Annotated in this window: 61 protein-coding genes, 2 tRNA genes and 2 pseudogenes; 51 read left to right on the forward strand and 14 right to left on the reverse strand. The window is 46.0% G+C overall.

Features of this window, described 5'->3' with window-relative positions; genetic code table 11:
* Positions 1-32: 32 nt before the first annotated feature.
* Positions 33-197: pseudogene (locus tag L693_RS32445) on the forward strand (RHS repeat-associated core domain-containing protein); the annotation flags it as partial.
* 818 nt (positions 198-1,015) lie between these two features.
* On the opposite strand, the gene L693_RS0114580 reads toward L693_RS32445, so the two are convergent.
* A protein-coding gene (locus L693_RS0114580) for an IS3 family transposase (RefSeq protein WP_155983834.1) occupies positions 1,016-2,133 on the reverse strand; the annotation gives its coding sequence in 2 pieces (ribosomal slippage) (positions 1,016-1,887 and positions 1,887-2,133; 1,119 coding nt in all).
* A gap of 60 nt (positions 2,134-2,193) precedes the next feature.
* The gene (locus L693_RS0114590) at positions 2,194-2,391 is read right to left on the reverse strand and encodes a hypothetical protein (protein ID WP_025717887.1); all 198 of its coding nucleotides are present in this window, start codon (positions 2,389-2,391) and stop codon (positions 2,194-2,196) included.
* 319 nt (positions 2,392-2,710) lie between these two features.
* On the opposite strand from L693_RS0114590, the gene L693_RS0114595 reads away from it, so the two are divergent.
* From L693_RS0114595 to L693_RS32455, 3 genes are all read left to right on the forward strand, one after another.
* Positions 2,711-3,748 carry a tyrosine-type recombinase/integrase gene (locus L693_RS0114595; RefSeq protein WP_025717888.1) on the forward strand — a complete coding sequence of 346 codons (1,038 nt, stop codon included), beginning with the start codon at positions 2,711-2,713 and terminating at the stop codon, positions 3,746-3,748.
* A gap of 149 nt (positions 3,749-3,897) precedes the next feature.
* Positions 3,898-3,969, forward strand: coding sequence for a putative holin-like toxin (locus L693_RS32450; RefSeq protein ID WP_442950180.1), 72 nt, complete (start codon positions 3,898-3,900; stop codon positions 3,967-3,969).
* A gap of 549 nt (positions 3,970-4,518) precedes the next feature.
* Positions 4,519-4,593, forward strand: a complete 75-nt coding sequence (locus tag L693_RS32455; RefSeq protein ID WP_367587159.1) for a putative holin-like toxin — start codon at positions 4,519-4,521, stop codon at positions 4,591-4,593.
* Positions 4,594-5,334: 741 nt separating this feature from the next.
* Here L693_RS32455 and L693_RS0114605 read toward each other — a convergent pair.
* The 3 genes from L693_RS0114605 to L693_RS0114615 all read right to left on the reverse strand — a co-directional run bounded on the left by L693_RS0114605 (position 5,335) and on the right by L693_RS0114615 (position 6,649).
* Positions 5,335-5,538: a YqaE/Pmp3 family membrane protein gene (locus L693_RS0114605; protein ID WP_025717890.1), complete on the reverse strand. Its 204-nt coding sequence runs from the start codon at positions 5,536-5,538 to the stop codon at positions 5,335-5,337.
* A gap of 235 nt (positions 5,539-5,773) precedes the next feature.
* Complete coding sequence (locus L693_RS0114610; protein ID WP_049825167.1) at positions 5,774-6,136, reverse strand: DUF3102 domain-containing protein; 363 nt, start codon at positions 6,134-6,136, stop codon at positions 5,774-5,776.
* A gap of 264 nt (positions 6,137-6,400) precedes the next feature.
* Positions 6,401-6,649, reverse strand: a complete 249-nt coding sequence (locus L693_RS0114615) for a helix-turn-helix domain-containing protein (protein ID WP_014282208.1) — start codon at positions 6,647-6,649, stop codon at positions 6,401-6,403.
* Between the two features lie 192 nt (positions 6,650-6,841).
* On the opposite strand from L693_RS0114615, the gene L693_RS0114620 reads away from it, so the two are divergent.
* The 21 genes from L693_RS0114620 (at position 6,842) to L693_RS0114715 (ending at position 18,207) form a co-directional block, all read left to right on the forward strand.
* On the forward strand, positions 6,842-7,330 hold the full coding sequence (locus tag L693_RS0114620; protein WP_025717891.1) for a hypothetical protein: 489 nt from the start codon (positions 6,842-6,844) through the stop codon (positions 7,328-7,330).
* Complete coding sequence (locus tag L693_RS31980; RefSeq protein ID WP_269320849.1) at positions 7,296-7,424, forward strand: hypothetical protein; 129 nt, start codon at positions 7,296-7,298, stop codon at positions 7,422-7,424. The genes L693_RS0114620 and L693_RS31980 overlap by 35 nt, the downstream gene beginning before the upstream one ends.
* Positions 7,424-7,627, forward strand: a complete 204-nt coding sequence (locus tag L693_RS0114625; protein WP_025717892.1) for a hypothetical protein — start codon at positions 7,424-7,426, stop codon at positions 7,625-7,627. Before L693_RS31980 ends, L693_RS0114625 begins: the two co-directional genes overlap by 1 nt.
* A 50-nt stretch (positions 7,628-7,677) precedes the next feature.
* On the forward strand, positions 7,678-7,845 hold the full coding sequence (locus L693_RS0114630; RefSeq protein WP_155983836.1) for a hypothetical protein: 168 nt from the start codon (positions 7,678-7,680) through the stop codon (positions 7,843-7,845).
* Positions 7,835-8,203: a hypothetical protein gene (locus L693_RS0114635; RefSeq protein WP_025717894.1), complete on the forward strand. Its 369-nt coding sequence runs from the start codon at positions 7,835-7,837 to the stop codon at positions 8,201-8,203. Before L693_RS0114630 ends, L693_RS0114635 begins: the two co-directional genes overlap by 11 nt.
* 811 nt (positions 8,204-9,014) lie before the next feature.
* The gene (locus L693_RS0114640) at positions 9,015-9,476 is read left to right on the forward strand and encodes a helix-turn-helix domain-containing protein (RefSeq protein ID WP_025717895.1); all 462 of its coding nucleotides are present in this window, start codon (positions 9,015-9,017) and stop codon (positions 9,474-9,476) included.
* 23 nt (positions 9,477-9,499) lie between these two features.
* The gene (locus tag L693_RS0114645; RefSeq protein ID WP_025717896.1) at positions 9,500-9,817 is read left to right on the forward strand and encodes a hypothetical protein; all 318 of its coding nucleotides are present in this window, start codon (positions 9,500-9,502) and stop codon (positions 9,815-9,817) included.
* Positions 9,814-10,173 (forward strand): hypothetical protein, encoded by a 360-nt coding sequence (locus tag L693_RS0114650; RefSeq protein ID WP_049825168.1) that lies wholly within the window; start codon positions 9,814-9,816, stop codon positions 10,171-10,173. Before L693_RS0114645 ends, L693_RS0114650 begins: the two co-directional genes overlap by 4 nt.
* Positions 10,170-10,604 (forward strand): hypothetical protein, encoded by a 435-nt coding sequence (locus L693_RS0114655; protein WP_025717898.1) that lies wholly within the window; start codon positions 10,170-10,172, stop codon positions 10,602-10,604. Before L693_RS0114650 ends, L693_RS0114655 begins: the two co-directional genes overlap by 4 nt.
* 283 nt (positions 10,605-10,887) lie before the next feature.
* Positions 10,888-11,280 carry a hypothetical protein gene (locus L693_RS0114660; protein WP_025717899.1) on the forward strand — a complete coding sequence of 131 codons (393 nt, stop codon included), beginning with the start codon at positions 10,888-10,890 and terminating at the stop codon, positions 11,278-11,280.
* Between the two features lie 153 nt (positions 11,281-11,433).
* Positions 11,434-11,658, forward strand: coding sequence for a helix-turn-helix domain-containing protein (locus L693_RS0114665; protein ID WP_025717900.1), 225 nt, complete (start codon positions 11,434-11,436; stop codon positions 11,656-11,658).
* A gap of 109 nt (positions 11,659-11,767) precedes the next feature.
* Positions 11,768-11,980, forward strand: a complete 213-nt coding sequence (locus L693_RS0114670; RefSeq protein ID WP_025717901.1) for a hypothetical protein — start codon at positions 11,768-11,770, stop codon at positions 11,978-11,980.
* A gap of 323 nt (positions 11,981-12,303) precedes the next feature.
* The gene (locus L693_RS30630; RefSeq protein WP_172828257.1) at positions 12,304-12,465 is read left to right on the forward strand and encodes a hypothetical protein; all 162 of its coding nucleotides are present in this window, start codon (positions 12,304-12,306) and stop codon (positions 12,463-12,465) included.
* Positions 12,462-12,740, forward strand: coding sequence for a hypothetical protein (locus L693_RS0114680; RefSeq protein ID WP_025717902.1), 279 nt, complete (start codon positions 12,462-12,464; stop codon positions 12,738-12,740). Before L693_RS30630 ends, L693_RS0114680 begins: the two co-directional genes overlap by 4 nt.
* Positions 12,737-12,871 carry a hypothetical protein gene (locus L693_RS31985; RefSeq protein WP_269320850.1) on the forward strand — a complete coding sequence of 45 codons (135 nt, stop codon included), beginning with the start codon at positions 12,737-12,739 and terminating at the stop codon, positions 12,869-12,871. The genes L693_RS0114680 and L693_RS31985 overlap by 4 nt, the downstream gene beginning before the upstream one ends.
* 15 nt (positions 12,872-12,886) lie before the next feature.
* Positions 12,887-13,984 carry an SU10 major capsid protein gene (locus tag L693_RS0114690; protein WP_049825169.1) on the forward strand — a complete coding sequence of 366 codons (1,098 nt, stop codon included), beginning with the start codon at positions 12,887-12,889 and terminating at the stop codon, positions 13,982-13,984.
* Positions 13,985-14,058: 74 nt separating this feature from the next.
* Entirely contained in the window at positions 14,059-14,436 is a 378-nt protein-coding gene (locus L693_RS0114695) for a phage tail assembly chaperone (protein ID WP_025717904.1), read from the forward strand.
* A 171-nt stretch (positions 14,437-14,607) separates the two neighbouring features.
* Complete coding sequence (locus tag L693_RS0114700) at positions 14,608-14,958, forward strand: hypothetical protein (protein WP_025717905.1); 351 nt, start codon at positions 14,608-14,610, stop codon at positions 14,956-14,958.
* Between the two features lie 31 nt (positions 14,959-14,989).
* Positions 14,990-16,918, forward strand: coding sequence for a phage tail tape measure protein (locus tag L693_RS0114705; protein ID WP_025717906.1), 1,929 nt, complete (start codon positions 14,990-14,992; stop codon positions 16,916-16,918).
* A gap of 56 nt (positions 16,919-16,974) precedes the next feature.
* Positions 16,975-17,277, forward strand: a complete 303-nt coding sequence (locus tag L693_RS0114710; RefSeq protein ID WP_025717907.1) for a phBC6A51 family helix-turn-helix protein — start codon at positions 16,975-16,977, stop codon at positions 17,275-17,277.
* A gap of 856 nt (positions 17,278-18,133) precedes the next feature.
* Positions 18,134-18,207 (forward strand) — tRNA-Pro (locus L693_RS0114715).
* A gap of 309 nt (positions 18,208-18,516) precedes the next feature.
* On the opposite strand, the gene L693_RS0114720 is transcribed toward L693_RS0114715, so the two are convergent.
* Entirely contained in the window at positions 18,517-19,788 is a 1,272-nt protein-coding gene (locus L693_RS0114720) for an MFS transporter (RefSeq protein ID WP_025717908.1), read from the reverse strand.
* Positions 19,789-19,925: 137 nt separating this feature from the next.
* Positions 19,926-20,492, reverse strand: coding sequence for a PRD domain-containing protein (locus L693_RS0114725; protein ID WP_025717909.1), 567 nt, complete (start codon positions 20,490-20,492; stop codon positions 19,926-19,928).
* A 433-nt stretch (positions 20,493-20,925) separates the two neighbouring features.
* On the opposite strand from L693_RS0114725, the gene L693_RS0114730 reads away from it, so the two are divergent.
* The 3 genes from L693_RS0114730 (at position 20,926) to L693_RS0114740 (ending at position 25,771) form a co-directional block, all read left to right on the forward strand.
* Complete coding sequence (locus L693_RS0114730) at positions 20,926-23,817, forward strand: 2-oxoglutarate dehydrogenase E1 component (protein ID WP_025717910.1); 2,892 nt, start codon at positions 20,926-20,928, stop codon at positions 23,815-23,817.
* 5 nt (positions 23,818-23,822) lie between these two features.
* The gene (gene odhB / locus L693_RS0114735) at positions 23,823-25,115 is read left to right on the forward strand and encodes a 2-oxoglutarate dehydrogenase complex dihydrolipoyllysine-residue succinyltransferase (RefSeq protein WP_025717911.1); all 1,293 of its coding nucleotides are present in this window, start codon (positions 23,823-23,825) and stop codon (positions 25,113-25,115) included.
* Between the two features lie 125 nt (positions 25,116-25,240).
* The gene (locus tag L693_RS0114740; RefSeq protein ID WP_025717912.1) at positions 25,241-25,771 is read left to right on the forward strand and encodes a YfiT family bacillithiol transferase; all 531 of its coding nucleotides are present in this window, start codon (positions 25,241-25,243) and stop codon (positions 25,769-25,771) included.
* A gap of 61 nt (positions 25,772-25,832) precedes the next feature.
* Here the strand turns inward: L693_RS0114740 and L693_RS0114745 are convergent, their stop codons facing one another.
* The 4 genes from L693_RS0114745 to L693_RS0114760 all read right to left on the reverse strand — a co-directional run bounded on the left by L693_RS0114745 (position 25,833) and on the right by L693_RS0114760 (position 29,440).
* Positions 25,833-26,774 (reverse strand): alpha/beta fold hydrolase, encoded by a 942-nt coding sequence (locus L693_RS0114745; RefSeq protein ID WP_025717913.1) that lies wholly within the window; start codon positions 26,772-26,774, stop codon positions 25,833-25,835.
* Between the two features lie 25 nt (positions 26,775-26,799).
* Positions 26,800-27,774 carry a type I phosphomannose isomerase catalytic subunit gene (locus L693_RS0114750; RefSeq protein ID WP_025717914.1) on the reverse strand — a complete coding sequence of 325 codons (975 nt, stop codon included), beginning with the start codon at positions 27,772-27,774 and terminating at the stop codon, positions 26,800-26,802.
* 130 nt (positions 27,775-27,904) lie between these two features.
* Complete coding sequence (locus L693_RS0114755) at positions 27,905-28,486, reverse strand: tRNA (mnm(5)s(2)U34)-methyltransferase (RefSeq protein ID WP_025717915.1); 582 nt, start codon at positions 28,484-28,486, stop codon at positions 27,905-27,907.
* The gene (locus L693_RS0114760; RefSeq protein ID WP_025717916.1) at positions 28,487-29,440 is read right to left on the reverse strand and encodes a TIGR01212 family radical SAM protein; all 954 of its coding nucleotides are present in this window, start codon (positions 29,438-29,440) and stop codon (positions 28,487-28,489) included. It abuts the gene before it with no gap.
* A 307-nt stretch (positions 29,441-29,747) separates the two neighbouring features.
* On the opposite strand from L693_RS0114760, the gene L693_RS0114765 reads away from it, so the two are divergent.
* Positions 29,748-29,945: a hypothetical protein gene (locus L693_RS0114765; protein ID WP_025717917.1), complete on the forward strand. Its 198-nt coding sequence runs from the start codon at positions 29,748-29,750 to the stop codon at positions 29,943-29,945.
* Positions 29,946-30,049: 104 nt separating this feature from the next.
* Entirely contained in the window at positions 30,050-30,763 is a 714-nt protein-coding gene (gene trmB / locus L693_RS0114770; RefSeq protein ID WP_025717918.1) for a tRNA (guanosine(46)-N7)-methyltransferase TrmB, read from the forward strand.
* A 46-nt stretch (positions 30,764-30,809) separates the two neighbouring features.
* On the opposite strand, the gene L693_RS0114775 is transcribed toward trmB, so the two are convergent.
* Together L693_RS0114775 and L693_RS0114780 are read right to left on the reverse strand one after the other, a co-directional pair.
* Positions 30,810-31,943, reverse strand: a complete 1,134-nt coding sequence (locus tag L693_RS0114775) for an MGDG synthase family glycosyltransferase (protein WP_025717919.1) — start codon at positions 31,941-31,943, stop codon at positions 30,810-30,812.
* A gap of 51 nt (positions 31,944-31,994) precedes the next feature.
* A complete protein-coding gene (locus tag L693_RS0114780) occupies positions 31,995-32,522 on the reverse strand; it encodes a phosphatase PAP2 family protein (protein ID WP_025717920.1) in 528 nt (175 codons plus the stop codon).
* 601 nt (positions 32,523-33,123) lie between these two features.
* On the opposite strand from L693_RS0114780, the gene L693_RS0114785 reads away from it, so the two are divergent.
* From L693_RS0114785 to L693_RS0114825, 9 genes are all read left to right on the forward strand, one after another.
* A complete protein-coding gene (locus L693_RS0114785) occupies positions 33,124-34,362 on the forward strand; it encodes a glycosyltransferase family 2 protein (protein ID WP_025717921.1) in 1,239 nt (412 codons plus the stop codon).
* Positions 34,363-34,678: 316 nt separating this feature from the next.
* A complete protein-coding gene (gene infC / locus L693_RS0114790; RefSeq protein ID WP_007429515.1) occupies positions 34,679-35,176 on the forward strand; it encodes a translation initiation factor IF-3 in 498 nt (165 codons plus the stop codon).
* Between the two features lie 20 nt (positions 35,177-35,196).
* Positions 35,197-35,397, forward strand: coding sequence for a 50S ribosomal protein L35 (gene rpmI, locus L693_RS0114795; RefSeq protein ID WP_007429516.1), 201 nt, complete (start codon positions 35,197-35,199; stop codon positions 35,395-35,397).
* A gap of 53 nt (positions 35,398-35,450) precedes the next feature.
* Entirely contained in the window at positions 35,451-35,810 is a 360-nt protein-coding gene (gene rplT, locus L693_RS0114800; RefSeq protein WP_007429517.1) for a 50S ribosomal protein L20, read from the forward strand.
* A 371-nt stretch (positions 35,811-36,181) separates the two neighbouring features.
* Positions 36,182-37,219: a BMP family lipoprotein gene (locus L693_RS0114805; protein WP_025717922.1), complete on the forward strand. Its 1,038-nt coding sequence runs from the start codon at positions 36,182-36,184 to the stop codon at positions 37,217-37,219.
* 137 nt (positions 37,220-37,356) lie between these two features.
* Positions 37,357-38,895: an ABC transporter ATP-binding protein gene (locus L693_RS0114810; RefSeq protein ID WP_025717923.1), complete on the forward strand. Its 1,539-nt coding sequence runs from the start codon at positions 37,357-37,359 to the stop codon at positions 38,893-38,895.
* Complete coding sequence (locus L693_RS0114815) at positions 38,888-39,967, forward strand: ABC transporter permease (RefSeq protein ID WP_025717924.1); 1,080 nt, start codon at positions 38,888-38,890, stop codon at positions 39,965-39,967. The genes L693_RS0114810 and L693_RS0114815 overlap by 8 nt, the downstream gene beginning before the upstream one ends.
* A 1-nt stretch (position 39,968) precedes the next feature.
* Positions 39,969-40,928 (forward strand): ABC transporter permease, encoded by a 960-nt coding sequence (locus tag L693_RS0114820; protein ID WP_025717925.1) that lies wholly within the window; start codon positions 39,969-39,971, stop codon positions 40,926-40,928.
* 272 nt (positions 40,929-41,200) lie between these two features.
* On the forward strand, positions 41,201-41,536 hold the full coding sequence (locus tag L693_RS0114825) for a hypothetical protein (RefSeq protein WP_025717926.1): 336 nt from the start codon (positions 41,201-41,203) through the stop codon (positions 41,534-41,536).
* A 33-nt stretch (positions 41,537-41,569) separates the two neighbouring features.
* Here L693_RS0114825 and L693_RS0114830 read toward each other — a convergent pair whose 3' ends face one another.
* Positions 41,570-42,010 (reverse strand): GNAT family N-acetyltransferase, encoded by a 441-nt coding sequence (locus L693_RS0114830; RefSeq protein WP_025717927.1) that lies wholly within the window; start codon positions 42,008-42,010, stop codon positions 41,570-41,572.
* Between the two features lie 610 nt (positions 42,011-42,620).
* Here L693_RS0114830 and ilvB point away from each other — a divergent pair.
* From ilvB to L693_RS28140, 12 genes and pseudogenes are all read left to right on the forward strand, one after another.
* Complete coding sequence (gene ilvB, locus L693_RS0114835; RefSeq protein ID WP_025717928.1) at positions 42,621-44,366, forward strand: biosynthetic-type acetolactate synthase large subunit; 1,746 nt, start codon at positions 42,621-42,623, stop codon at positions 44,364-44,366.
* 1 nt (position 44,367) lies between these two features.
* A complete protein-coding gene (gene ilvN / locus L693_RS0114840; RefSeq protein ID WP_025717929.1) occupies positions 44,368-44,853 on the forward strand; it encodes an acetolactate synthase small subunit in 486 nt (161 codons plus the stop codon).
* A 163-nt stretch (positions 44,854-45,016) separates the two neighbouring features.
* Complete coding sequence (ilvC, locus tag L693_RS0114845) at positions 45,017-46,009, forward strand: ketol-acid reductoisomerase (protein ID WP_007429526.1); 993 nt, start codon at positions 45,017-45,019, stop codon at positions 46,007-46,009.
* Positions 46,010-46,135: 126 nt separating this feature from the next.
* The gene (locus L693_RS0114850; RefSeq protein WP_025717930.1) at positions 46,136-47,677 is read left to right on the forward strand and encodes a 2-isopropylmalate synthase; all 1,542 of its coding nucleotides are present in this window, start codon (positions 46,136-46,138) and stop codon (positions 47,675-47,677) included.
* Positions 47,678-47,880: 203 nt separating this feature from the next.
* Positions 47,881-48,957, forward strand: a complete 1,077-nt coding sequence (gene leuB / locus L693_RS0114855; protein WP_007429528.1) for a 3-isopropylmalate dehydrogenase — start codon at positions 47,881-47,883, stop codon at positions 48,955-48,957.
* 339 nt (positions 48,958-49,296) lie between these two features.
* Entirely contained in the window at positions 49,297-49,836 is a 540-nt protein-coding gene (locus L693_RS0114860; protein ID WP_013370083.1) for a peroxiredoxin, read from the forward strand.
* A gap of 254 nt (positions 49,837-50,090) precedes the next feature.
* On the forward strand, positions 50,091-50,507 hold the full coding sequence (locus L693_RS0114865) for a hypothetical protein (RefSeq protein ID WP_007429530.1): 417 nt from the start codon (positions 50,091-50,093) through the stop codon (positions 50,505-50,507).
* Positions 50,508-50,845: 338 nt separating this feature from the next.
* Positions 50,846-51,949 carry an ATP-binding protein gene (locus L693_RS0114870; RefSeq protein WP_025717931.1) on the forward strand — a complete coding sequence of 368 codons (1,104 nt, stop codon included), beginning with the start codon at positions 50,846-50,848 and terminating at the stop codon, positions 51,947-51,949.
* Between the two features lie 340 nt (positions 51,950-52,289).
* On the forward strand, positions 52,290-54,431 hold the full coding sequence (locus L693_RS0114875) for a bifunctional diguanylate cyclase/phosphodiesterase (RefSeq protein WP_025717932.1): 2,142 nt from the start codon (positions 52,290-52,292) through the stop codon (positions 54,429-54,431).
* Positions 54,432-54,537: 106 nt separating this feature from the next.
* Positions 54,538-54,608, forward strand: a tRNA-Gly gene (locus L693_RS0114880).
* Between the two features lie 267 nt (positions 54,609-54,875).
* Positions 54,876-55,914 (forward strand): annotated as a pseudogene (locus tag L693_RS0114885) (polysaccharide lyase family 1 protein).
* 365 nt (positions 55,915-56,279) lie between these two features.
* Positions 56,280-56,805, forward strand: a 526-nt coding sequence (locus L693_RS28140; RefSeq protein ID WP_155983840.1) for an ATP-binding cassette domain-containing protein, incomplete at its 3' end; no start/stop codon positions are given.

Here is a 56,805-nt window from a genome sequence, read left to right on the forward strand (position 1 = left end):
AGAGTTAGTGTCCAAACTTAGGGGGTTAATCCGATACAACGGAATTACAATATCTGCGAGCCAGATGGTATGATCCTGATAGTGGAAGGTTTATTAATGAGGATACGTATGAAGGAGAGAATGAAAATCCATCGAGTTTGAACTTGTATACGTATGTTCAAAACAATCCGTTGATTTATATTGATCCAAGTGGTCATACACATATGGCTGGCGCAGGTGGTGGTGGACTCTATTATAGTGTGGCAACATATGATGACACGATGAGCATAATTAATGCTCGCGGAGCAAGCAATGGTGTAAAAAGTCAGCTTTTAGGACGACTTCTATCTAAACATATAAAAATATCAGGAAAAAACAGTTCCAGCAGGGATGGATTATGCTTTCTCATCCGAGCAATATTTTATGAATTTATTAGAGATTTTGGTCTCAGGTCGTGTTACTGTGAATTTTTCTTTAAATTGAAGTAGAAGGAAGGAATATTAGGCGGTGATTGGGAGCAATCGCCGCCTTTTATATGGATCAGTATATTTGAAATAGTAATTGGAACAAAATTAAGGGACCATCTTGAAAATAAGATGACCCGTCGAGTTTAATTTTATTCGATTTTAAAATCTTCGTATTTTGTGGCTAATCATAAGAATAGTGAATAAAAATGCTATCACATTTAATCCTGCAGTACCTTCACTAGGTAAATATGGTTTAAGTGATGAGAACTATACTGCAAGAGCAACGAATTATGTAGTTAAGGACGAAATTTGAATAAGACTTTGGGTGAAGTAGGCACTGGAACAACGGTTTACTTACCTACGCAGTATAAAATTAAGTGGTGGCACTCTGATGCATATAAGGCTTGGCAAATGATTAGAAATCATAAAATGGGTTCAGTAAGAAATGCCTTGAAGGAGGCGGGGTATAAATGAAAGTGAAAAAAACATTGTTATTACTAAGTATTCCGTTGTTGTTGGCATTTGCAATCATAGTGTTCATTGCTTTACCTTGGACTGTCAACAGTAAATCAGACAACTTTATTAAGGGCTGCAGCTTTGTACTGAACTGGCGTCATGTATCTTAATTTGCCATGAATACGATGCTTGTTGAACCAGTTCACATAATCATATAATTCTAGTTTTAGATGATGAAGACTCTGGAAATTCATTTGGTTTACGAATTCTGTTTTCATCACTTTGTAGGTGGCTTCGGCCACGGCATTGTCGTAGGGACAGCCTTTCATACTTAGGGAACGGCCAATGTCAAAGGTCTCTAACAGATCGTCCATGGTCTGGTTCTTAAATTCGCTTCCACGATCCGTATGAAACCACTGAATGTCGCTCAAATCGCCCTCTACCGTGGCAAAGGCACGGGAAATCAGAGCAGCGTCTTTGTTGGGACCTGCACTATGGCCAATGATTTCACGATTAAATAAGTCGATCAGTACGCAAATGTAGTGCCACTTGTGCTGAACTTTCACATAAGTTAGAACGCTGACCACGAAACGTTTAGCTTCGGTTTGATCAAATTCACGCTTCAACACATTCGCCGTTGTTGCTTCGTTACAACCGGTCTTGTGCGGCTTATACTGCGCTATCGTGTACGTGGACACGAGGCCCTGCTCTTTCATAATCCGTCCAATTCGACGTCTGGAAACGGTGTGTCCTTGCTCCTGAAGTTTGACTTTCAACTTGCGCGTTCCATACGCCTTTCGATGGGTATGAAAGATCTCTACGATAGTCGTAGTTACTTCGTCTTCGTTGTCTTTTTCTTTCGCTTCATAGTAGAACGTGCTTCTAGCGATTTGCAGGACTTCACACAATGCTGATACCGAGTATTTATCACTGTTTTGCTTAATGATTTTTACTTTCGTCCCATGATCAGCGCGGCTTGCTTTAAAATATCATTCTCCATCTTGAGTCGCTCATTTTCTTTACGGAGCGCAAGGAGCTCATTCTCTTCTGCAGTTCGGTTATCTTTTTCAGCGAATGAACCTGAGGTTTGAGCCTGCTTGATCCAGCGATCTAGAGCCGATGGGCTAAGCTCATACTCTCTCGCAATGGCTGCTCTCGGCTTTCCGTTTTCATATAACTGAACCATTTGCCTCTTAAAATTTGCTGTAAATGTACGTCTTTGTCTTGGCATAGTAGATCCGCTCCTAATTCTAATGTTTTCATTCTACTAGCCCTTATTTTTTCTGTCCAACTAAATGTAACCGATCCAGTTTTGCTGCTGCTCTGATGTAGGTGAATGAGGCTCTTCCAAGCCATATTGCTCCGCTATTCTCTCTTTCGTTTCTTGGTCTATGACAAGGTTATCCTGTGCAAAGGTGTAGCATATAGGAACGCTTAACTGTATTAAAAGAAGTAAGGCTGCGGGTGTGATTATTTTTTTGCTCTGCATGGTTAGCTCCTGTATCTCAAGTATTGGGCGCTTATTTTTTGTATCAATCGATCTAAATAATCCCTTTACAGGATTTTACGACCAGATTATAATGGTAAATAACAGCATCGATCTACATACACTGGTTATCGGGGTATAGCGCAGCTAGGTAGCGCGCACCCTTGGGGTCTAACTAACGCGTTAACGTAGTAAAGTATGCGTTATATCAACGTTTGTTGACCGCTGGACGAGACGGAAATGGGCGCAGGTGTGCGCGGCTAATTTTACGAGGGGTCTGCGTCTTCTATCGTATAAATTAACGGTAGGAGGCGTTTTTGTTTTGGATAATCGGACAGGCAAACGGTATAAAAACGATAGGAAGACGAAGGGGGCAGCGAAGTCCCTTGACGAGTTGTTTGACATTTTTTGTCACGCAAAAATAGCGGAAGGACGCTCGAAACGGACGTTGGAAATGTATCAAGAAAGTTACAATTATCTTTGCGATTATCTGGATGAGGTTAACGTTGAGCGGTCGATGACTGCAATAACGCCAGACTTATTACGGTCATATATTGCGTACTTACTCCATAGCAAGCGTAAGTTTGACAACCACCCGCACAAGCACGAGCGGGATAAGACGGTAGGACTTTCGCCTGTCACTGTTAATACTAAGCTCAAGTCGTTAAGGACAATGTTCCGGTTTCTGGAAGATGAAGGGCATATTGACCGCGACCCGACCGCAAAGATAAAGAAGGTCAAGGAACCAGAGAAAAATATAACTATCATGAGCTCAGAAGATTTAAAGAAGATACTTGCACAACCAGACCAACGGACATACGCGGGGTTCAGGGATTACGTTATCATTAATGTATTGATCGACTCCTTCATGCGGATAAACGAAGTTCTCACCTTAAAGAAAACGGAGGTAGATACAGAAGAGGGCGTACTATACCTAAGCGAGTTGATAACTAAGTCTCGACGTGGAAGAACCGTACCAATACAACAACGGACTGCGAGACTAATTCGTGAGCTGCTGAAGGAATGTGAAGAATTTGACTCGGAGTACGTATTTCTTACGAATTACGGAGGCCCGCTTCGGGACGACCGGTTTCGTGATCGGCTAAAAGGCTACGTAAAGGCAGCGGGACTCAAGATGCGTGTACATCCCCACTTATTCCGGCATACGTCTGCAACTATGTTTCTTGAAAATGGCGGGTCAGAACGATACCTAGCGGGTATTATGGGGCACTCGGACCTGCGTATGGTTGCGAAGTACACACATCTATCGGATAAATCGATTAAGGAGAAGCACGACCAGTTTACGCCTATGAATAACGTGACTGGTCCGTTACAGAAAGAACGTAAAAGAAAACGGTAAGCACATAGCGTTCATCTCTTCGGAGGTGAGCGTTATTTTTTTTGATAGATGAGAGTAGTATAAAAATAGTAGGCAGTGAGAGGGGAGGTGTTGTATAATTAGGCAAGCAAGGCACAGCAAAAAGCGGCCTACCATGGAGGTGACCGCTTATGACCGTATATGAAACACTGACACTTATACTATCATTCGCATCGCTTGTTGTTTTAATAATACGCAAATAATAGCCGGTATCTTTGGCAGGATCGTCGGCTATTATTCGTAGTGCTCTGTAGTTGAAACTGTAGGTCGCGCTGTGTCTTGCGGCTTAACTACCAAGTTTCATTTTATTTCACTCTTGATACTCTTATTGTACATAATTTAATTATTTTTGTATATAAGGATGTCTACTTTAAGTAGATTTTCTAGTTCACATACTTGTACCGCAGCAGTCGCCAGTCTTACGTAAGTACGGAGTAGCGCCCGATTTCGGAACGTGGCAAATCGGAGTAGATATCGTTTCGTACGCGTTGATTGGGACTGGCGTGTACTCTACGTTCAAGACGGAGCAGAAGGCGGAAGATACGAAGTAACGGACTTTAACGGACTCATTTGCGCGGGAGATTACGTGAGTGGGTCCGTTTTTCTTTTAGTGACAACGTGCTACTTCTTCGATGTAGCGGGTATCTAACTACGATTTTATAAAATATGGTAGCAGTCAGAGAGGATATATAGTACAATTAGACAGCAAGACATAGCAAAAAGCGGTCCTCTCTGAGGGGAGGTGACCGCCTATGACTGTATATGAAACGTTGTCACTTATGATAAATTTCGCAACACTCGTTTTTGTAATGACACATGGAAAATAGCAGTTATCTTTGACGGGATCCTCGGCTATTTTCCATAAGTAATACCTAAAAAGGGCCGCGCTATGTCTTGCGATATTAGCGGCTTTTTCTTTTTGTAATGCGTTACATTTTTTATTTTATTATACACTAAGCATTGACTATAAACAATAGTACAATTATTTTGTCTATATAATATGGAAAAATTTATGCAATAGGGAGTTTGTTGTTATTTTTTCGTGTAACTGTAGTGACAACGTACTAGTCCAATGGTATTATTTAGGTAAACGTAACGTGAGATACGGAGGGATTCGGTTTGATTAACGGTATCGTAAAGAGCGACAAGCCAACGGAAAGGCAAGAGCAACGAAAGGGAAGTGCGCTCGCGTTCCTCGGATGGACGTTTGCTGTACTCTCTTTGTTGTGGTTTCCCGTGGTTACGTCTCCGATCGCGGTCATTCTCGGATTCCTTACGAAGAAGGTCGAAGGTCGTGATATACAAAGGGCCTGTAATTATGATCGCTGCTATTGCTTGTGGCGTGCTCGGGGTGTTGGGCGGATTGTATGCGGGCGCACACAGAGGGTAATTAAGAAAGACAGTGGTACAAAATATATACATAGTTATTAAGCTTAATCATCGCATTTCACCGCAAATAAGCGCCGTAACTCCGTTCTGAATACCTACGTAAGGATAGCGCCATAAACGCCTAATATTACGTTAAAAGCCCGTGTCCTCAACGCAGAGGATTACGGGCTTTCCGTCGTTTATCGGTGCTGCCCGCGCTGTATTGCACGGATAAGTTCTTCGTTTCGCAAGTCAGCTTTATGGCTGGTCACAACGACCAGTGCGTGGATGACACCGGGCACGAAGAAAAATAGACACAGTATAAAATTCAAAATAGCCTGGCCGGGTTTACCACAAAGTAGAACCGCCAGCGGTGGAATCAGAATAGCAAGAAGGTATCGCATCAGATGTAACCCCTTTTACGTTTATTTACTTTGAACATAATTTTATCAGATAGAGGGGAATTATACTAAGAAAAAAATGGGAATTTTACCCTCGGTGGCTCTGCACGCACAGCTTCTAGCGTATCGCATATGACCCCGTAATCGTCCCCCGCTTTCTCAGCGCGAGCCTCCGCTTGTTCCCGTGCTTCACGCTCGGTCTTGAGTGCGGCTTTAACTTCGCGTAGTTCGCGTACGGTCATTTCGTCAACGGTTTTGGTGGCGCCGGTTGACGGGATGGTGTGCGTAGAGGAAACGAATGAGATCGGTCGATATCGGATGGAAGCGAGAGCATCTCGAAGATTTTTCCGACATCCAGACGTTCCGACGTCGGAACATTTGAAAACTGCTCATAGGCTCGTATCATGTTCCAAGCCGTAGTTTTTGGGATGTCTACTGATGAGAGCCAGTGTTCCCATTCCCCACGGGTTAGGTCGTTCTCCTTTACGTGCTTCAACCTACGTCCGATTTCGAAGATAGCTTCGCCTGCAACGCGCTTATATGCGTTGATTTCCGCAGTTATCGCAGGTAAGTCGGATGATAGAGTCGCGACTTCACTCACGTTGATTCCTCCTTTCGAGCCAGTGACGTGAATACTATTCACCTCATCCCTACTTCATTTCACTAAAGTTAATAAATAAACCTATTATAGGACAAAACGTACATGTTCGGACGACCCACCTTGGGTATTTCCCTGCGTTAAACGCAGAGTATGTCGCGTCGTTTCACCGTAAAATCACCGTGAAATAGCCCGTTTAAGTTTGCGTTTAGGGGTACGCAAGGGAACGAAGGATAGACGCTAATTTAACGCAAAAAGACCGCTAGATTAACGGTCTTCTTTTTTTGGCTCGGTACTTTCTTTGACATTCGTTATGTATTTAATCAAATCCCCCGGTTGACAGTTTAATACTGAGCAAACTCGATCAAGTGTCTCGATAGTAATAGACTTTACGTCAACGCCCTCGTTTGTTACCCATTGGCTTATGGTGTTTGGGCGGATACCTGAGCTTTTAGACAATGCATACATACTCATTTCTCTTTTCTTGAGCATCTCTTCAAGTGTAAAACGAATCATCCGCGACCCTCCTTGTAATTAATTTTATTTTATCATAAAAGGGGCTTGACTATATTAACTCATAGGGTTATTATCGAATCAGGTTATTAACGTATTGAGTTATTAAAAAGTTTCATCTTTATCCCGAGCAACATCGTACTGTTCCGAAGCATCACGCAACTCATCATATAATCCCGCTTGGAGGCGAATCATATGTCAATCACGTTAGGTTTCATCCGTAATCGTCGCGAAGGTAACGTCATCATCATGGTCGGAAGCGGCCGCAAACGTCAAGAACTCCGCGTTACATCGGAATTGTTCTTCACTATTATACCGCAAGCTAATCCGTTTCTCTACGGTGATACAGTTGAAACTACGCCGGCACAGCTCGCCGAACTCGGCTTTGAACTGGACGCAGAAATGAAACGGGAAGTCTTCCGTGTTGTTCGTCCGCTAGTTACTCCGGCGCACGTTCGTTACGTATTCGATCCGACTACGGGCAACTACATATTGCGCTACGTCGGCACGCGTCAGGAGTTAGTTATTCAACCACGGGCGTTCTGGCGGATAACCAAAGTTAATCAGCGGTCACCACTCGGTAGTTTAACGCTATCAATGGACGTCATGAGTGAACTCGGATTCATCGTAAGGAAGGGAGGCGCACAGATTGAACGTTACAGTAAATTCGTCAGCTACGCGTAACATCGTATTGTCACGCAAGGCTCGCAAACGCATCGTAACTGTACTTAAATTTATCTACGCTGTCGCGTTGATCACGCGAGAGGTGTTGACGTAATGTCGTACTTGGAAATATTCACGGATTATCGGCTTGGTTCGGAAACCTACGGTGATGCCTTAATGATCGCGTTCCGTTTCTATACACTCGCGGTCGGTAACATATTAGAGAGTCCGCACTTCACCGACGCGGAGCGGATTGAAGCACTTAAGGAACTGAATGTAGCATTTAACAACGTATTTTCGAAAGTAGGCGTTTCTTAATGGCGGCCGATCACTGTTATAGATGCGTCGTCGAGTTCGGAGACATCCGCATGACCTTTCCGGTGTACGCACCGCGCCAGCTTACGAAGGACGAACTCCGGACGATTGCGATCGAGCAGGCGGTTCAGAACGCGAATGACACCGGACATAACGTTACGGCTACCGACATCAAGCCAGTAGGATTTAACTACGAAGGAGCGTACGAAAATGGAGACTAAATCAAACGTACTAGAAAAGGCGGCGCTTGCTTACGGTCCGTACGACCTGCCGCATATGTATGAGCTCGTGGAGGGCGTTTTGTACGATGACCGTTATTTCTTCCATCTTGAGACCGGAATTTTATGGCTCCGTCACGTCCGCAAGGTCGAGCATCCGGAACACACGCACTTATTTATCGACGGAGACTCCGGCGGCCTTCAACTCGGAAAGAACGTTCAGCGTGACTTGCTGCAAGTGGTTACGGAAGTCCTCGATCATATCCGCGCCATGAACGGCTTAACGTTTCTAGTCGATGAACTCTTATGGCTCGAAGACCGCGGCGATATCGAATTGAATCTCGTTAAGAAGAAGGGCTGACGCGTATTCCGATGAACCTAAACGGTGTCCGGAATGGCGCTAACCGTTCCGAACGCCAATATGGGGAGGAGACGCGCGTAGTATCAAACCGCCTTTGCGCCAACATTGACGGCTAAATGTCCGTACCGTCAGCGCCAACTAGCGGAGTGCCTACGGACCATATGCTGAGTAGCGCCAACTGCTCGGCACTTCCGGTCGGTCTACGTAAGACGCGCCAACGTCCCGTAGGCTGGCCGATTTCGATAATTCCTACGTCGTGAACGCGGCAAACGTTCACTTTCAGGCAGGCGTAGTTCACATAGATAGGTGCGGAAAGAGTGGCGAAGTAACTCTCGCGTTCAGGCACGCTCTTTCCGTTTGTTATATCAAGTATATACGAACATGGGTTCCGTTGGTTTCGAAAATTGTGAAAAAGTTTTTTGGACGTGTCCCAAATTAAAAAGTTTCTGTCCTTATATAAAAGGAGAGTAGACGATGTCCCAATTCAGAATAAACATGTGCTTATATGTAGTGTCGAAGAAATTTCAATGAAGGAAGGTGTCCTAAATTCATAATTTCTTGTCCCTATATTAAATGTAGGACAAAAATTTACGTGAATCTGTGCGAAGTCAAAATTCGTTGTAGAAAAAAATATAGGAGCGATGTGCGAAACGCGCGCGGTCGGCAGCAAGATAGTATAAGGCGATGTGCGAAGCGCGTGCGGACTTTCTATATTCTTGTGTGCATAACGACGCCGCACATTCGGTTAACTAGTTAGACCGCGGGAGACCGCATTTCATATAAACCAAACGAAAAGGGAGCGATTTTAATTATGACAAATGCATTGTTGACACGGGAACAGTACGTAGCTAAAAAAGCTGGAGAGTGGGCGGAGAAGGGCGCGCGTTTTAAAGAGCGGCGAGAAACACATCGCCTTACGCTCACGAAGGTTGCGGAAGCCCTCGGCATTAGTCCAAGCACACTTCGACGGTTTGAGTTAGGCCATCCAGTTCAGGCGGCTAATATTATAGAAAAGGCATACGAAATGTACTTTGACTTGAAGATTCAGAATTTCGTCGAGAACGAACAGAAAGCGCTATTGAACGCGGAATACTTAATCGACCAGGAAATCGGGGGCAGCGGCAAGGTTGAGATTAGAAGGAAGCAATTCATCGAGGTAGGCGTGATTGAACGGGGAATCCGGAACTTAACGCTGACTTTGCGATTAAGTTCTGCGAATCAACGGGAAGTAACTACTTTTTCACGTACTAATAGGGGTTCCATTCAACAATAACGATATAAAGGAGACGATGAGAAATGAAGCAAAATACTCAAAAGAAAAAGGCGACAGTGATTGACGCAAAAGTTGTATTTCCCCAAGGATTTTCAAATACAGCGATGGTAGATTTTAACTTAGAGGGGGAAAAAGAAACGTTCGCTATTAATTTTTACGATGACAATCGTAGAGGCATCATGTACATGTACCCACAACTATACCAGTACGCAGATTCGCCGCATGATTCAGAAGATATTAGTAAGCAAACATTAGAACTACTTAAAGCAAAAGGGGAATCTTTGTACGAAGACGTTGGGCCTTGGGGAAATATCGCTAGAAAGGAGCGATGTCTTCAATGAATTGCGATAATCGCTTCGTTAAGGTCCCGGCCATCCTTTACCGGGCGTACCCGCAACTCGAAGGTTTTACCGTGGAAACGGCGGGCTTTTACGGTTATTTACGTTCCTGGTGCCAAAACAAGCCGGACCACCAATTATACGGTAAAACGTGGCTAAATCAACGCGAAATAGAGGCGCAAACAGGGCTATCCCCGTACAAAATCCGCCAACACACGGCTACGCTTTGCTGTTACGGTTTGCTCAACGTCACAAAATCCGATCGCTTTCCGAATAAGCTCATATACGAACCGCTCGAACCGCTGACGTATGCGGAGTTTCACGAGAAATACGGTATAGGAGGGGGGGACGGAGGATGAGCGACCTTCGGACGTTAGCTAAGATAGCGACTAAACAAAAAGAGACCGTCCTAGAGCGGGGACATGGCGGATACTCGCCTTCACTCCATTCGCTCTTTCGCGTTCATTTAGTTGAAATGGGGGAGAAATACCGGAAGAACGACGCGAGAGACGCAATTCTGCTTTTGCTTTACCTTCACGCGTATGTGAACGGAACCGAGGCGAACGATTACTATATGTGGGCGTTCCCAACGGTAGAGCAAATACGTGAAGATACGGGGATACACGGTGACCGAATTAACCCGTTGTGTCGGATGCTTGAGGTCGAGGGTCTTTTGATTACGAAGAAGATACCTTGGAAGGGAAACGTCAAGAAGATATACCTTCCGCTGTTCTATCCACATAGAAAGGATGACGCAGAAGAAGCGATTCCTGTAGACGGAGTGGCTTAAATCCCGTTCATGGGAATTGTCGTACTCCGTTTATAGGAATGTAATAAGAACGAAGTACAAGAACGAATAAACAAGAATAAACATTACGACATCATAACCTGTTTCGGGATAGAAGATCACTATCCCTCACGCGTCGTCATTCGCTTACGCTCATTCCTAGCGAAGTATCATGCGCGTAATGGAGTGGTCACATATAGATTTTCGCGTGAGAACTTCCACTAGGAAGAACAACAGATACGCCGATATCAAAATATTAAGTTTCCATATAGGAGGGGGTTCACGTTTGAACATCACCACGTTTTGGGATGCACACTACCGGATAGAGGATGATGAGTTACGCGTTATGATCGTCGACGTCGTCACATCCACGCTCCTAGCGGCCGGAAGGTCACGTAAGAAGCTCGCAGCACAGGCGTACAGGCATCCGATGACAAGGCGTAAAAACTACTTGTCGCGGTTTTCAATCCTCGAAATCTTAGCGGACTTCATTATAAAAGCGGATATGGTTGCCGAGCGCACCGCATCTCATCCGGTAAAGAATGCTGACGCGGAGTTTTACCGCGAGCAGCAGCGGAAGAAGCACGAGATATCGCTAGAAGCGTTCATCGAGGGCGGTGGTCAGGTTGATCTAACGGGGCAGATATACCTTCCAAGAGAAGATGTGACAAGTTTGTGAATGTTACATAATATACCTGATATTTTGAGCGCTGGTTTCCCATGTATATATGAGGAGATAAGACTGTAATTGTGCCGGGTGCTTGGCGGCATGATCGGTCTTTATTTATAACTAAGTATGAACAAGACACCACCACAAGAGGAGGAATATGAAGTGCATCTAACGCCAGAAATCATACGTACTTGCCGTATCAACTTGGGGATGTCGCAGGGGAAGCTCGCGAAAGAGGCGAGTGTATCAGTACCCTTACTCGGCGCTATTGAGCGGGACGAACGCCCTTTGCTACCTCATGTTGCGCAAAGAATCCGTGCAGCCATTCCCTATACAGACGAGCAAATTGCTGAGTTAGTGAGCACCGTTCGTCGGCTTAACCAGTGAGAAGGGGGTAACGTGCAGCGGAATCGACTAAGTTGGCGCTTTGACAAGCGTCTTTATTTTTGTTCTTATAGTTTACCGCTTTAAAACACGAAAGTAAGGAGGGCCTTACGTGAGTAACAAGATATGGCGGATTGACTCGGACAACCTCGCGGCGTACACAGAAGATGTTACCGTCATGGTGAAGATCGAGCGTAGCTATTCGGATTTTCATGTTATGGCTGAGTATTTCCGATTCGGCAAGTTAATCGCTATTCAGTACCGCGTACCGGAAGTGCGGAAACGGTCGATCAAGCGCCTGCTAAATTGCCAAATCAGTGTGTAACAGCGCAGTACCCTATACGTTGAATTAGCGTGGTATTAGCGTTCTAGACAAGCGGAGGAACTATGACCCTCGGCTTATTTTTGCGCGTCTGAAATCAAGCGAAAACACGGAAATGAGTACGAATAGTGTCCGGTTTTAGCGGGAGGTGAGCTAGTGAGTGATCGAGAGGACGCGGCTACATATTGTCCGTATTACAAGCCGGATTCGAGCTGCGTATTGCTTCACGCGATGTCAAAAGCGGATAAGCGGTGTAAAGCCTGGCGCGGCGATGACTCCGTACAATGTCGGTATTTGAGTACACAAGTAGCGAGGAGGTAATAGCCATGTTGAGCAACGGAGTTAACCAGTACCATACGGTGATATCGTACGCGGACGGCATTACGATTACGTTTGGTGATTCGGTGTCCCGGCGTTACATACGGCTCAATGCGGACCGTATCGCCGAGGATGAGCGGAGACGCAGACGAAAGGAGAGACGGAAATGAGCGATCAATACACACGTGTAATCCACCGGCAAGTAGATGGCAATAACATCGTCAAGCTGTACGACGTTCAGGGACGCGACATGCTAACGGGGACCTGGCCGATTGAGTCCGATAAGACGCCGCTGGAGAGCGCAGTTGAAGCGTTATGGTCCGGATACTTCGAGATTAAAGACCGGGAGTATCTGTTCGGGAAGCATCGGGTATCCGTATGGTCTAGCGTGGACGGTGCAATGGGACAATTCGTAACAGAATTTGAAGGGGAGGAATCAGCGTGAGTAAATTCATCAATTCAAAAACGTGGACAGGCGGCATCGGTACCGGCGAGGAGATCGCCAACATCGGCCCGTCACTCGGATATAGCCGCCGCCAGTCGGACAAGCCAAGGAAAGCTAAACTTCAAAAATAATAGGGGGAATTTATTATGACAATTTTTACAAATGAATTAATCGGAAAACGTGAATCAGTAACAGACGAAATCTTGCTTTTGAACCCTAGTCAGACACCGATGCTGAACTTGCTCGGATTCGGCCAGCCGGTTACATCAACTACGCACGTATGGTACGAAGATGCCATGTTCGCAACGCGGACGACGGTAACTGCCGCTGTTGCTGTAGATGCCACGGAGATTAAGGTTGCCAGCACCGAGCCGTTCCGTCCGCACACGATTGCAGAAGTCGGCGATGAGCTCGTATTGATTCAAGCGGTGGATAGTGCCGCGAACAAAATCTCGGTTGTCCGGGGCTATAGTGGAACAACGGCCGCCGCGATTGCGAAAGACGCAATGATGGAGTCACTTTACGGGGATAGCCGAGAGGGTGCGGATGCGCGAGACGCCCGCTATAAGTCCAAAACGAAGGGCGACAATGTCACGCAGATTTTCGAGGACACGGTGTCAGTCACAGGGTCTGCGGAGGCGGTCGCGCAATACGGTATCGGCTCAAGTGGCTTATACGAATATGAGAAGGCGAAGAAGCAGCTCGAACTCGCGCTCCAACTGGAGAAAGCTATCATTGGTGGCCGAAAATTCGACAGCGGAAATATGCGCACAATGCGCGGCGTCCGTAGCTTCATCGAGACTAACATGACCACTGCGGGCGGGCCAGTTACGAAAAAGCTGCTCGATGATGTGACGCAAAAAGTTTATAGCGCGGGTGGCTTTGCGACAGGGAACGCGGGTTACACCTTCGTTGTTCCTGCTGTACAGAAACGCGCGATCAGCGACATGGCATTTACGCAGATCAGGTTGACGCAAGCGGAGAATAGTCGCGGCCAGAAAGTTGACCACATCGTCAATGACTTCGGTACGTTCCAGGTCGTGCTTAACGATAATCTGAAGCCTGACGAGATTCTTTTCGTAGACGCGAATCGGATTAAGGTTCGACCACTCGGCGACCGTTCTTTTGGTCACACGTACCTAGGCGTCAAAGGCGATTACCAGTCCGGTATCATCGTCGGTGAATACACGTTGGAGCTCCAGCAAGAGAAGGCGCACGCCCGAATCAAAGGGCTGACTGCGTAAGTAAATAGCGAAATCAGGAGGTCCTTCGGGGTCTCTTTTTAATTCCAACAAAAAAACATACGGAGGCTGATTATATGACAACAAGCAGACTGGAAGCATTACTCGGAGCCACTACAGACCTACAGGAAGGCGTGTATATCCCTCGTTTGAAGACGGATTTTATCGTCAAGGCGCTGGACGAAGACACACTCGAAAAGGCTCGCGCACAGGCAACGACGGGCAGAGACGGCAAGGTCGACGAGTCGCTATTTAATCGTCTGCTCATCGTTAAAGCTGTGGCCGATCCGGACCTTAACGATAAGGCGTTGAGAGATCACTATGAGGCGTCCGACGCAGCCGACGTCGTTAAAAAGGCGCTACTGCCCGGCGAACAATCCCGCGTCGTACAGGCGTTGCTTAAACTGTCCGGATTCGTGGACGATGCGAAGCTGATTGACGAAGCAAAAAACTAATCAAGTCGGGCGGGGAGTCTGCGTTGCTTCATGAAATCTTTCAGCGTCACGGCATCCCGCCCGACGAAGTTTACGCAAAGGAACGACGGCACCGGATGTTTATGTACGCGTCGATGATGCTCCAGTTTGAACGGGAAGCGAAGGCGGCGCAACAACGATAGGGGGAGTAACATGTCGGATAAAATTACGGTATCTTTTGAGCGCGTAGTCCCAATTGCGAGCTTACTGGCGGAGATCATTACGTATACACGGCCGGGTAACTACGGCTTTCGAACAAACCATGCGGAGCAGTACGCAACGTGGACGGAGACAGCCGCACAGTTTGAGGCCTCCGGGGTTCACTCGATTAAGACCGTTGGATACCGAATGCGTAGACTTTCGGATGCGCTTGAGGGAGCGGATAACGCAGTAGACCGGGGCCGGAGCGCTATGCGTCAAACGTTAACCGTACACGATGCGCTGCGTAAATTGTTGCGTGCGATCGACCGTTATCGGGAGTGGGTGATCCGTCATAGCATTTGATATCACGGGTTATCTGCGTCTGAAGGATGAAATGTCTGGTAAGCTGAACCGGGCAATGGGCGGAATGGTTAAGTTCGGAGCGGCGGCGGGCCTTCTCGGGTCTGCTGTTTCTGCTGTTGCGGTGGCAGGGGATAGCGTCAAGAAAGCGATGGATTTTGAGGAGCAAATGTCCACGATTAAAGCTTTAACGGGTTCTACAGATGCACAAATGAAGCAGATGCAACAACTCGCGCTGGAGCAGGGAATGGCTACTAAATATTCAGCACTTGAGTCAGCAAAAGCGATCGAGGAGCTTTTGAAGGCGGGAATGTCCACCGCGCAAGTCCAAGCGGGCGGTCTTAACGCAGCGCTCAGTCTCGCGACGGCTGGCGGCTTGGAACTCACGGAAGCTGCGGAGACAATGGCAACGTCGCTGAACGCGTTTAAGAAGGACGGGCTTACAGCGGCACAAGCTGCGGATATTCTCGCGGGTACTGCCAATTCCGGGGCAACCGACGTAAGAAGTCTCGGATATGCTCTCGCGAGTGCGGGCGGCGTTGCGGACATGGTAGGGGTATCGTTCAAAGACTTTAATACCGCGATTGGTCTCGTGTCCAATGACGGGTTGAAATCCGGGTCGGATGCCGGTACCTCTTACAAGTCTATGCTGATGTCTTTGCAGCCGCAGACAAAGAAGGCCGCACGACTGTTCGAAGACCTCGGCATTGGCGTCGGCAAGGCAAATAAGTTCTTCGAAAAGGGCAAGATCAAGGACCTAGCGGGCGTGGCTGACGTTCTGCAAAAAACGCTCGGTAAGATGTCGGAACAGGATCGAACGGCTACGCTGCTGGACATGTTTGGTACTGATGGCGTAAAGGCCGCAACTACGTTATATAAGGCGGGTTCTAAAGGCGTCAAGGAATTTCAGCGTCAGATGAGCAACGTCACTGCGCTCCAAGTAGCCAAGGAAAAGATGAACAACGCAGCCGGTGCAGTGGAACAACTTGAAGGGGCTATACAGACGCTTCAGATATCCGCGTTACTTCCGACAATGCCTATGATCGCTGCACTCGCAAATAAGGGGTCCGAGCTTGCTATTCAATTGAATAACTGGTTAGACTCCGATCAAGCAAAAGCGTGGGGCAACGCGATTAAGTCTACGTTTACCAGCGTCATGGCTGTGCTGGCTCCTGTAGGTCAAGCGGTTATGAACGGAGTTAAATCGCTGCTTCCGACCGCACAAGCGACATGGACTGCACTCGTAAACGGGGTCACGAACGTAGTCGGCATATTTAAAAGCTACTTTCCGCAGATATCGAGTGCTCTCCAATCGGCTTGGACGTTTATGCAGCCGGTATTTACGTTGGTCCAATCGGCTATTAAAGCGATCGGCGAGGTTGTGGTCGCGGTATTGCCGACCGTTCTGGACATCTTCAACACGGTATTTCCAATCGCAGCTAAGCTCGTCGGATACCTCGCGCAAGGGATTACGTTCCTGATTGATAACGTTGTGAGGCCGATGCTTCCGACGTTAGGCGAGGCGTTTTCGGCTGCGTGGGAAACCGTTAAGCCGATTCTGAAGTTCATGGAAGCAGCGATTGACGCGGTGGCTTCTGCGATTGAATACGCGTATAAAAAGTGGCAAGAGTTTAAAAATTCAGATGCGGCGCAGGTATTATCCGGTAATTTCTCGTTAGGTATGCCGGAGGCTTTTGGTGGAAACGGCGTTATTCAAGTCGAACGTCCAAGCGCAAACGGACACGCAGGCGGGCTCGACCGAGTTCCGTATAATGATTATCCTGCGCGCCTCCATCGTGATGAAACAGTCCTCACGAAGCACGAGGCATCTGAATGGCGCGACCAGCAGCGCGGCAAAGGCAGCAACGGAGGTATCGTAGTCAATATGTACGGTACGACCATACGTGAAGACGCAGACATCGAAAAGATCGCGCGCGCGTTCGTTAAAGCATGGGTGAATTAATCTTCACGGGCGGGCTACGGCTCGCTCTTTTTACATACGGAAGGAGTTGCGTTACAATGGCGAATAAGAAGCGCAAAAGACGCGCACGGCCCCCGCTTGACGAGCGTCATATGCTTGCAATCGAGATGTTGGCGCGCAAGGGCGTACACGACACGATGGATGAAATTGCGTCACTATGCGGAGTGGATAGGCGGACATTGTACCGCTGGAGGCAGCGTGAGGATTTTAATAAGGAATACGAGAGGGTACACCGAGGGTTCATATCCGCAATACGTCGACGACATAGGAGTGCGGTAGAGTGGCTCGCGCTTTCAGCGGATGAAATCACGGAGAGATGCCGAATGCTCGGTCTTATTTAAGCGTGAGTCGGTTCGGATTCATAACGTATGCGAAATCGGGTGAAATGGCGTTATATCAGCGATATATAAGGCTTTAGCGGCTATTTATCACGTCCCAAAAGTGTACTTTATAGCGAATTTTCCTACACGAGGCTCCGGACGCGCGACCTCTTCGGAATTTTTCAAATGAGTCGGATACATAGCGGATTTACGCTACACACTCCGGCTGCATACGTAGTGTATAACGGACGAGAGAACCAGTGTATTTCACTGCATACGTTACCAGCGGGTAGACAGCCGGATAGGGCGCAAAGCCGCGTAGCTACGGGATTTATACGGATTATACGCTGGTATGTATATACAGTGCATAAGGTACATTTATGCAGCGTAGTATCAACCGCGTAACGGTGCGGTCTACGGGCGCAGACATATTCGCATAATATGGATTTTGTGCACATGTCCGTGAATATCCGCTGCATAAAAGGCAACCGGGTGGTACGTGTGGCTGCGCGTGTCCGATCGGAATTAACGCTTATTTACGCTATCAAAAGCGATTGAATAAGCGTCTTTTTGCGTGGAGATTGCGAGGCCCGTACCCCCAAGGCCCCTGCGCGACGGTCCGGAATCTGGTGCGTGAGAAATCTGCGTATCAAAATAAACTTCCGAGAATTATAAAGCGCTCGTCTACGGTTATGATCCGTGGGCGTGTGCGCGGTGCTCCCTACGTCATAAACCCGCGTTGCTATTAAATTTTCTTATGCAGATGTGCGCGGTTAATTATTGCAAGGGTGCGCGCCTATCCGCTATAATAGGAAATATACGGTAGTTGACCGCTGGACGAACGTAAAGAAAACGTTGATACACCGCGGTTTTTCATCGGGGTATAGCGCAGCTAGGTAGCGCGCACCCTTGGGGTGGGTGAGGTCGTGGGTTCGAATCCCGCTACTCCGATTACAATCCAAATGTCCAGCTGACGCAGATATTGCGCCTGCCGGGCATTTTTTTATGGTTTGGAGCCCTGTTTACCAATAAGTACATACAGAAATAAGGGGAAACATGTACTTCATTTTTTGAAATATTAAAGACCTTATCAGCCTTTGTTTCTACTGGATTTTTCGTGTGTTGTTTTTGACGCGCTAGTCGTATGCAACGAATGTACGTGCTTGTCGAGCATGAGAAATTAGTTATCTCAGTTTCATGTAGAAGTGCTGATGTAGTGGATAACTTCAGTGCCACCATGTATGAATTCATTTAATTTGCCTATAAAGATTCCTGAAGGGCTTTAGAAGAAGTGCCGTAATCAGCATAACGGGGGAGCACAATAGTGTAGTATATTCCTACAATAACGGTACAGACCCCAACTAATAAAAACAAGATGTCAATTGAAATAAATGAAGGGAAGCTTACAGCAATGAAACCCAATGTAAGAGATTGGGACAGCATCATTAACGGATTAATTAAACCTTGCACACGTCCCATCATTTGAGGATCTACAATACAAGGCAGCCATCCTCCTATGCCGATATTAATGAACGGAAGTACCAGTGCAATGGCGAAGTCGATAATCAAAAAAACATAGAGGTGATTAACAAATCCAAGTATGCATATACCAATGCCGGCGACCAGAACTCCAGCTGCAATCATTTGGTGTAGCTTTAGCTTGGCGGAGATAAGAGAAGCGATTAAGGTGCCAAGCAACACACCTGATCCAAAAATAATATTTGTCCATACCATATACTGCTCATAGTTGTCTGGAGCTAGCTTATATTTAAGAATAAACATTGGTAAAACGCTAAATCCTCCATTTAAAATGCCGAACATAAAAAAGCCTGAAACCAACAAAATCAATAGTTTGTTGCGTAATATGTAAAGAAACCCTTGTTTAAAGTCATGCATGACCAGTTTGAATTTTAATTGTTTAAATTGATGTGCCCCGTTCGGAAGGCGTACTTCCTTTTGAATTTTGCAGGAATGAATAAGCAATGCAGAAACAATAAAAGAAACAGCATCAATTAGGATGGCTCCAGTAATTCCAAAATGCCAGTAAACGACGGCCCCCAGAGTTGCTCCAAATAACATGAAAAGACTCCCTATCATTTGATTGAGGCCTGCTGCAATGGTGTAATCATCTTTGCTTAGGATTCCCTGTATAAGGGCACTTTCGGCTGGGAAAAAAAATTTGGAAGCAGCACTACGGATGAAGAGGAAGGCAAATATCAAAGGAATAGAATCAACCCAAATAAAAATGAGCAAACATAAGGATAATAAAGCGCTGATCCAGTCACAATTAACAGCGATTTTTTGTCGGTCCATCCGATCTGCAAGTACTCCAACTACGAGAAATACTGCCAGCATCGGGAGCGAATACATTAACTCGGCAAGCGTTGCATAGTATGGCTGATTCGTAAACCGTTTCAACAAATAAAACATGAATGCAGTAACCCCAATAATTCCTCCCAATTGTGAGGCGAACGTTGCCAGAAAAAGCCTGACATAATTCTTGTTTCTGAGTATTTGTTTTAATCCAGTCACAGTTCCATCCCTTTCGCTTTCAAAGCGGTTTTTAGATGCCTAATTAAAATAATAGTGAAAAGTAGGAATATTGTACAGAAAAGTGACTTTAATGTCACTTTAAGTTTGAGTTTGCATCGTATCAGACCCTCTGGCTTTTAAGAGCAACATAAACTAAACAGCCAGCCGCCGGTTGATTCCGACGGCTGGCTGTTTAACTTGCCAGGTGTTTTGATTTCCTGATTCACTTGAAGGGCGATATTACAAATCTCTTCCTTTGGGAATTCAATGCCCAGACGTTCGCGCAAAAGTGTCAGTGATTCTTTGGCAGCGTCATACTCAGCTTTATAGAAATGCTGTATCTCCCATGACAGTGGATTGCGTACAATCATGTCATGCTCCATACGCTGAATAGCAAAATGAATATGATCTGACAAGGAGACATAAATGCCATCACTTATTTTTTTGTTCAGCTGTGTGCGCGCCAGACTAACAATGTCATCGATAACTTGTAAAATATCAATCGGAACTTCCATGACAGTGGCTTTAAACTTCTCATAAATATTTGCATCCTGCAGACAGAAAATTTTCTCAATCCGCTTTTCGTCAATCGGATCACCAGCACGGAAGTTAAACCCGATACCCCGGCCGAGGATAAGCAACTCCTGGTTTTTATCATCCACCGTGCTGACGATATTATTGTTGAAAATTTGTTTAATTATCACATCGAATCACCCATTTTGAGGAATAAAAAAGGGCAAAACTACAACAGAAAGAAATATCATCTCTGTTGTGGTTTTGCCCGCATTACCGATAACAAGCCTCACGAGATAAGTTATCATGATCAGAAAACGTTGTCAAATTTTTTTGTGATTAGGATATCCTATTCTGCTACATTCTAATCTTTAAGTGCTAAAAGCTACTATAACCCGATTCATCTCATTTACGCATGGATATGTTGAGAAAAAGGAAATGCTTATAGCAAGAAAAGTTTATACAATGGAAGAGGAATAAGAACTGTGAAATTCGACTTTTGATGAAGGATTTCATATAATGTGAGCATATTGTGAACAACTTAAATTGAGGGTTTAACAAAAAAACAAATTAAAAATGATTTCCGTCCAGCTATGAATTTAAAAATTTGACGGAGGGAACGAGATGACAATGGAAGAGAGCAGCAGACAGGTACCTTGGCAGGCGTATTACGGACCTAATCTAGGTTATGTGCAGGACCAGTATGAAAAGTATGTAGCGGACCCCGGAACGGTTGATCCGGCTTACCGCGAGCTGTTTGATCAATGGGGTGAGCCACCGCAATCCGAATACTCGGCTGCTTCCATGATAGACTACAAATTGCAAGGACCCCCTGCAAGCGCTCTGGGGAGCCTCGATTCGAACACATTGCAGAAAGCGGTTACAGCGGGGAAAATGGTGTGGAACATCCGTGAATACGGGCATTTGGCCGCCCAAATAGATCCGCTGGGACTGGATGCCGAGCAGGATACTCGCTTGCTTGATCCAGCATCCTACGGTTTAACTGAACAGGACTTAAAGGCCTTTCCGGCCTCTTTAATATGGGATAACGCTCCTGCGGGAACACTTAACGGATGGGAAGCTATTCAACGACTGCGTGTTGCATATACAGGACCGATTGCCTATGAATTTAGTCACATTCATAACGAGGAGGAACGCCGCTGGTTGAATAGCTATGCAGAATCCGGCTGGTCCTCCAAGCCACTCACAACACAGGAATGCAAGGCCCTGTTGGGCAGATTGGTGGAGGTTGAACAGTTTGAAGAGTTTTTGCATAAAACGTTTGTCGGACAGAAGCGTTTTTCCATCGAGGGTAACGATGTGCTTGTACCCGTACTAGACGAGATCATTCGACTTACCACGAATGCAGGAGCAAGTCACGTCCTGATGGGTATGGCGCATCGGGGGCGTTTGAACGTGCTGGCTCATGTGCTGGGCAAGCCTTATAGCAAAATTTTCTCTGAATTTCATCATTCACCGAATAAGGATCTGATCCCGTCGGAAGGCTCGACCGGAATTAACTACGGCTGGACTGGAGATGTGAAGTATCATCTGGGTGCTGATCGTTTTGTAAAAGATGGGGAAGCCGTACAGGCCCGTCTGACATTGGCGAATAATCCAAGTCACCTGGAGTATGTGAATCCGGTCGTACAAGGCTTTTCCCGCGCAGCGCAGGAAGACCGCAGTCAAGCAGGCTATCCGAAGCTGGATGTCAGCAAGGCTGCTACGATTATCATGCACGGCGATGCGGCTTTTCCGGGTGAGGGGATTGTGGCGGAATCACTCAATTTCACGAATTTGCGTGGCTTCCGTAATGGTGGTACGGTGCATATTATTGTGAATAATCGTCTGGGCTTTACGACAGAAAGTGTCGATTCACGTTCGACCCGTTATGCCAGCGATTTGGCCAAGGGCTACGAAATTCCGATTGTACACGTAAACGCGGATAATCCTGAAGCTTGCATTGCAGCGGCTCGTATGGCTGGTGAATACCGCAATCGCTTCAAGAAGGATTTCCTGATTGATCTGATTGGTTATCGTCGTTATGGTCACAATGAATCCGATGACCCGGAAACAACCCAACCGCTGGTATATCGCAAGGTGAAGAATCATCCGACAGTGAGCAAATTATATACTCAACATCTGATGAAGCAGGGCATCGTGGATGAAGCGTTTAGTTCCGGTCTCATTGAAAAGGTGCAAAGCCGATTGAAGGAAGCACATGAACATGTGAAGAATCAACCGGAAGAAGAGCCAGAAATTACTGCTGTTAAGGCCAAAAAAAATCAGGGCTCTGTGGTTCGTACTGCGGTGGAATTGAAAAAGCTGCGCCAAATTAATGAAAACCTGCTCAAATGGCCAAAAGATTTTCATGTATATCCGAAGCTCGATCGCATTTTACAGCGTAGAAAAACAGCTCTGAACGAGGGTGAAAAAGTAGATTGGAGTTTAGCGGAAACGCTGGCTCTGGCTACCATTCTTGCAGACGGCAAGCCGATTCGTATGACGGGTCAGGATGCGGAGCGTGCGACCTTTGCTCACCGTAATCTCGTGCTGCATGAGCCTGAAACCGGCAATACTCATTGCCCGCTTCATACACTGCCCGAAGCACGCGCCTCGTTCAGTATTCATAATAGCCCTTTATCTGAGGCTTCTGTCCTCGGCTTTGAATATGGGTATAACGTGTTTTCTCCTGAAACATTAGTGATTTGGGAAGCACAATTCGGTGATTTTGCGAACTGCGCACAGGTTATTTTCGATCAATTTATTTCCGCGGGCCGTGCCAAATGGAGACAGAAATCCAGTTTGGTCATGCTGTTACCGCATGGAAGTGAAGGACAAGGACCGGAGCATACGAGCGCACGGCTGGAGCGTTTCCTCCAGTTGTCTGCACAAAATAACTGGACTGTCGCCAATCTGAGCAGTGCCTCGCAGTATTTCCATCTATTGCGCCGTCAGGCTGCATTGAGCGAAAGTGAGGAAGCGCGTCCGCTTGTGATGATGTCGCCGAAAAGCCTGATTCGCAACAATCGTGTCGCTTCGCCTGCTTCTGAGTTCAGCGAGGGAACATTCCATCCTGTGCTGGAGCAGCCTGGCTTGGGTACACGTCCGGATCGTGTAGAGCGCATTGTACTTTGCAGTGGCAAAATTGCGATTGATCTGGAAGAGGCGTTGGAGAAAGATAAAAATGAGGCGGAGGAGCGTTTGCACATTATTCGTGTGGAGCAGTTGTACCCCTTCCCGGAAGAGGATATTCGGAATATTTTCAGTCGTTTCCCGCAAGTTAAAGAGTTCGTATGGGCTCAGGAAGAACCTAAAAATATGGGGGCATGGAGTTACATGGAGCCTCGTCTGCGGAATGTTGTGCCGCAAGGAGCGGAAATTCGTTACGCAGGCAGACCGGAACGTTCCAGCCCGGCGAGCGGCTATCAGCAAGTACACAGCCTAGAACAGCAGCGGATTATTCAATCAGCGTTGAAGCAGGATTCCAAAAACAATATTACATTGGGGAGGTAGCGGCTGTGAGCGATATTTTAGTACCGGCAATGGGAGAATCCATCACGGAAGGAACAATTTCTAAATGGCTTGTCAAGGAAGGGGATTCCGTAGGCCAGGGGGATGTTCTACTGGAACTGGAAACGGATAAAGTCAATCTGGAAATTAGTGCAGAAGAAGCGGGAGTTGTCCAGAAAATCCTTCGTCAGGAGGGAGAGACTGTGTCCATCGGTGAAGCTCTTGGCTTGATTGAAAGCGGCGGCAGTGGTAACACAGGGGGGGCCTGTGCTGAAGAAGCAGCAGCGACCAAAGCGCCGGAAGCACCACCCGTAGCGACTACACCGGCTACTGCAGTAGCAGAAAAGGCCGCACCGCCTATTCCGTCTAATAGTGACGGGGGAAATCAGACGGCATCTCCATCCGCCCGCAAGCTGGCGCGTGAACGCGGAATTGATCTGGAGCAGGTACAGGGAAAAGACCCGCTCGGACGTGTGTTCCAGGGAGATGTTAAAACGCATACGAACAGCGCTGAGGCTGCGCGTGCGACATCGACTGCACCTGCATCTTCGGCTACCAACAAGCCTGCGGCTCCGTCTCCATCTCAAACGGAGTACAGTAAGCCTGTCGAACGGCAACGGATGTCTCGTCGTAGAGCGACGATTGCCAAGCGCCTTGTTGAGGCACAGCAAACAGCCGCTATGCTTACCACTTTTAATGAAGTGGATATGACCGCCATTCTCGATGTTCGTAAACGCCGTAAAGATAAGTTCAAAGAGAAGCATGATGTAGGGCTCGGTTTTATGTCCTTCTTTACGAAAGCGGTGGTTGGTGCCCTCAAGCAATTCCCTACCGTGAATGCCGAAATTAACGGCGATGATATCGTACTGAAAAAATACTATGATATCGGGATTGCTGTGTCTGCCAAGGAAGGTTTGGTCGTGCCAGTTGTACGGGACGCTGATCGTCTCGGCTTTGCAGAAATTGAGAAAAGCATTGCAGAATTGGCTGGCAAAGCGCGCTCCAACTCGCTTTCTCTGGCAGATTTGCAGGGCGGGACCTTTACCATTACCAATGGGGGTATTTTTGGGTCCCTGCTGTCTACGCCAATTCTGAACACGCCGCAGGTGGGTATTTTGGGAATGCACAAAATCCAGCTTCGTCCGATTGCAATTGACGAGGAACGTATGGAAAATCGTCCGATGATGTACATCGCCTTGTCGTACGATCACCGGATTATTGATGGTAGCGAAGCGGTTCGCTTCCTGGTAACCGTCAAAGAATTGCTGGAAGATCCGGAATCTCTGTTGCTTGAGGGATAATAAATATCCAGGAATTTTGTGTAGGGAAAAGCAGGCTCTTGCGGGTCTGCTTTTTTTCCTGCATAGTAATACCATAAGATTCAGACCTAATAGGCACACAGATGCAGAGAAGGGTGGGGAATGTTTTGGATAAAGATTTGCGCTACCCGATTGGGCCGTTCGTCGTTCCAGATACCATTACAGAAGAGCAGCTTCTAGCATGGGTTCACGACATTGCTGAACTGCCTTCACGGCTCCGTCAAGCAGTCGAGGGATTGAATGAGCAGCAGCTTAATACGCCTTATCGTGAAGGGGGATGGACGATAAGGCAGGTTGTTCATCATTTGGCAGACAGCCATATGAACAGCTATATTCGTTTTAAGCTGGCGCTGACGGAGGATACACCGACGATCAAGCCATACGATGAGGGACGTTGGGCCGAAATACCGGATGCCAGAGAGCTACCACTGGAACCCTCGCTGCAATTGCTGGAAGGGCTTCATGAACGGTGGGTGACCGTGTTGCGATCGTTAGGAGAAGAGCAACTGCATCGAACGTTTATTCATCCTGAATCGGGTCAGACGATCCGGCTCGAACGAAACATCGGCATCTATGCCTGGCACGGCAAACATCATACAGCTCATATTACCTCCCTGAGAGAACGGAATGCGTGGTGATTTGCATAAAAAAAGAAACCTTCAAACTCACTTTAACTGTGGTTTTGAAGGTTTCTCTTTATTAAAAGGTCGCTGCCACGTTAACATGACGATCCAGCCAGTCAACAATGTCATTCATGACTTCATCGCGGTTGGTTTCATGCAGCATCTCATGGCGGCCATCAGGGTAGAGGCGGTATTCCACATCCTGAAACTCCAGGCTTTGATACATATCTACCAGCGACAATACACCTTTACCGAACAATCCTACCGGATCACGGTCCCCGGCAAATATGTAGACCGGCAGTTTAGGATTAATGTTTTCCAGTGAGGAAGGCCAATGGATTTCTTGCAGCAACCTGAAAAAATCAAGGAAGAAGCTTGTCGTACAGATGGCTCCACACAGCGGATCATGTACGAATTGATCTACTTCCTCTGGATCACGGGATAGCCAGTCGAATGCCGTACGCACCGGACGAAAGGCACGGTTAAAACCGCCGAAGACCATCGCATTGAGCAGCATGCTGCGATGATCCATTCCTTGCAGCTTGGCTTGCAGCAGGGCAACCTGCTCCCCGAGTTTCAGCAGACCACGCCGCCCGTTCGTTCCCGATAACATAAACCCGTGATATACGTGCCTGTCGTCATACATTATTTTCTGGGTTAAAAAGGACCCCATGCTGTGACCCAGCAAAAAACGTGGCAGATCAGGGAACTCCTTAGCCACAATTTCGCCCAGCTCCAGCATGCCGTTTGCCATTCGATTGAACGCATCTGCTCCCGGCATACCAAGCTTATGGGGATCACCAGCTGTGCGCCCGTGACCGATATGATCGTTGGCATACACACCGTAGCCGGAAGCAGTGAGCTTCTCTGCCAGTCGGATATAGCGGTAAGACCTCTCACACATCCCATGTGAAATTTGTACAATCCCCTTTAGGGGCATCTGTTGATCGGGCAGCCAGCGGTAGGCAAAAAGCTCGGTTCCATCATTTTCTGCGATGGTAAAGGTGTATTCCCGCATAATTAGACATCACATCCTTTAAGCTTTAAGGAAGATAAGATCTAAGTACGGTCATTTGGCCATTCAATGTGTAACCGTTGAGATTGGCAGGCAGCAGGAAGCAATCTCCAGCTTTACAGGAAAGAGACTCGGCATTATCGTCCCACGCTAGGGTACCACTGCCTTCGCAAATGACGAGAATCGTAAAGCTGTCTTTCGTTGTAGAAAGCGACCAGCTTCCATCTACGATACCCTTTTCCACGACAAAATACTCACAGGCTGCAAGTTGGAGCCATTCACCTGGCTGTAAACCGCCCGTTTTCATTGTTGTTGCGCCTGCACCTTCGTATGAGGTCACATTGAGGGAATCCTCAATATGCAACTCACGAAGCTTGCCATCCAAACCAGGACGGTTATAGTCATATAACCGATAGGTCGTATCCGAATTTTGCTGGATTTCAGCTACGACAACACCCGCACACAGCGCATGTACAGTACCAGCCGGAATGAAGAATGTATCGCCTGCCTCAACAGGAACCTGACGCAAGCTGTCGAGGATGTCTCCGCTTTCAAGAGCTGTACGCAAACTTTCACGTGTTACACCTTCGGTCAGACCATAAATGATTTTTGCATCCGGCTTGGCATCAAGCACATACCACATTTCGGTTTTTCCAAGCTCTCCGACCGGAAGTCCCTCATAATCATCAGTCGGATGTACCTGTACGGACAAATCATCATTGCAATCCAGCAGCTTGATCAGAAGCGGGAAGCGGCCACCTTTTTCCGATACTCCTTTGGCTCCAAGCCATTCCTGTCCATAGATTTCGCGGATTTCATCCAGCCCTTTGCCTGCAAGCTCGCCATTGATGACTGTTGTGGTTCCATTCGGATGATCAGCAATCATCCATCCTTCGCCAATATGTCCTTCTGGTGGGGTTAGACCAAATTGTTCCAATGCTCGTCCTCCCCAGACTCTTTCTTTAAATTCAGGTTGAAATTGCAGCGGGTATGGCTTTAGCATAATTTCTCTCCTCCATGAATGGGTATTGAGTGCACAACAGACATCTCTTACGACTTTCAAAATGATATATGTAAGGCGGCTGGAAAAAGCCGCTCATAACCTGGATAAGTTGGCTTGGAAAGCCGATACGCTATTTTTTTTCAATCGCCACCAAATATGGCGAGGTGTCCCGTTGTAATTGACGGTAAATAATACTTTGGCCGATAGAGACGGGAAGAGCAGAAGCCCATTGAAGGACGGCTTCTGCCTCTTCATTGCCTCCAGCGTGTCCTGGATATAGTACGGTGGTCAGAATGCCGCGTGGTCGCAGCAGCTGCAGGGCTGCTTCAAGCGCGGCGAGCGTAGTGTCCGTATGCGTGATGACAGATGAATCGGCGCCCTCGGAAGGCAAGTAGCCTAGATTAAACATAACCGCAGCGACTTTGCCATGCAGCTCGTTGGGAATAGCCTTCCTCATTTGCTCATGACCCTGCAGCAGCAAGGATACCTCTGCTATTGAGGAGGAGACATTTTCTCCCAGCCGCCGCCGGGCGAGTTGCAATGCTTCCTGCTGAATGTCGAAGCCGTAAACACGGCCCCGTTTGCCAGCGGCTTTTGCCAGAAACAGTGTATCTGCCCCAGTACCGACAGTGGCATCTATAGCAAAATCACCTGGCTGCACACGCGCAGCCACCAATTGATGAGCATAGCTCAAGACAGATAGGAAACCCATTTAAGGCTGCCTCCAGTATTTGCCCTGCCACGTTTCACGTGATTTCAGCTCATCATCAATGGCGTTAAGCACTTCCCATTTCTTGAGCGACCACATGGGTCCCATCAGCAGATCGCGGGGAGCATCCCCGGTCAGCCGATGAACGATCATCTCGGGTGGCAAAAATTCCAGGGTATCGACGATCAGCTTAACGTATTCGTCCCTCTCCAGAAAGCGTAGCAATCCCGCTTCATACTGCTTGACCATCGGCGTTTTGCGCATGAGATGCAGCAAATGTATTTTAATACCTTGCACGTCCATAGCCGCTACTGCGCGTCCCGTATCGAGCATCATTTCATGCGTCTCCTGCGGCAGACCATAAATAATGTGGGCACACACGCGAATATTGCGCTTGCGCAGCTTTTCCACCGCATCTAGATAGCATTGAGTGTCATGAGCACGGTTAATCAGCTCTGAAGTGGATTCATGGACGGTTTGCAGCCCCATTTCGATCCACAGGTACGTGCGCTCGTTCAATTCGGCAAGGTAATCCACGACATCGTCAGGCAGGCAATCAGGGCGGGTAGCGATGGACAGACCCACAACCCCCGGCTGCTCCAGAATAACCTCAAAGTATTCCCGCAGTTCCTCGACCGGGGCATACGTATTGGTGTAGGCTTGGAAATAGCCAATATATTTGGCGTTTGGCCATTTTAAATGCTGACGATCCCGAATCGTATTGAACTGGGTGACCAGGTCATCACGGCGACGTCCGGCAAAATCACCTGATCCGCGCGCGCTGCAAAAAGTGCAGCCTCCTTTGGCAATAGATCCATCGCGATTCGGACAAGTAAAACCTGCATCCAGCATAACTTTAAACACTTTATTTTGAAATTGCTCGCGCATTTCGTAATTCCAAGTATGGAACCGTTTATCTCCCCATAGCAGAGGAGCAGGCAACAAATCTGTTTTCATGGGTGAACTCCTTTTTTTTACGATCACCTTATTGTAACAAAAATCAGTCTTAATTGGGAATCACTTGGGCGAGGAAGGCAATAAAAAGTGCGGATTTTATTGGATTCGGGATTGAAAAAGGTTACACGATGTGTTATATTGTAAGCGGTACCAGACATACAATATAAGGACTGCTTTCGAACCTGAAAATAAAAGTTATCCATTGGCTAATGATTATTTTCTAGGATACAGCTATGCTGTTTCTATCGCCTGCTTTAGGGGAAATGCACGTCGGTTCCATCACTAATAACCCGTGAGGTGATCTTTTATGAATGCGCAGGATAAAACACGTATGGATAAAGTTACTGTTGAGTTAACCTTTGATGAGGCGTTGGCGCTGACTGGTGTCCGTTTTGGACAGGACCGTCAGATTGGAACGGCTGCACGTCAAAAAATCAGAGCGGCTTGCCAAAAGACAATTGATTTTTCACCTGCTGATGGGGTAGACTATGAACAATTAAATTAGTTGGACCCCAATCCAAATATATTGAAAAAGGAATTTCATTTCCGTATCTTCAAGCGGGGGTGGAATTCCTTTTTCCTTGATAACAGAGTATATGGAGGAGTAACATGCGTTTACGCGGAAGAAAAGGAATAAGGGAAAGCCTGGAAGAACAACAGGATCTGGTCATCTTGGAACCAGCGCAGTATAAAGGAAAGTGGCAGCAGCTTTTCGGCAATGATCGTCCGATTCATGTGGAATTTGGCATGGGCAAAGGACAATTTATTAGCCAAATGAGCTTCCGGAATCCGGACATCAACTACATTGGCTTTGATATGTATGATGAGCTGGTGCGACGTGCAACGGAAAAGTCTCGCCTGGCCTGGAGCGACACAGAGGTCGGCACTCCACCCAATATCAAGTTGGCGCTGGCAAACATTGAACAGATTGAGAATGTTTTTGAACCTGGAGAAATTGAACGCATTTATCTGAATTTTAGTGATCCCTGGCCTAAAACCAAGCATGCGCGCCGTCGTTTGACGCATCCGCGCTTTTTGGACAAGTACCGTCAGCTTTTAAACAGCAGAGGGCAAATTCATTTTAAGACCGATTCGGAGACACTGTTTGAGTTTTCACTGAATTCATTTGCCGACAGTGGTCTGCAAATGACGAATATTTCGTTAAACCTTCATCGTGAGGGGATTAACGAGGAGCATGTTATGACGGAATATGAACAAAAATTTATGGGTAAAGGTATGAATATCCATCGTGTAGAGGTGCTGATTGGCAAAGACGCTTTGGAAGAATATGGGAAAACGCGTCTTGAAAAGTACGGAAAGTAAAGCGAATAGCGATAAAACGATTAAAATAAAGCGGGGTGCTTCCTTTTTAGGAAAGCACCCTGTTTGGTTCCATTATATCCAAAATACTCTGTGCGCTCTGAAGAGGATAATATCGCGCTACATTATGGACGTGCTCCTGTCGCTTGCGAACGATTTCCGGAAAATCGTGTAGTAACCGATTCATCCATTTAACGACAACATCCAGCGAAGTAATCGGTTCTCCGAAGCCTTGAGCCGTAAAGTATTGACAATTTTCCTCCTCCTGTCCGGGAAGAGGTTTGTGAAACAGCATCGGAATCCCTTTGGCTAATCCCTCGGTACATGTCATTCCGCCGGGTTTGGTAATAAGAAGATTCGATACCTCCATTAATTTGTCGATTTCCCGTGTGAAACCAAAGATATGAATATTTGGATGATTGAACCGGGGGTCCAGCTGCATTTTACGACGAATTTTATCGTTATGACCCAAACAAAAAATAAATTGAATGTTTTCTCTCCAATCGGTAAGCGAGCGATGAATAACTTCGTCGTTCATAAGGCCCCAGCCGCCACCCATAACGAGTACGGTCGGGATAGGTTTAAGGCCAAATTGTTCCCGAATTTCATCGTGCCCCGGATGTTCCCAAAAATTTGGATGAACCGGAATACCGGTCACCTGGATTTTCGACACGGGTACTCCGCGCGCGCGCAGCTTACGCATGACTTCAGGCGTAGATACAAAGTACCGATCAACCTCGGGACTGATCCATGTTCCATGTGCATCATAGTCTGTGATGACAGTACAAAGCGGAACATGTAAGCCTAAGCGCTTTAAGCGTGAAATCACCGCGCTCGGGATAGGATGAGTACATACCACCAAATCGGGACGAAGCTGTCGGAGAATGTTTCGGGTCTGTGTGTAGAACAGACGGTGCAAAGCGAGCGTTGTAAGACGGTTTAATGATTTTTTGTACTGATGACGGTAAACCAATCCGACTAGGCGAGGCTGCGATACAACAGTCTTCTTGTATGCTGTAATAATAAGCGGGGCCATTCTTGGATTCAAAAAGCTCCCCAGCTCCAGCACTCGGGTCTGCACATTCGGAGATAGCTTCCGCAAGCTGCTTGAGAGCGCGTATGCAGCCTGAGTATGTCCGGCACCGAAACCTTCCGATAATAATAACACTCGTTTTTTAGCCACTCTCATTTCACCTGTTCCTGCTGAGATGTTCTCAATCATACCATATCGGCTTTAAGGCCAGAATGCAACCGTTCCGATTGCTGCAGAAGTTCCAATAACCGCTCCAGCAAGTACATCCGTGGGATAGTGGAGTCCCAGGTAAATCCGGGAAAAACCTACAATCAGCGCTATAGGCAACAGCGGCAGGGTAAGCATTGGTGACTGAAGCATAAAAGGAACGGTAGCCGAAAAAATAGCGGTTGTATGTCCTGAGGGAAAGGAATGATCCGACAGGGGGTTGCGAAAGGTATTCGTACCCGGTAGCGCCAAATACGGGCGAATCCGCGGATACAGTTTTTTGACGATTGCTACGGGGATATGACTGACCCCCAGAGCAATGGCTCCCTTCATACCGGTATCCTTCCATGGATTCGGAGCGAGCCACCAAATAAGTAACGTAGAGGCTATTGTAAAGGTAGCCCCGCCCAGATGTGTGAGATAATAAAGCCAGAAGTTCAAAAATCGGTTGTGTAAGCGTCCGTTGATCCATTTGAACAACTGCTGCTCCAGATTTACAAGTTTTACGACTAGACGTTGCATTTGGTTTCCTCCGGTTGCCGTTTCAGGTAGGTCGGCAAATATTTTCAATCACTTTGACAGAATAAGGCCATAAGTAATTATTCTCTTGCTCCCATCATATTTTTAAACGCTATGCATTTCAAGAATCACCACTTACCTGGTTAATTCTACACAAAAATGTTTAAGGAATATAAGCTGAATTGTATAACTTTCTTTGCGTTCATCCGTCTAATAAGATAGAGTGGTTAGAAGTGGTTCCTAATTGGCCCACAAAAAGGAGGGACCAAAGAAATAAAAAGTTAGCAAATGGACGAAAATAAGACCTAAGCGTTATGAATGAGAGGCTCAGCGTCGCATTCCCTGCTTAAACGGGAATTTGTCGTGTTTTTTTGCTGCTGAGACCAGTTTTAAGGCTTTGACAAAAGTTTGAAAACCAACGAAAATCGTAATGGCATTCCTGTGTCAGCCAAAAAGGGGGCTGCGCACAGCCAATGAAGAAAGCAAGGGTCGGGTCAAAATTACAGAAAAGGCGCACAAAAGCGCCGGAACTTGCGCTACACAGATAGAAAATAAATAAACGCAAGATTTTTAAAGGGGTATAAAAAGGGGGTAACAAGAGATTATGTTAGACGCTATTTTCGTGACGCTCCAGATTATACTGGCGTTGATCGCTGTCTATCAGTTTGCATTCTCCTTGTTCGGATTGGTACGCAAAAAAAGAAAAGCGCATGCGGCTCCAGAAAAGTCATTTGCCATTTTAGTCGCTGCCCACAATGAAGAACAAGTTGTTGGAGCATTGATGGAAAACTTGAAGCAGCTTGACTATCCGAAGGAACTATACGATGTATTCGTGATTTGTGATAACTGTACGGATAAGACAGCGGACATCGTTCGCGCTCACGGTATGAATGCTTGTGAACGTACGAATCCGAATTTGCGTGGTAAAGGCTACGCCATCGAGTGGATGCTCAAGGAATTATGGGCTATGCCGCGCCAATATGATGCCATTGTCATGTTTGATGCTGACAATTTGGCGCATACCAATTTTTTGAGTGAAATGAACAATGATTTGTGCACAGGTGCCCGTGTTATCCAAGGGTACATTGATACCAAAAATCCTGAGGATTCTTGGATCACAGCCGCATACGGTGTATCTTACTGGTACATCAACCGTCTGTGGCAGCTGTCACGTCACAACCTGAATATGGCTAATTTTCTTGGTGGTACAGGCATGTGCTTTGAAACGAATTTGCTCAAGGAAATGGGTTGGGGTGCAACAAGTCTGGTAGAGGATTTGGAATTCACCATGCGTTGCACACAACGCAATGTATATCCAAGATTTAATTACGATGCCAAGGTATATGATGAGAAGCCGTTGACGTTCAAAGCTTCGTCCAGACAGCGTCTGCGCTGGATGCAGGGTCATTTTACGGTCGCTCGTCGTTATTTCTTCCCGCTGCTGTGGCAAAGTATCAAGCATAGAAGCCTGATTAAATTCGATATGGCTCTTTATGGTTTGAACGTGTATATCGTACTGTTCACCTTCTTGATGACAGTAGCGATGTGGGTAGATATTGGATTATTTGGTGGACCCAATATTGAAAATATCTATGTACAATTCCCTGCTTGGACTGGTTTTGTGGCTGTGAGTCTGAATATTATCACCTTTTTGATCGCCATGATCCTGGAAAAGGTCACGTTCAAAAAAGTATATCTTTACTTGCTGCTGTTCCCAGTCTATTTGGTTTCGTGGTATCCAATTACGTTCTATGCGTTCTTCACACAGAACAACAAGCAATGGAGCCACACTCAGCATACGCGTGTCGTTCGTCTGGAAGAGGTTCAGAGCAAGCAAGGATAGTGCGGAGCGGGACCAATGTACCCGACCGGTGAGGTGTTACTTGTTTCTTGGAAAAGTGTTGACACCTCACCTGCAACATGATAGGATATATGAGTATGTTAATGAAAAATACGGATTAACAAGCAGAAGGTCCGACTTCTCACCTGTCCGGTATTGCCGGCTGGTTATGATCCAATGATTTGTGAATTGAACTTTCATGATGAATTGAGTATCAGACAGGGATGTCGGCTGCATAGTCGTCATCCCTTTTTTGTGTCTACACACAAAATACAAAAATAACAGGTTCTGGAGGTGGAGGGTTATTAGTAAGGAACATATGATCAATGATGAGATTCGGGTGAGAGAAGTACGTCTGGTTGGTGCGAACGGGGAACAAATCGGGATTAAACCGACTCGTGAAGCTCTGCAAATGGCGATTGACGCAAACTTGGATCTCGTGAACGTGGCGCCTCAAGCGAAGCCGCCCGTGTGTCGGATTATGGATTACGGAAAATTCCGCTATGAGCAACAGAAGAAAGAAAAGGAAGCCCGTAAGAACCAGAAGATCGTTGACATCAAAGAGGTATGGTTCCGTTCCAACATCGAGGAGCATGACTACCAGACCAAGTTTCGCAATGTGGTGAAGTTCCTGAATGAAGGCGACAAGGTGAAATGCTCCGTTCGTTTCCGCGGTCGTGAGATTACCCATGCTAATGTGGGACAAAAAATTCTTGAGCGTGTGAAAACGGAAGTTGCTGATCTTTGTACCGTGGAGCGCCAACCCAAGCTCGAAGGACGCAGCATGATTATGATATTGGCTCCAAAGAGTCAATGATAAATTAAGGAGGAAGTTCAATGCCTAAAATGAAAACACATAGCAGCCTTAAAGGCCGCTTCAAGATTACCGGTACTGGTAAAGTAACTCGTTACAAAGCTTATAGAAATCACCTGCTTTCCCACAAATCCAAACGCGCAAAACGTGTTCTGGGTACTAACCCTGAGATGGCACCTGGGGATGTTAGACGTCTGAAACAAGGTCTTGCTAACCTCAAATAGCATATAGCTCGGCAATGAATAAAGCATAAACATTATTTGGGAGGTCTTTTGATATGGCAAGAGTAAAGGGCGGATTCGTCGTTCGTCGTCGTCATAAAAAAGTATTGAAGCTTGCTAAAGGTTATTTTGGTTCTAAACACCGCATTTTTAAAACAGCTAACGAGCAGGTAATGAAATCGCTTGTTTACGCATACCGTGACCGTCGTCAGACGAAACGTAATTTCCGCAGACTGTGGATCGTGCGTATCAATGCAGCAGCTCGTTTGAATGGTTTGTCTTACAGCAAACTGATGCACGGCCTGAAATTGGCTGGTGTGGACATTAATCGCAAAATCTTGGCTGATCTTGCAGTCAACGATATCAATGCGTTCAATTCTTTGGCAACTGTTGCTAAAGGCAAAATCAACGCTTAATTATTGAGCGTGGAGACCGCGAATGTGGTAAAAAGGTATCCCAAGCAGTAAGCTGTGTAGGGATGCCTTTTTTTGTACCTATAAAGTGATACGAAAAGGCTTGTTTTCTCCAAAATACGAATAAATATGACGTGTAATGGCAGAATGTATGCTTTTTTTTAATTTTGTAACGCTTACATTTATGAAAATCCAAAAAAAATTGACCCCAGGTTATTAATTATCTAGATTTTAGCCGATCATAATTGTATAATCTCTAAAGTAAGTCTTCTGTACGATCTGTCTCGTCAGTAAATGACATGTATAGCATGTACCATTTTCAAAGAAAAAGAGACAGTTCCAGGGATCTAACACTAAGGGGGAACAGTATCAGCATGAAGAAAATTTTCAGTATGTCTTTGGTTATGCTGCTGGCGATCTCGGTCATTCTCGCAGGCTGCGGTAACAAAAATCAAGGTGCGTCCAACGCAAGTGGTGGAGACACAGGCAGTTCTGCCAAAACATCAAATGTCCAAATCGGCATGGTTACAGATGTGGGTGGAGTAAACGACAAATCGTTTAACCAATCTGCTTGGGAAGCACTGCAAGCGACTGGGAAAGAAACAGGCGCTAAAGTTAAATACCTGCAAAGTAAATCGGATCAAGATTATATTCCTAACCTGAACCAATTTGTTAAGGGTGATTTTAACCTGACTTGGGGAATCGGTTTTAATCTGGCGAATGCGATTGGACAAGTAGCAAAGGATAACCCGAATAAAAATCTGGCGATCATCGACAGTGTCGTGGATGCGCCTAACGTAAAATCGGTTGTTTTTGCTGAAAATGAAGGTTCCTTCCTGGTGGGGGTTGTAGCTGGAAAGCTTACCAAAACAAACAAAATTGGTTTTGTAGGTGGACAAGACAGCCCGCTGATCAAGCGTTTTGAAAAGGGCTTTGAAGCGGGGATTAAAGCTGTAAATCCAAATGCAAAATTGGAAGTAAACTACACAGGCGCATTTGATAAGCCGGATTTGGGTAAGGCAGCGGCTGCGACGATCTATAACAGCGGCGCAGATATCATTTTCCACGCAGCTGGCGGATCAGGCACGGGTGTGTTTAACGAAGCGCTCGCACGCAAGCAACAAGGCCAGCAAGTATGGGTTATCGGTGTTGATAAAGACCAATCTCTTGAGTTTGGTGACGACGTAACGTTGACATCCATGGTGAAACATGTGGATGAAGCTGTAAAACGTGTATCTAAGGAAGTTGTTGACGGTAAGTTCAAGGGTGGTGTTGAAACACTGACTTTGAAGGATAACGGAATCGGTCTGGCGGATACATCGACGAAAAATGTCCCTAAAGACGTACTTGATCTTGTAGAACAATATAAGCAAAAAATTATTAAAGGCGAAATTACAGTTCCTTCGAAATAATTGGATTTGAAGAACATAGAGGTGGAGACAAGGCTGGTTCATAAGACTAGCCTTGTTCTTACGTCTGGAGTTATACGAATCATAAAGGTCAGTCAGCTCATTGGAGCACATACTATAAAGTGTATAAGGGTGATTTCATGGATGCAGCGACCCCCGTCGTTGAGTTGAAGAACATTACAAAACGATTCCCTGGCATCGTTGCCAACGACTCTATCAGCATCAAGCTGCATAAGGGAGAAATTCATGCCCTTTTGGGCGAGAATGGCGCGGGTAAATCTACGCTTATGAATATTCTTTTCGGACTGTATCAGCCGGAAGAAGGGACGATTGAAGTCGGTGGTAAACCAGTGCAGATTGATAGCCCCAATAAGGCGATTGATCTGGGGATCGGCATGGTGCATCAGCATTTTAAGCTTGTACAGCCGTTTACCGTTACCGAAAATATTGTCTTGGGCTCCGAGCCTCGTAAGGGTCTGAAAATCAATTATAAAAAGGCTGCCGCCGAAGTACAGAGGTTGTCTGAGCAATATGGCCTGCAGGTAAGCCCAAATGCCAAAATTGAGGATATATCGGTCGGTATGCAGCAACGTGTGGAAATTATCAAAACTCTCTATCGCGGTGCAGATATTCTCATTTTCGACGAGCCTACAGCAGTACTAACACCACAAGAAATCACTGAGCTGCTGGACATTATGAAGCGCTTGGTAGCTGAAGGTAAATCTATCATTCTTATCACGCATAAGCTCAAAGAAATCATGCAAATTGCAGATACAGTTACCATTATTCGTCGAGGTCAGGTTATTGATACGGTCAAAACGTCAGCAACAACACCGAATGAGCTGGCCGAGAAAATGGTAGGTCGTCGTGTGTCCTTTAAAGTGGACAAGCAGCGTGCACAGCCAGGACAGACTGTACTGGAAATGAACAATGTGGTCTCTAAAAACAAGGATGGCATTAGTGTTCTGAATGAGTTGAACCTGAAGGTTAAGGCGGGCGAAATTTTGGGGATTGCTGGCGTAGACGGCAATGGACAAAGTGAGCTGATTGAAGCCTTGACAGGCTTGCGCAAGGTCGATGGTGGAAGCATTCAATTGCTTGGGCAAGAGATTACAAATCAGTCGCCACGCAAAATTTCCGAGGCAGGTATTTCGCATATACCGGAGGACCGCCATAAACATGGGCTGGTGCTTGATTTTTCCATGAGTGAAAATATGGTGCTGGAGACGTATTATCAAGCACCATACAGTAAAAATGGCTTTTTGAACAAAGAAGCGATCGATAAACAGGCAAAAAGTCTCATCGAGAAGTTCGATGTAAGAACACCAGATATTCACACAAAGGCAAGAGCGTTGTCTGGGGGAAATCAGCAAAAGGCTATCATTGCGCGTGAAATTGACAAGAACCCGGATCTTCTTATTGCAGCGCAGCCTACACGCGGTCTGGATGTCGGAGCCATTGAGTTTGTCCAGAAACAACTGATTGCTCAGCGGGATCAAGGTAAAGCGGTCCTTCTTATTTCTTTTGAACTGGATGAGATTATGAATGTGTCCGATCGAATTGCTGTCATCTATGAGGGCAAGATTGTCGGGGAAGTGCTGCCGGAAGAAACGAATGACCAGGAATTGGGACTTATGATGGCAGGAAGTGCAGTGAAGAAAGGAGCAGAGAATGGCTAACCTATTGAAAATATTTACGAAAGACTCCTTTGTACTGGCACTGGTCTCTATTATTTTGGGTCTTCTTCTGGGTGCTGTTGTGATGCTGATTGGCGGGTACGATCCCATTGTGGCTTATTCCGCTTTGTTTAGCCGTGTATACGGAGATTCATACAACTTTGGCGAGGCTATCCGTGAAATGACCCCATTGATTTTGACGGGGCTGGCATTTGCTTTTGCAGCTCGCGCCGGACTGTTTAACATTGGTGGTGAAGGTCAGTTTCTGGTAGGCATGACAGCCGCTTCAATCGTGGGCATCAAGCTTCATGGACTGCCTGCTATCATTCATGCTCCGCTGGCTGTAATTGCAGGGGCAGTTTTCGGTGGCCTGTGGGCTGCGATTGCGGGCTATTTGAAGGCTAAGCGAGGCGTAAATGAAGTTATTACATGCATTATGATGAACTGGATCGGTCTGTATTTGGCCAACCTGGTCATTAATCAGTTCGCATTAATGGAGGGTGAAAATCGTTCGGTCGACATTCAGCCTTCGGCTTCCATTTCCATTGATTGGTTATCGCAGATGATGGGAAATGCCCGGGTCCATTGGGGTACGGTTATTGCTTTGCTGGCGGCGGTGTTTTTCTATATTTTCATGTGGAAAACAAAGCAGGGCTATGAGCTTCGGGCTGTTGGATTTAATCAGGATGCATCCCGTTATGCTGGTATGAACGTAAACCGTAATATCGTAAAAGCGATGTTTATTAGCGGTGTTTTTGCAGGATTGGCGGGTGCATTTGAAGTGTTAGGGGTATTCCATTACCAATCCGTCATGGCCGGATCACCAGGAACCGGATTTGACGGTATCGCCGTGGCTCTGATCGGAATGAATAATCCGTTCGGCGTGCTGCTGGGCTCTGTTTTGTTCGGAACGCTTACGTATGGTTCCGCGGGGATGAGCTTTAGCGCAGATGTACCGCCCGAAATTATCCGGGTGGTCATTGGCTCGATTATTTTCTTCATTGCGGCCCAAGGAATTGTGCGTTGGGTTGTGAAGCCGCTCTACTCCAAGCGGAAGAAAGAGAAGGTGTTGTAAAATGAGTTGGTTAACACTTGGTGAATTAATCCATACAACGCTCGTTTTTGCGACGGCGATTATATTTGCGTCTCTCGGCGGAGTTTTTTCAGAAAAATCAGGTGTAACGAACCTCGGGTTGGAAGGACTTATGGTATTCGGGGCGTTTGCGGCTGGTGTCGGCGGATTTTATGCCGAACAAGCGGGGCTGGGAGGGACCTCTGCAGCTTGGGTAGGTGTGCTATCGGCTGCGGTGTTCGGTATACTGGTTTCGTTGATTCATGCTGTAGCTTCGATTACGTTTAAAGCCGATCAAGTCATAAGCGGGATTGTCATTAACTTTCTGGCGGCAGGTAGTACGCTATACATGGTCAAGCTTTTATTTGAAGGTGATGGTGACACCGGTCGTATTCAGGGTTTTAACGAAATCTCCATTCCTTATCTTGTGGATATTCCAATTGCAGGGAAAGCCATTTTCCAGGCATATCCAACGACGTACCTGGCTATTTTGTTGGTTATTATTGGATATTTCGTCTTGTATAAAACTCCGTTTGGCTTGCGTTTGCGTTCGGTTGGGGAGCATCCAGGTGCAGCGGATACAGTAGGGATCAAGGTTAATCGCCTTCGTTATATCGGCGTTATGATCAGTGGTGCGCTGGCTGGTATTGGTGGAGCTACGATCACCCTGACTACAACCAATATGTTCTCGCACAATACAGTTTCAGGCCAGGGGTATATTGCTATTGCCGCCATGATTTTTGGTAAATGGAATCCACTCGGTGCTTTTGGCGCGGCCGTGTTTTTCGGTTTTTCACAAGCTATTCGCAACTATGTACAATTGTTTGCATGGTCGCAAAGTATTCCCCAGGAAATTATTTTTATGCTGCCATATCTCTTGACGATTATTGTACTGGTAGCAGCTGTAGGCCGGTCACGGGCTCCGGCTGCATTGGGTCAACTTTATGATCCAAGCAAGCGTTAGTAACGTTAATAACTCACCAACGGCTGACTGCGGTATGTTTTAAAACTGTAAATTGGACATCTGAAAATCTGGTATCTGCATCTGCAGGTACTAGATTTTTTTAGGTTGTGCAGGCATTTAAACATACGCTTCTGGTATGAAGAGAATAGAATGTGCTATGCAGATTGGACGGACGCTCGGCCCCTGTCAGCTCCAGTCTATTTTGTGGTGGTGGTGAGCTATCAAGGAGCCGTTCAATCTGTCCATTCGTTGAGAAAGAAGGAGGAAATGCGATGAAACAGGCAGTAACCAGAAAGCAGGTGGAGAAGCTTGTCGGCAAAGTCATCTTCGCTACTCGCAAGGATGGTTCCCAGGTCAGCGGCAAGCTGATCCGCATTTCGGGTAACCGACTGGTTCTTCAACCAAACCGCAAGAAAAAGGTCAACACGAAGGCGATTATTCCCCTGGTGCTGTTTGACTTGCTTGCCATCGGCACGGCCCCTTACATTGGTGCCTACGGAGGTGGATATAACGGTTACGGACCAGGTTATGGTGCACCGGGATATGGTCCTCAATCTGGTCCTGGGTACCCCGGAGTAGGTTATCCGTATTACCCCAATTTATTTTAGGATAACAAGACCATGATCCAAAGAGGCCGCTTTTCACAGTGATTTTTCAAGTTCGTGGCATCGGCTCAGGGCTACGTATCGCAGCATGTGATATTGGTGACGCAGATAAAAATGGATTCCCCGGATATTGTCTTCGTCCACCATGACTTTGGCCCGCTTGCAGCGTCGCATTCGTCCGTAGTGTTCGGCATACTCCAGTAATTTTTTTCCGTAGTGCTTACCTTGATGAGCTGAAGAAATTGCGATCAAATCAATGTATAACAGTTCTCCATGCAGCATAACATGAATGAAGCCAACAACCTGTGCATTATCCGGCCTGCAAGCCACAAAAGTGATGCCCCGGTTTAAGCGCCGGGGTAATTCTTTTCGTATTTGCTCCATGTCTTGGGCGCTTAAATGTGATAGGGGGACAAGCTCCTGCTCGATCAGACGGAAGATCACCGTATCATCCTGAGCAACGCGTTTGCGAATCATAAACGGGCCTCCTTTTCTACCCTGTTAACAAGACAAGACGTGGCTTTGGAGGTGTACACCCGTCTTACCGTGTGGTCTTTTTATAATATGCGGGTACCGGTTACATGCGTGCTACTATGAGGTGCTGCAAAAGATAAACATAAATTTTTATGAAATCTGGGTATTGACTATCCCAGATGGGGGACATATAATGTGTCTAAACATTTGAAAGAATCATGAACTCAACGGCAATGAAGAGGACGAAGTGATTAGGGCTCTTTTGTTCAGAGAGTGAGGCATTAGCTGCAAGCTTCACCAAAATCCCTTTTTAACGAGCTCACCTTGGAGCTGTTTTCCTGAAAAGTATTTGGCCCCGATGAAATTTAACGGTCGCTAAATCCCTATTAGGGAAAATCGTACGGTCTACGTTACAGACGCCAGATATGGGAATCCTTTGTGATTTCTGTACCTGCCAAGGTTCGATATTGTGAGATATCGGGCAAACACGGGTGGTACCACGGAAGCTACAGCCTTTCGTCCCTCAGTAACAGCAAGTCTGTTCTAGGGATGGAAGGTTTTTTTGTTTTCACAAATGTCAGCTGTATGTAAATTTTGTAAAGGAGGATGACCAATGAGTGCACAAATTCCTGAAGTTCGGTCAACCGATGAATTACGTCAAAAGTGGATGGAACCTGAAGTGATTACAGGTTCGGAAATTTTGCTCCGTAGCCTGTTGCTGGAGGGAGTAGATTGTGTCTTCGGATACCCTGGTGGTGCAGTGCTTTATATTTATGATGCCATGTATGGCTTTGAGGATTTCAAGCATGTCCTCACCCGTCACGAGCAAGGAGCTATTCATGCGGCAGATGGTTATGCACGAGCAAGCGGAAAAGTTGGGGTTTGTATCGCGACATCCGGACCTGGTGCGACAAACCTGGTAACTGGTATTGCGACGGCTTTTATGGATTCGGTACCGCTGGTGGTCATCACGGGTAATGTTATATCCTCCCTGATCGGCACGGATGCTTTCCAGGAAGCTGATATCACGGGGATTACAATGCCGATTACGAAGCACAGCTATTTGGTAAGAGATGTAGAGGAACTGCCGCGGATCATCCATGAGGCATTTCATATTGCCAACACAGGCCGCAAGGGACCGGTGCTAATTGATATTCCGAAGGATATTTCGGCAGCCCAAACGCTGTTTGCCCCACAAACGGGACCTGTGATCATGCGGGGCTATAACCCGACAGTGCTGCCTAATAAAATTCAACTAGACAAGCTGACTCAGGCCATTTCCGAGGCAGAACGCCCGTTCATTCTGGCCGGTGGCGGGGTTGTATACTCTGGTGGACATGAGGCACTTTACGAGTTTGTTCGTAAAACGGAAATTCCGATTACGACAACATTGCTGGGGCTGGGAGCTTTCCCGAGCGGACACGAGTTGTGGACAGGAATGCCGGGTATGCACGGAACGTACACCTCCAATCAGGCTATTCAACAGTCGGATTTGCTGATCTGTATCGGTGCTCGCTTTGATGATCGGGTGACAGGCAAACTGGACGGATTTGCTCCACAAGCCAAAATCGTCCACATTGATATCGACCCTGCTGAAATTGGAAAAAACGTTGCGACCGATATTCCAATTGTAGGCGACGTGAAGGCGGTACTGGAATTGCTGAATCAGGATGTGAAACGCGCAGATCAGGCAGATGCATGGAGAGCGCAAATTCAGCAATGGAAGAACGAAAAGCCTTATTCTTACAAGGATTCCGATACAGTGCTCAAGCCACAATGGGTTATCGAGTTGCTGGATGAAACAACCAAGGGCGGCGCAATCATTACGACCGACGTGGGTCAGCATCAAATGTGGGCAGCACAGTATTACAAATTCAATCAGCCGCGCTCATGGGTAACATCTGGCGGACTGGGTACGATGGGCTTTGGTTTTCCTTCTGCGATTGGTGCTCAGATGGCCAATCCCGACAGATTGGTGATCTCGATTAACGGTGACGGCGGTATGCAAATGTGTTCACAGGAGTTAGCCATCTGTGCTATCAATAACATCCCGGTCAAAATCGTAATCATTAACAATCAGGTACTTGGGATGGTTCGTCAATGGCAGGAATTGATCTATGACAATCGGTATAGTCACATTGATCTGGCTGGAAGTCCGGATTTTGTGAAACTGGCTGAAGCATACGGTGTAAAAGGTCTGCGTGCTACAAATAAGGAAGAGGCACGTCGGGCTTGGCAGGAGGCGCTTGATACACCCGGACCGGTCGTTGTCGAGTTTGTAGTCAGCAAGGAAGAGAATGTATATCCGATGGTGACACAAGGTTCGACAATTGATCAAATGTTGATGGGGGACGAGTAAAATGACGACTAAAAATACCATTGCTGTACTGGTAAATGATCATCCCGGCGTATTGCAGCGGGTGTCTGGCTTGTTCGGTCGCCGTGGCTTTAACATTGAGAGCATCACCGTTGGTCAGTCGGAAGAAGCTGGCTTATCCCGCATGGTCATTGTAACTGTAGGAGATGAGAACAACCTGGAGCAGATCGAAAAGCAGCTTTATAAGCTGATTGATGTAATCAAGGTCATTGATCTCAGTTCAAAGCCGATGGTTGCTCGTGAATTGGCGATGATCAAGGTAAAGGCAGAGCCACCTCAACGACCAGAAATCATGGGTGTGGTGGAAACATTCAGAGCAGCTGTAATTGATGTTGGAACGACGAGCCTGATCGTTCAGGTCATTGGTGATACCGAAAAAATAGACGCCATGATCGAGCTGTTGAAGCCATACGGTATTCGTGAGCTCACCCGAACCGGGGTTACAGCGATGATACGTGGCAATGCTTAATATGGAGCTTTAACGTATTACCGCTTATAGCGCATTACATCAATAAAGAACCGCCCGCATAAGAGCGGGGGCTCGAAGGGATTTGGAGATACCGTTCGCGAGGTAAAGTCTCTTGGAGTACCCGCTCATTATGAAGGGTCCAATTAAAAGGAGGAAATTAACCATGGCAGTTACAACGTACTACGAAAAAGATGCAGAACTTAGCGTATTGAAAGGAAAAACAGTTGCCGTTATCGGTTACGGTAGCCAAGGACATGCTCAAGCACAAAACCTGCGTGACAGTGGTGTGAATGTTGTTATTGGTTTGCGTGAAGGCAAATCAGCCGATGTCGCAAGAAACGACGGTTTTGAAGTTCTGAACGTAGCTGATGCAACAAGCCGTGCAGATGTGGTTCAAATTTTGTTGCCGGATGAGACACAAGCTTCTGTGTACAAAAATGAAATTGAACCTAACCTGAAAAAAGGTGCAGCTCTTCTGTTCTCCCATGGTTTTAATGTTCATTTCGGACAAATCGTAGCTCCTAAAGATAGTGATGTATTGCTGGTTGCTCCAAAATCCCCAGGACATATGGTACGTCGTACCTATGTAGAAGGTTTTGGCGTACCGGGCCTGATCGCAATTGAGCAGGATGCAACGGGCCAAGCCAAGGAAATCGGTCTTGCTTACGCAAAAGGCATTGGCTGTACACGTGCGGGCGTAATCGAAACCTCCTTCCGTGAAGAAACGGAAACGGACCTGTTCGGTGAGCAGGCGGTATTGTGTGGCGGCGTGAGCGCACTCGTAAAAGCAGGTTTCGAAACACTAACTGAAGCAGGATATGCTCCTGAGATGGCTTACTTCGAATGCTTGCATGAGCTTAAGCTGATTGTTGACCTGATGTATGAAGGCGGATTGGCAACGATGCGCGATTCCATCAGTAATACAGCGGAATATGGTGATTATGTAACTGGACCACGTGTGGTAACAGAAGATACGAAGAAAGCGATGAAGGAAGTATTGACTGATATCCAGCAAGGTAAATTTGCTCGTGACTTTATCCTTGAAAATCAATCCGGACGCGCATTCCTGACGGCTACTCGTCGCAACGAAGCTAACCATCCGATTGAAGTGGTGGGCGGACAACTGCGTGAAATGATGCATTGGATCAAGAAATAATCTCTTTTTGTACAATGAATTCCATAAAATGATTTATTCATAAAGTTTAAATTACAATGCGGCCCTGCTTATTGCGTGAGCCGCATTGTAATTTAAAGGTCCTAATCCTGAGGGAGGTGCGTTACGTTGCGCAAAATATATATATTTGACACAACGTTGAGAGACGGAGAACAGTCACCGGGCGTGAATTTGAATACCCGTGAGAAAGTAGAGATTGCCCATCAGTTGGAAAAACTGGGTATTGACCGTATGGAAGCTGGATTCCCGGCTGCATCACCAGGGGATTTGGCCGCCGTTAATGCAGTTGCCAAGGCTGTCAAAAATTCAACAGTCATTGGCCTTTCACGTGCAAGGGAGCAGGATATTGACGCGGTTCGCGAGGCGCTCAAGGGAGCCCAGGACCCATGTATCCATATCTTCTTGGCGACCTCTCCGATTCACCGTCAGCATAAGCTGCGGATGGAGAAGGCACAGGTGTTGGAAACCGCACGTTCAGCCATTCGCTACGGGCTAAAGTATTTGCCCAAAGTGGAGTTTTCTTTGGAGGATGCAGGTCGAACAGAGCTTGATTTTGTAGTTGAAATGGTCACTATGGCTGTACAGGAGGGTGCGTCTGTCGTTAACATTCCAGATACAGTGGGCTACTTGACACCTTATGAATACGGCAATATTTTCAAGCATATCAAGGAAAATGTAGTTGATGTGGAAAAGATTCAGCTGAGTGCGCATTGCCACAATGATCTGGGCATGGCTACCGCTAATACGCTGGCTGCCATCCTGAACGGAGCCGATCAGATTGAGGGAACCATTAATGGCATTGGCGAGCGTGCTGGAAATACAGCTATTGAGGAGATTGCAATGGCGCTGGAAACGAGACAGGAGTTTTTCCAGGCCAAAACGTCTCTGCAATTGTCTGAAATTGCCCGTACGAGCCGTTTGGTCAGCCGTTTGACAGGGATGGTGGTACCGGGTAACAAGGCGATTGTTGGTGCGAATGCTTTTGCCCATGAATCAGGTATTCATCAGGACGGCATGCTGAAGGAAAAAACAACCTATGAAATCATGACGCCGGAAAGTATCGGTCTGAAGGAAAGCAAGCTGGTTCTGGGCAAGCACTCCGGACGTCATGCCTTCCGCGAGCGTTTGATTGAGCTGGGCTACGAATTGAGCGAGGAAGAACTGAACCGTGCTTTCGGGCAGTTCAAGGACTTGGCTGACAAGAAGAAGGAAGTATCGGATGATGATATCCTGGCGTTGCTGGAAGAAAAACTGGCAGATACACCTGAAGTCTTCAAGCTGAAAACGATTTTCGTAACTTATGGCAATGAGGCTACGCCTTCTGCCAAAGTGAGTCTGGTTAACGACACAGGTCAGATTATTGAGACAGAGGCTGAAGGGAACGGTTCTGTCGATGCGATCTACAATGCAATTGATCAAGCCAGCGGCGAGAGCGTTGTACTTTCGGATTACTCCATCAAGTCTGTTACCCATGGTAAGGATGCTTTGGGTGAAGTGCATGTGGTGCTGACTCAAAACGGGCTGTCTGTGCAGGGACGTGGCGTAAGCACTGATATTCTGGAAGCGAGTGCCCGGGCTTACGTGGATGCGCTGAACGGTTTGATTGACAAGCGTACAAACTACAGCAATCGCGTAGATTACAAGTCCTAAATATATACGATTTGAAGTGATTGATATTACAGGATTGGGTGTTCCCGGTCCTGTTTTGTTATATGTAAATAGAAAATCCAGCTTATAGGCTAAGCCTATTGAATTGATAGATTCTATATCTTAGTCAAAGTCCTGTCATATATGTTACAAAGAAGATATGAAAAATACGCCCGTATGGCTGTATAACAAGAGGAGTGTACGTGATGGCAGACGTGAAAAAGATTGCGGTAATAGCTGGTGATGGCATCGGACCGGAAGTGGTCGCTGAGGCAGAGAAAATTTTGAAACGTACGGAAGAAGTGTTTGGTCTTTCGTTTGAAACAGAGCATGCGCTGTTTGGCGGAATCGCTATTGATAAAAAGGGAACACCATTGCCCGAAGAAACACTGGCTGTATGTCAATCTGCAGATGCTGTATTGTTGGGGGCGGTAGGTGGGCCACAATGGGATAACAATCCTAAGGAACTTCGTCCTGAAACCGGCCTGCTGGGTATTCGTAAAGAGCTCGGCCTGTTTTCGAATCTTCGTCCCGCTGTCGTCTTTGATTGTCTTAAGGACGCTTCTACACTGAAGCCAGAGGTATTGGAAGGAACAGATCTGATCGTCGTGCGTGAGCTGACGGGCGGTATCTATTTCGGTGAGAAGTTCAGACGTGAGAGCGCTCAGGGTGAGGAGGCAGTTGATACCTGTGCATATAATGTAACGGAAGTAGAACGGATTGTTCGTCAATCTTTCGAGATTGCACAAAAACGTCGCAAAAAGCTTGCATCGGTAGACAAGGCTAACGTACTGGAAACCTCCCGTTTATGGCGCGAAGTAGTTAACCGGGTCGCTGTAGATTATCCAGATGTAGAGTTGGAGCATGTTTTGGTGGATAACTGTGCAATGCAATTGCTGCGTCGTCCATCCAGCTTTGACGTCATCGTGACGGAAAATATGTTTGGTGACATTCTTAGTGATGAAGCGGCTATGCTGACCGGGTCTATCGGTATGCTGTCCTCTGCATCACTCGGAGAAGGCAGCTTTGGTCTGTACGAGCCAGTGCACGGCTCGGCGCCGGACATTGCAGGACAAGGACTGGCAAATCCGATTGCAACGATTTTGTCCGTTGCTTTGATGTTCCGACTCACCTTCGGGTATGAGAAAGCGGCTGATGCTATTGAGAAAGCGGTAGCTGAGGTACTGGATGCAGGACATCGTACAGCGGATATTGCAGTGGATAAATCTCAAGCCATCTCGACAACTCAAATGGGTGACCTGATCGCAGCAGCTATTCGCTAAAAGCCCATAAGTGTACCTGTTTTGAAAAAAAGCTACCTATTATATAGTAAGCTTATACAGTCAATTATATAGTAACGCTATTACAGCAAATGTTAGCCCTGGGCAGCTCCTGAGTAATCAGGGGCTGCTTGTGTATGGGGAAGTGTAAGATAGCAAATGTGTATAAATCATGAATTTTCCTTCTAGTTTAAAATAATTATAAAAAAGTAATGGTTACAATATTGACTTTGAATTGTGCGAGTGATAACATTTATCAAGTAAGCTGTTAATACAATACAGATGATTGAGGAGAACACAATTGGTGTTTTTCTTACATATTTTAAAGGAGGATTTCATGTTATGGCAGAAAGATTGGTAGGAAGACCTGCACCTGATTTTGCATTGGAAACAGTGAGTGGGGACGGTCAAGAATTTGGTTCGGTGAAGCTTTCCGATTACCGTGGCAAATGGCTCGTATTTTTCTTTTATCCACTGGATTTCACTTTTGTGTGCCCAACGGAGATTACAGCATTGAGCGATGCTGCTGACCAATTCAAAGAGCTGGATACTGAAATTCTGGGTATCAGTGTAGACTCTGTACACAGTCACAAAGCATGGATTAACACAGCTAAAGAAAATAACGGTCTGGGCAAACTGAACTTCCCGTTGGCCTCTGACATCACAAAAAAAACAGCAAGCGATTATGGCGTTCTGATCGAAGAAGAAGGCGTTGCATTGCGCGGCTTGTTCATCATTGATCCAGAAGGCGAATTGAAATACCAAGTGGTTAACCACAACGATGTTGGTCGCAGTGTAGAAGAAACATTGCGTGTACTGCAAGCTCTGCAATCCGGTGGCTTGTGCCCAATGAACTGGAAACCAGGCGACAAAAACCTGTAATATCAGATATTGAATATTGAACAAGCAAGCCCCCAACAAACGGTTTTTATACCGATATTGGGGGCTTGCTTGCCTGTGTTATACAGTGAGAATATTAGGGTAAGCCGGTTTACATGGAGTAATACAGAGAAAAGTAACAAATAATTATGGAAATGTTGTTATGTCCTAGAGGAATTTTGGCTGACGAAAGCGAATAAGGTAGTGTAGAAGATAACAAGGCAGAACAGGTTTTGTTCAGAGGAGGCTGAGCCCGGATGAGTTATTGCTGTGGAGCAAGCATGGTAGGAACCAAGGGAACGCTGAAGCATTACCGTACCCAAGTCCATAATGTTCCTTTGCTGTTTTGCCCGGTATGTCGTCGCATTGAAGTTCATTATAAAGTCGAAAATGAATATGAAATTTTGGCTGAATATGCACATGGAGATGGGGCAAGCGAGATTGACTTTCAGGATTATGTCATGGAAGATGATGATACTATATTTGAAAACTGTGTAAATCGTGAGAGCGAAGATGCATTTGAAATTGTGAAGCGTCAAATTGACATGTCGCTTGATTTATTGATGGTAGCCAAACAGATGAATGATGAAAAATGGCAGGGAGAGCTTAAGAGAAGACTGGCTGTTATGAGCCAAAGACGATCCCGGCTTCAACATAATAAGAGCGGCAGTTGACTTCCTACACACCAAAGAAGCTCTCGAGAATTGAGAGCTTCTTTGGTGTGTAGGGCGCCTATTCCTAACTTATTCTTTCGTTTTGGTAATGTTGCGCATATATTATGACGAAAGAAAACGGGATAAAAATTTGGATTCGACACTTTTTCCGATTGACTCGAATCCTTGATCTTGTCTATCATAAAATAAGACTCGAATTGGAAAGAGATGGTCGGATTTATGTGAATCTGTTTTCTACACCATTGAAGGGTAGTCGATAGATTGTCTTTCTCTTCTGCAAGAATGTTACGCGTCCGATACGGCCAGTTTATCATTCCGAAACAAGGGGGAAGCCTGGCATGATCAGTGAATTCCAAGAAGCCTTGCTTGATACCGTGGGAGCTTGCCCTCCCACACAGATCGCCAATAACAAGTATGAAAATGTGCTGGAGAACCTGGATAGTGGTATCATGCTGTTTGACAGTGACGGGGTACTGACCTTTATTAACGTGCAAATGGCGAAATTGCTGGAATTACCACGTAGTTCGCTGGCGGGTCGCAACCTGATGCAAATTTTGCATCATCCTGAGTTAAGTCGGTTTAAGAAGAAGAAAATTATGCGGATTTATAAAGAAACTATCTTTCATAGAAAGCGCTATCACGAGTTAATTGATGAGTATGGTCGGCATTGGTTGATAACAGTGACCTACGGGGATCAGATGGACGGCAATTTTTTGTTTAGTGTCAAGGATGTGTCGGATTATAAGCAGATTGAACAGACGGCATACCAAAATGACAAGCTGGCGATGCTGGGACGCATCTCTGCTTCCATAGCCCATGAAATCCGTAATCCGCTTACTGCAATTCGGGGTTTTATTCAGTTACTTCGACCACATTTGATGGAGCTGGGCAGAGATGAGTATGCCCGCATTATTTTAACCGAAATTGATCGTGCAAACGACATTATTTACGAGTTTTTGAATTCGTCCAAGCCTTCGGCTCCGCAAAAAACGGCTGTATCTGTGATGGGATTGCTGAAAGAGGTTGTGATGCTGACAGAAAGCGAGGCATTGATGAAAGGCTGCCAGATCGCACTGGATGAAAATGAAGAGCTCATGAGGGTTTCCATTGATGTAAAGCAGATTAAGCAGGTTATTCTCAATATGATAAAAAATGCGATGGATGCCATTGAAAACATCAGTGATGAACGAGAGGGATGCATTGATATCCATACGGTGCTTGAAGGCTCCTATGTCCACATTTGCATTGAAGATAACGGATTGGGTATGGATCACAATACATTGTCGCGTTTATTCGATCCTTTTTTTACAACGAAAGAAAGTGGAACTGGTCTGGGACTGGCTGTGAGCTATCGAATTATCAAAAATCACGGAGGTTTTATTCATGTAGACAGCAAGCATGGAAGGGGGACACAATTTAAAATCACGCTTCCTGTGGTTTAAAATTGTACAGTTTTTGCAAAGGAGTGCTGTGTGCAGATTCTTTTGTGTTATGTTGCGCTGGAGTATAGGTATCACAATGTTGAAAAAGGTCGCCTGGAGCGCATAATCTGAAAAGATTATGCGCTTTTTTGGGACTCTAAGCTCGTTTTTTTGCGTGAGTGCGAAAATGAATTCGTGAATATAAGACTAAAAAAAGATTCACCTTTCACAGATTAAATGCTATTATATACCAGAATACAACATTATTTTTGATACTATAGACTTAAACAACGGCTTCCAAAGCTGTCAAACATCTTAGATGATCGGAATGGTCCGATATGCAGGGGGCTGAAGAGGCTGAATGAGTATACGACTGGAAATAAAGAGAACGATTGGCATTGGTATTGCTGCGATAGGTTTGTTTATCTTGGTTCAGTTATTTCATGTAACTTTGGATAAGATATACTCTCATAATATTTATTTCTTGGTATATCCAGTTATAGGTTTTGCCTGCGCCGCGATTTGTTTTTCTATTTTTTATCAATCCTGGTCCGTTCTGCTGGAGCAACTATCCTTGCAGAGACTTTTTATTGCGCCCACATTTCTAGTGACAGGAATGCTATACCTTGTTCATATCGTTTCGGTTAGTTTCCTAAGCCTGACAGATCTTTCTTTGTCTTCGAATATTTCGTTATGGCTTTTGTTTGTGAATCGAGCCTTTACTGCTATCATGTTCTTAATCATTTGTTTGCTCCCCTATAGAAAAACAAAGTCAGGATACAAGACAATTGCTTTGTGGGCAGGTATAAGCTGTATTTTGCTCATACTAGGGGTTATTAAGGCTTATGATACCGAATTACCGGATCTTCGTATAAAGCCTGAATTTGAAAATCCCGGATGGATGCTGAATCTGGTGGTTATGTTGCTGCTCGTGTCTACTATTATCTTCGGTTTACGAAGATATCGCGAATTACTCCCGGCGGAATATAGCATGTTTCTTATTATTCGTGGGAATGGACTTTGTGTTGTGAGCCAGTTGTTCTATATGTTTTCTGAGCAAATGAGCGATGTCAATCATCTTATGGGACTTTTGATCAATACGATGGCGTTTTATAATCTGCTGAACGGTTTGGTCCGGCAAATGGTTTTAGTTCCCTACCGGGAAAAGCAGGCGGCAGAATCTGAATTTAATTTCATTGCCTATACTGATGATATTACAGGACTTCCGAACCGTCGCCGACTGTCCCAGCGTCTGGATAAATTGTTGCGCGATTCGTTGAAATCGGAGGAGACAGTAGCGCTTTTAGTGCTGAATATTGATCGTTTCAAAACGATTAATGATTCGCTCGGACATATGGCTGGGAATTACCTGCTGTATGCGGTAGGTGAACGCTTGGGACATTTTAGCCATGAGGGGGAAGAGGTCTTCAGCATGGGTGGAGATGAATTTGCATTTCTTCTAACAGGGCACGAAGATATGGGAGCCATGAGGAATCGGATTGATGATATGGTGAAGCTGTTCGATCAGCCTTTTAATATTAGTGGAGAGTCTTATCATGTAATGGTAAGCGTAGGTATAGCTATGTACCCATTGGACGCAGATCAGAGTGAGCAACTTATTCAGCATGCGGATACTGCTGTTCATAGTGCCAAGGAGCAAGGAGTGAATTTTCAGCAGTATACCAGTGTGATGCAGATGCGAGCGCATGAAAGACTCCAATTGGAAAATGATCTGCGGCGCGCACTTGAAAATGAAGAATTTTCATTGGTATATCAGCCACGTGTTCATCTGCGAAGTGGCGAGTTAACCAGTTTTGAGGCATTAGTGCGTTGGAATCATCCCCAGCGTGGGATGGTGATGCCGGGAGATTTTATTTCGGTGGCCGAAGAAAGCGGTTTGATCGTGCCGTTGGGAGAGTGGGTGCTACGGGAGGCATGTCTACAAAACAAGCGCTGGCAGGAGGCGGGATACCAACCGATCCCGATATCGGTCAATTTATCCATGCGCCAATTTCAGCAAATCAAACTGGTGGATGTCATTCGGGGTATTTTGGCCTATACAAAACTGGAACCGTGCTATCTGGAGCTGGAGATTACCGAAAGTATGACCTTTGACAAGGATCGGGCTTTTGAACAATTGAAGAAAATAAAGGCCATCGGGGTTGCAATCAGTATCGACGATTTTGGTACAGGCTACAGCTCGCTGCATTATTTAAAAAATCTTCCGATAGACCGTCTTAAAATTGATCGTTCTTTTGTAAATGAGGTACTGGTCGACAGCAAAAATGCAGCCATCGTATCTACCATTGCCTCCATGGCTCACCATTTGAAGCTGAAGGTTACAGCAGAAGGCGTGGAAAACGAGGAGCAGCTTCATTTTTTGCAGGCCCAGGAATGCCATGAAGGACAGGGGTATTACTTTAGCCGTCCCATTCCGGCAGAAGCCTTTGAAAAATTATTTTTGCGTGAGCCTATGAATTGGCTGTCTCAGGATAGTATGTAGTTTACTTGCATTTTACAGATAGGTGAGTTATACTATATAACATCCTGATTCAGTTGTTTGACAATAGCTTGAGCGTGTCCACATAAGAATTGAGATGTTTTAAAATGCGGGTGTAGTTCAATGGTAGAACTTCAGCCTTCCAAGCTGATAGCGTGGGTTCGATTCCCATCACCCGCTTTCTGTTTTAAGACATTAGAAACCCTTGTGAAGCAAGGGTTTTTATTTTGTTCGTAATTAGATGAACACATTTTAGCCAGGGGCCATTGGGCATCCCGGCTTTTTTGCGTTCTTATGAACTATTTTACAATGTTATACAAATAAAAATCCGATTATTTCGCTTATATGCTATAAATAAACAGATAAAGAGAGATATTTACCATTTTTTGAAAAATAAGTATAGTTATATAAATGGGATATAATATAAAAAAGGATGATGTAACTGTAATGAGGAAAAATTATCTTCTTTTTTTAGTGTTAACGTTTGTGCTTTTTACCTTTCCGGTAAGCTCTTCGTTCGCTGCAGCTGACTTTCCGAATACGTCAACGAACGGAATGACTGGCTTTGCTGGACAGGCTAAAAATGAAAATGGAGCTTCCAAGCCTAGTACAACCGGGGCAAGAACGGTCAGGTTATCTATATCAACAATCTTAACGATTTGAAAAACCAGTTAGGGGATTCCACTCCAAAAATTTTGGTGATTGAAAAGAATATTTCTGCCTCCTCCAAAACCGTTGTCAATATCGGCTCCAACAAATCGCTCATTGGTTCTTACGCGCAAAACAAGCTGGTCAATATTCATTTGAAAACAACAGCTAATCAGGAAATGTAATCTTTCAAAACTTAACTTTTGAACACAGTGCCAACATTAACGGTAACGATGACATCCAGTTATATCTTACTGCGGGTACTAACTATTGGATTGATCACGTTACTTTTGCGGGTCACAATTATGATCCGAATGGTTCGGATTTGGACAAACTTTTGTATATAGGGCAATCGGCCGATTATGTAACCATCAGTAATTCGAGGTTTGCTAATCATAAATATGGTCTCATTCTGGGTTATCCTGATGACGGTAATAAAAATTATGATGGCATGCCCCATATCACAATTGCCAATAATTATTTTGAAAACTTGCTTGTCCGTGGCCCAGGGCTTATGAGATATGGATATTTCCATGTTAAAAATAACTATATTAATAACTTCCAACTGGCTTACACCATAGCTACGAATGCAAGAATTTATTCCGAGTACAACTACTTTGGCAAAGGTAGTGAAAAAGGTGGTATTCTTGATGATAAAGCCAATGGCGAGTTTAAAGACGTGGGGAGTTTTCCAGCCATCAAAAACCAAAAATCGCGTGTAACCAGCTGGAATCCAAGCAAGAACTACAGCTACCAGGTTCAAACGCCTGAATATACCAAAGAGTTTGTAACTAAATATGCCGGTTCGTCCAATACAACCTTGGTATTTGGGAAATAACTCTTAATTTATTGCAAATGCATTTTTATCTGCTATACTGACTTCAAGCAAGCATCCCATGAAAAGGAAGGTAACCATACGTCCGATGAAGTAAGCACACTGATTTTCCCATTGAACTGCACAGTTACTGGCAGGCGGCTGCAAGCTGCAACGGGAGAAGTGTGTCTGAAATGAGAGTTGGGACGTATGCGTTTATTCCGGAACGGGAGTCGGTTTTTTCGTTCATGGTTTTATTTTTGCATAAGCGTGTGTTCTGAAACGATCATAGCAGTCATTCTATTTTCCTTGTATGCAAGCCGCAGCCTTCTGCGGCTTTTTTTATTGCTTCCGGCGTGAAGACCGGACTGGGAAAGGATGATGATGGTATGAAAACCATTTTACGTGTTCGCAATGTAGTAAAGGAATGGAACGGAATCCCTTTGTTTGAGAATATATCGCTGGAAGTGACGGAGGGAAAACGGCTCGCGCTGTTTGGAAGAAATGGAGCGGGAAAAACGACGCTATTACGAATATTAAACGGAGATGAAGCGCCAACTTCTGGTCAAGTAGAGCATGATTTACCGCTGGAAGAGCGTGGCTGGCTGAAACAGCAGGATACGGTGAATTTGTCCCGGACGGCACTGGAGGCTGCACAGCAGGCCAGCCCACAGCACTGGCACCTCAAGCAAGCGTTGGGACAGCTGAAAGCTGACCTGGCCGATGCTGGAAAGGACGCGGAGCATCACCTGGAGCGTTACGGCGAACTGAGGGATGAATACGAACGCCTGCAAGGCTTCGCCTGGGAGTCTGAGGTGGAAAAGGCGCTTACCCGAATGGGAATGCCTGCGGAGACGTGGTCTATTGCCTATGGCGATCTGAGCGGCGGGCAAAAGACCAGAGTGCGGTTGGCCG

Origin of the sequence: Paenibacillus sp. 1-18 (assembly GCF_000520755.1) — a bacterium.
Lineage (GTDB): Bacteria > Bacillota > Bacilli > Paenibacillales > Paenibacillaceae > Paenibacillus > Paenibacillus brasilensis.

Bases quoted from the DNA above. Each gene is read 5' to 3' on its own strand.
- L693_RS0114590 (WP_025717887.1), bottom strand. From the start codon at position 2,391: ATGCAGAGCAAAAAAATAATCACACCCGCAGCCTTACTTCTTTTAATA.
- L693_RS0114605 (WP_025717890.1), bottom strand. From the start codon at position 5,538: ATGCGATACCTTCTTGCTATTCTGATTCCACCGCTGGCGGTTCTACTT.
- L693_RS0114615 (WP_014282208.1), bottom strand. From the start codon at position 6,649: ATGATTCGTTTTACACTTGAAGAGATGCTCAAGAAAAGAGAAATGAGT.
- L693_RS0114620 (WP_025717891.1), top strand. From the start codon at position 6,842: ATGTCAATCACGTTAGGTTTCATCCGTAATCGTCGCGAAGGTAACGTC.
- L693_RS0114625 (WP_025717892.1), top strand. From the start codon at position 7,424: ATGTCGTACTTGGAAATATTCACGGATTATCGGCTTGGTTCGGAAACC.
- L693_RS0114630 (WP_155983836.1), top strand. From the start codon at position 7,678: ATGACCTTTCCGGTGTACGCACCGCGCCAGCTTACGAAGGACGAACTC.
- L693_RS0114635 (WP_025717894.1), top strand. From the start codon at position 7,835: ATGGAGACTAAATCAAACGTACTAGAAAAGGCGGCGCTTGCTTACGGT.
- L693_RS0114640 (WP_025717895.1), top strand. From the start codon at position 9,015: ATGACAAATGCATTGTTGACACGGGAACAGTACGTAGCTAAAAAAGCT.
- L693_RS0114645 (WP_025717896.1), top strand. From the start codon at position 9,500: ATGAAGCAAAATACTCAAAAGAAAAAGGCGACAGTGATTGACGCAAAA.
- L693_RS0114650 (WP_049825168.1), top strand. From the start codon at position 9,814: ATGAATTGCGATAATCGCTTCGTTAAGGTCCCGGCCATCCTTTACCGG.
- L693_RS0114655 (WP_025717898.1), top strand. From the start codon at position 10,170: ATGAGCGACCTTCGGACGTTAGCTAAGATAGCGACTAAACAAAAAGAG.
- L693_RS30630 (WP_172828257.1), top strand. From the start codon at position 12,304: ATGTTGAGCAACGGAGTTAACCAGTACCATACGGTGATATCGTACGCG.
- L693_RS0114680 (WP_025717902.1), top strand. From the start codon at position 12,462: ATGAGCGATCAATACACACGTGTAATCCACCGGCAAGTAGATGGCAAT.
- L693_RS0114690 (WP_049825169.1), top strand. From the start codon at position 12,887: ATGACAATTTTTACAAATGAATTAATCGGAAAACGTGAATCAGTAACA.
- L693_RS0114695 (WP_025717904.1), top strand. From the start codon at position 14,059: ATGACAACAAGCAGACTGGAAGCATTACTCGGAGCCACTACAGACCTA.
- L693_RS0114700 (WP_025717905.1), top strand. From the start codon at position 14,608: ATGTCGGATAAAATTACGGTATCTTTTGAGCGCGTAGTCCCAATTGCG.
- L693_RS0114705 (WP_025717906.1), top strand. From the start codon at position 14,990: ATGTCTGGTAAGCTGAACCGGGCAATGGGCGGAATGGTTAAGTTCGGA.
- L693_RS0114710 (WP_025717907.1), top strand. From the start codon at position 16,975: ATGGCGAATAAGAAGCGCAAAAGACGCGCACGGCCCCCGCTTGACGAG.
- L693_RS0114730 (WP_025717910.1), top strand. From the start codon at position 20,926: ATGACAATGGAAGAGAGCAGCAGACAGGTACCTTGGCAGGCGTATTAC.
- L693_RS0114745 (WP_025717913.1), bottom strand. From the start codon at position 26,774: ATGCGGGAATACACCTTTACCATCGCAGAAAATGATGGAACCGAGCTT.
- L693_RS0114750 (WP_025717914.1), bottom strand. From the start codon at position 27,774: ATGCTAAAGCCATACCCGCTGCAATTTCAACCTGAATTTAAAGAAAGA.
- L693_RS0114755 (WP_025717915.1), bottom strand. From the start codon at position 28,486: ATGGGTTTCCTATCTGTCTTGAGCTATGCTCATCAATTGGTGGCTGCG.
- L693_RS0114760 (WP_025717916.1), bottom strand. From the start codon at position 29,440: ATGAAAACAGATTTGTTGCCTGCTCCTCTGCTATGGGGAGATAAACGG.
- L693_RS0114765 (WP_025717917.1), top strand. From the start codon at position 29,748: ATGAATGCGCAGGATAAAACACGTATGGATAAAGTTACTGTTGAGTTA.
- trmB (WP_025717918.1), top strand. From the start codon at position 30,050: ATGCGTTTACGCGGAAGAAAAGGAATAAGGGAAAGCCTGGAAGAACAA.
- L693_RS0114780 (WP_025717920.1), bottom strand. From the start codon at position 32,522: ATGCAACGTCTAGTCGTAAAACTTGTAAATCTGGAGCAGCAGTTGTTC.
- L693_RS0114785 (WP_025717921.1), top strand. From the start codon at position 33,124: ATGTTAGACGCTATTTTCGTGACGCTCCAGATTATACTGGCGTTGATC.
- infC (WP_007429515.1), top strand. From the start codon at position 34,679: ATGATCAATGATGAGATTCGGGTGAGAGAAGTACGTCTGGTTGGTGCG.
- rpmI (WP_007429516.1), top strand. From the start codon at position 35,197: ATGCCTAAAATGAAAACACATAGCAGCCTTAAAGGCCGCTTCAAGATT.
- rplT (WP_007429517.1), top strand. From the start codon at position 35,451: ATGGCAAGAGTAAAGGGCGGATTCGTCGTTCGTCGTCGTCATAAAAAA.
- L693_RS0114805 (WP_025717922.1), top strand. From the start codon at position 36,182: ATGAAGAAAATTTTCAGTATGTCTTTGGTTATGCTGCTGGCGATCTCG.
- L693_RS0114810 (WP_025717923.1), top strand. From the start codon at position 37,357: ATGGATGCAGCGACCCCCGTCGTTGAGTTGAAGAACATTACAAAACGA.
- L693_RS0114815 (WP_025717924.1), top strand. From the start codon at position 38,888: ATGGCTAACCTATTGAAAATATTTACGAAAGACTCCTTTGTACTGGCA.
- L693_RS0114820 (WP_025717925.1), top strand. From the start codon at position 39,969: ATGAGTTGGTTAACACTTGGTGAATTAATCCATACAACGCTCGTTTTT.
- L693_RS0114825 (WP_025717926.1), top strand. From the start codon at position 41,201: ATGAAACAGGCAGTAACCAGAAAGCAGGTGGAGAAGCTTGTCGGCAAA.
- L693_RS0114830 (WP_025717927.1), bottom strand. From the start codon at position 42,010: ATGATTCGCAAACGCGTTGCTCAGGATGATACGGTGATCTTCCGTCTG.
- ilvB (WP_025717928.1), top strand. From the start codon at position 42,621: ATGAGTGCACAAATTCCTGAAGTTCGGTCAACCGATGAATTACGTCAA.
- ilvN (WP_025717929.1), top strand. From the start codon at position 44,368: ATGACGACTAAAAATACCATTGCTGTACTGGTAAATGATCATCCCGGC.
- ilvC (WP_007429526.1), top strand. From the start codon at position 45,017: ATGGCAGTTACAACGTACTACGAAAAAGATGCAGAACTTAGCGTATTG.
- leuB (WP_007429528.1), top strand. From the start codon at position 47,881: ATGGCAGACGTGAAAAAGATTGCGGTAATAGCTGGTGATGGCATCGGA.
- L693_RS0114860 (WP_013370083.1), top strand. From the start codon at position 49,297: ATGGCAGAAAGATTGGTAGGAAGACCTGCACCTGATTTTGCATTGGAA.
- L693_RS0114865 (WP_007429530.1), top strand. From the start codon at position 50,091: ATGAGTTATTGCTGTGGAGCAAGCATGGTAGGAACCAAGGGAACGCTG.
- L693_RS0114870 (WP_025717931.1), top strand. From the start codon at position 50,846: ATGATCAGTGAATTCCAAGAAGCCTTGCTTGATACCGTGGGAGCTTGC.
- L693_RS0114875 (WP_025717932.1), top strand. From the start codon at position 52,290: ATGAGTATACGACTGGAAATAAAGAGAACGATTGGCATTGGTATTGCT.